Annotated in this window: 59 protein-coding genes (2 of these 59 cut by a window edge); all 59 read right to left on the minus strand. The window is 42.3% G+C overall.

The genetic code is table 11. The annotated features are described in order from the left end of the window. Nucleotides 1–1,196, minus strand: partial view of a polyribonucleotide nucleotidyltransferase gene (gene pnp, locus ABN702_RS09955; protein ID WP_417900520.1) — the 5' portion only. Its footprint begins 922 nt before the window's first position; the window shows 1,196 of its 2,118 coding nt (coding positions 1–1,196); the start codon lies at nucleotides 1,194–1,196; its stop codon lies beyond the left edge, outside the window. A 362-nt stretch (nucleotides 1,197–1,558) separates the two neighbouring features. After that, the gene (gene rpsO, locus ABN702_RS09960; protein ID WP_417900521.1) at nucleotides 1,559–1,828 is read right to left on the minus strand and encodes a 30S ribosomal protein S15; all 270 of its coding nucleotides are present in this window, start codon (nucleotides 1,826–1,828) and stop codon (nucleotides 1,559–1,561) included. A gap of 84 nt (nucleotides 1,829–1,912) precedes the next feature. Further along, a complete protein-coding gene (ribF, locus tag ABN702_RS09965) occupies nucleotides 1,913–2,902 on the minus strand; it encodes a bifunctional riboflavin kinase/FAD synthetase (RefSeq protein WP_417900874.1) in 990 nt (329 codons plus the stop codon). Nucleotides 2,903–2,959: 57 nt separating this feature from the next. Beyond that, entirely contained in the window at nucleotides 2,960–3,880 is a 921-nt protein-coding gene (gene truB / locus ABN702_RS09970; protein WP_417900522.1) for a tRNA pseudouridine(55) synthase TruB, read from the minus strand. A gap of 97 nt (nucleotides 3,881–3,977) precedes the next feature. After that, nucleotides 3,978–4,337, minus strand: a complete 360-nt coding sequence (gene rbfA / locus ABN702_RS09975; protein WP_417900523.1) for a 30S ribosome-binding factor RbfA — start codon at nucleotides 4,335–4,337, stop codon at nucleotides 3,978–3,980. A gap of 13 nt (nucleotides 4,338–4,350) precedes the next feature. After that, nucleotides 4,351–4,629: a DUF503 domain-containing protein gene (locus ABN702_RS09980; protein WP_204413754.1), complete on the minus strand. Its 279-nt coding sequence runs from the start codon at nucleotides 4,627–4,629 to the stop codon at nucleotides 4,351–4,353. Beyond that, complete coding sequence (gene infB, locus ABN702_RS09985; RefSeq protein ID WP_417900524.1) at nucleotides 4,626–6,782, minus strand: translation initiation factor IF-2; 2,157 nt, start codon at nucleotides 6,780–6,782, stop codon at nucleotides 4,626–4,628. The genes ABN702_RS09980 and infB overlap by 4 nt, the downstream gene beginning before the upstream one ends. A gap of 17 nt (nucleotides 6,783–6,799) precedes the next feature. Beyond that, complete coding sequence (locus ABN702_RS09990) at nucleotides 6,800–7,099, minus strand: YlxQ family RNA-binding protein (RefSeq protein WP_417900525.1); 300 nt, start codon at nucleotides 7,097–7,099, stop codon at nucleotides 6,800–6,802. Further along, nucleotides 7,096–7,380 (minus strand): RNase P modulator RnpM, encoded by a 285-nt coding sequence (rnpM, locus tag ABN702_RS09995; RefSeq protein ID WP_386637445.1) that lies wholly within the window; start codon nucleotides 7,378–7,380, stop codon nucleotides 7,096–7,098. Before rnpM ends, ABN702_RS09990 begins: the two co-directional genes overlap by 4 nt. A gap of 21 nt (nucleotides 7,381–7,401) precedes the next feature. Then, nucleotides 7,402–8,523 carry a transcription termination factor NusA gene (gene nusA, locus ABN702_RS10000; protein ID WP_417900526.1) on the minus strand — a complete coding sequence of 374 codons (1,122 nt, stop codon included), beginning with the start codon at nucleotides 8,521–8,523 and terminating at the stop codon, nucleotides 7,402–7,404. 78 nt (nucleotides 8,524–8,601) lie between these two features. After that, nucleotides 8,602–9,072: a ribosome maturation factor RimP gene (gene rimP, locus ABN702_RS10005; RefSeq protein ID WP_417900527.1), complete on the minus strand. Its 471-nt coding sequence runs from the start codon at nucleotides 9,070–9,072 to the stop codon at nucleotides 8,602–8,604. Nucleotides 9,073–9,379: 307 nt separating this feature from the next. Then, entirely contained in the window at nucleotides 9,380–13,690 is a 4,311-nt protein-coding gene (locus tag ABN702_RS10010; RefSeq protein WP_417900528.1) for a PolC-type DNA polymerase III, read from the minus strand. Nucleotides 13,691–13,785: 95 nt separating this feature from the next. Further along, nucleotides 13,786–15,489, minus strand: a complete 1,704-nt coding sequence (locus ABN702_RS10015; protein ID WP_417900529.1) for a proline--tRNA ligase — start codon at nucleotides 15,487–15,489, stop codon at nucleotides 13,786–13,788. A 523-nt stretch (nucleotides 15,490–16,012) separates the two neighbouring features. Next, nucleotides 16,013–17,275 (minus strand): RIP metalloprotease RseP, encoded by a 1,263-nt coding sequence (rseP, locus tag ABN702_RS10020; protein ID WP_417900530.1) that lies wholly within the window; start codon nucleotides 17,273–17,275, stop codon nucleotides 16,013–16,015. Between the two features lie 13 nt (nucleotides 17,276–17,288). Further along, nucleotides 17,289–18,440, minus strand: a complete 1,152-nt coding sequence (gene dxr, locus ABN702_RS10025; RefSeq protein ID WP_417900531.1) for a 1-deoxy-D-xylulose-5-phosphate reductoisomerase — start codon at nucleotides 18,438–18,440, stop codon at nucleotides 17,289–17,291. Nucleotides 18,441–18,476: 36 nt separating this feature from the next. After that, nucleotides 18,477–19,265, minus strand: coding sequence for a phosphatidate cytidylyltransferase (locus ABN702_RS10030; RefSeq protein WP_417900532.1), 789 nt, complete (start codon nucleotides 19,263–19,265; stop codon nucleotides 18,477–18,479). Nucleotides 19,266–19,283: 18 nt separating this feature from the next. Next, nucleotides 19,284–20,057 (minus strand): isoprenyl transferase, encoded by a 774-nt coding sequence (locus tag ABN702_RS10035; RefSeq protein ID WP_417900533.1) that lies wholly within the window; start codon nucleotides 20,055–20,057, stop codon nucleotides 19,284–19,286. 129 nt (nucleotides 20,058–20,186) lie between these two features. Then, nucleotides 20,187–20,744 carry a ribosome recycling factor gene (gene frr / locus ABN702_RS10040; RefSeq protein ID WP_417900534.1) on the minus strand — a complete coding sequence of 186 codons (558 nt, stop codon included), beginning with the start codon at nucleotides 20,742–20,744 and terminating at the stop codon, nucleotides 20,187–20,189. Between the two features lie 2 nt (nucleotides 20,745–20,746). After that, nucleotides 20,747–21,469: a UMP kinase gene (pyrH, locus tag ABN702_RS10045; protein WP_417900535.1), complete on the minus strand. Its 723-nt coding sequence runs from the start codon at nucleotides 21,467–21,469 to the stop codon at nucleotides 20,747–20,749. Nucleotides 21,470–21,568: 99 nt separating this feature from the next. Next, nucleotides 21,569–22,450: a translation elongation factor Ts gene (tsf, locus tag ABN702_RS10050; RefSeq protein ID WP_417900536.1), complete on the minus strand. Its 882-nt coding sequence runs from the start codon at nucleotides 22,448–22,450 to the stop codon at nucleotides 21,569–21,571. Between the two features lie 131 nt (nucleotides 22,451–22,581). Next, nucleotides 22,582–23,289, minus strand: coding sequence for a 30S ribosomal protein S2 (gene rpsB, locus ABN702_RS10055; protein ID WP_204413719.1), 708 nt, complete (start codon nucleotides 23,287–23,289; stop codon nucleotides 22,582–22,584). 159 nt (nucleotides 23,290–23,448) lie between these two features. Next, nucleotides 23,449–23,931 (minus strand): hypothetical protein, encoded by a 483-nt coding sequence (locus ABN702_RS10060; RefSeq protein WP_417900537.1) that lies wholly within the window; start codon nucleotides 23,929–23,931, stop codon nucleotides 23,449–23,451. 659 nt (nucleotides 23,932–24,590) lie between these two features. Continuing rightward, complete coding sequence (locus ABN702_RS10065; RefSeq protein WP_417900538.1) at nucleotides 24,591–25,355, minus strand: FliA/WhiG family RNA polymerase sigma factor; 765 nt, start codon at nucleotides 25,353–25,355, stop codon at nucleotides 24,591–24,593. Between the two features lie 37 nt (nucleotides 25,356–25,392). After that, nucleotides 25,393–25,893 carry a chemotaxis protein CheD gene (locus ABN702_RS10070; RefSeq protein ID WP_417900539.1) on the minus strand — a complete coding sequence of 167 codons (501 nt, stop codon included), beginning with the start codon at nucleotides 25,891–25,893 and terminating at the stop codon, nucleotides 25,393–25,395. Beyond that, nucleotides 25,894–26,520 carry a chemotaxis protein CheC gene (locus tag ABN702_RS10075; protein ID WP_417900540.1) on the minus strand — a complete coding sequence of 209 codons (627 nt, stop codon included), beginning with the start codon at nucleotides 26,518–26,520 and terminating at the stop codon, nucleotides 25,894–25,896. It abuts the gene before it with no gap. 11 nt (nucleotides 26,521–26,531) lie between these two features. Continuing rightward, nucleotides 26,532–26,981 (minus strand): chemotaxis protein CheW, encoded by a 450-nt coding sequence (locus ABN702_RS10080; protein WP_417900541.1) that lies wholly within the window; start codon nucleotides 26,979–26,981, stop codon nucleotides 26,532–26,534. 51 nt (nucleotides 26,982–27,032) lie between these two features. After that, nucleotides 27,033–29,066, minus strand: coding sequence for a chemotaxis protein CheW (locus ABN702_RS10085; RefSeq protein WP_417900542.1), 2,034 nt, complete (start codon nucleotides 29,064–29,066; stop codon nucleotides 27,033–27,035). Nucleotides 29,067–29,081: 15 nt separating this feature from the next. Then, nucleotides 29,082–30,155 (minus strand): protein-glutamate methylesterase/protein-glutamine glutaminase, encoded by a 1,074-nt coding sequence (locus tag ABN702_RS10090; RefSeq protein WP_417900543.1) that lies wholly within the window; start codon nucleotides 30,153–30,155, stop codon nucleotides 29,082–29,084. Nucleotides 30,156–30,362: 207 nt separating this feature from the next. Further along, nucleotides 30,363–31,250, minus strand: coding sequence for a MinD/ParA family protein (locus ABN702_RS10095; RefSeq protein ID WP_417900544.1), 888 nt, complete (start codon nucleotides 31,248–31,250; stop codon nucleotides 30,363–30,365). After that, on the minus strand, nucleotides 31,247–32,392 hold the full coding sequence (gene flhF / locus ABN702_RS10100; protein ID WP_417900545.1) for a flagellar biosynthesis protein FlhF: 1,146 nt from the start codon (nucleotides 32,390–32,392) through the stop codon (nucleotides 31,247–31,249). Before flhF ends, ABN702_RS10095 begins: the two co-directional genes overlap by 4 nt. After that, nucleotides 32,389–34,428, minus strand: coding sequence for a flagellar biosynthesis protein FlhA (gene flhA / locus ABN702_RS10105; RefSeq protein WP_417900546.1), 2,040 nt, complete (start codon nucleotides 34,426–34,428; stop codon nucleotides 32,389–32,391). The genes flhF and flhA overlap by 4 nt, the downstream gene beginning before the upstream one ends. Before the next feature lie 26 nt (nucleotides 34,429–34,454). After that, nucleotides 34,455–35,543, minus strand: coding sequence for a flagellar biosynthesis protein FlhB (gene flhB, locus ABN702_RS10110; protein ID WP_417900547.1), 1,089 nt, complete (start codon nucleotides 35,541–35,543; stop codon nucleotides 34,455–34,457). Then, nucleotides 35,544–36,320, minus strand: coding sequence for a flagellar biosynthetic protein FliR (gene fliR, locus ABN702_RS10115; RefSeq protein WP_417900548.1), 777 nt, complete (start codon nucleotides 36,318–36,320; stop codon nucleotides 35,544–35,546). Between the two features lie 4 nt (nucleotides 36,321–36,324). After that, entirely contained in the window at nucleotides 36,325–36,594 is a 270-nt protein-coding gene (gene fliQ, locus ABN702_RS10120) for a flagellar biosynthesis protein FliQ (protein ID WP_386637495.1), read from the minus strand. A gap of 17 nt (nucleotides 36,595–36,611) precedes the next feature. Continuing rightward, a complete protein-coding gene (fliP, locus tag ABN702_RS10125) occupies nucleotides 36,612–37,277 on the minus strand; it encodes a flagellar type III secretion system pore protein FliP (RefSeq protein ID WP_417900549.1) in 666 nt (221 codons plus the stop codon). Continuing rightward, nucleotides 37,274–37,954, minus strand: coding sequence for a flagellar biosynthetic protein FliO (locus ABN702_RS10130; RefSeq protein ID WP_417900550.1), 681 nt, complete (start codon nucleotides 37,952–37,954; stop codon nucleotides 37,274–37,276). The genes fliP and ABN702_RS10130 overlap by 4 nt, the downstream gene beginning before the upstream one ends. A gap of 11 nt (nucleotides 37,955–37,965) precedes the next feature. Continuing rightward, complete coding sequence (locus ABN702_RS10135; protein ID WP_204413695.1) at nucleotides 37,966–38,328, minus strand: response regulator; 363 nt, start codon at nucleotides 38,326–38,328, stop codon at nucleotides 37,966–37,968. A 19-nt stretch (nucleotides 38,329–38,347) separates the two neighbouring features. Continuing rightward, the gene (fliY, locus tag ABN702_RS10140) at nucleotides 38,348–39,550 is read right to left on the minus strand and encodes a flagellar motor switch phosphatase FliY (protein ID WP_417900551.1); all 1,203 of its coding nucleotides are present in this window, start codon (nucleotides 39,548–39,550) and stop codon (nucleotides 38,348–38,350) included. Next, nucleotides 39,540–40,538 carry a flagellar motor switch protein FliM gene (fliM, locus tag ABN702_RS10145; RefSeq protein ID WP_417900552.1) on the minus strand — a complete coding sequence of 333 codons (999 nt, stop codon included), beginning with the start codon at nucleotides 40,536–40,538 and terminating at the stop codon, nucleotides 39,540–39,542. Before fliM ends, fliY begins: the two co-directional genes overlap by 11 nt. A 37-nt stretch (nucleotides 40,539–40,575) precedes the next feature. Further along, complete coding sequence (gene fliL, locus ABN702_RS10150; protein ID WP_417900553.1) at nucleotides 40,576–41,007, minus strand: flagellar basal body-associated protein FliL; 432 nt, start codon at nucleotides 41,005–41,007, stop codon at nucleotides 40,576–40,578. An 11-nt stretch (nucleotides 41,008–41,018) separates the two neighbouring features. Then, entirely contained in the window at nucleotides 41,019–41,210 is a 192-nt protein-coding gene (locus ABN702_RS10155) for a flagellar FlbD family protein (RefSeq protein WP_417900554.1), read from the minus strand. Between the two features lie 41 nt (nucleotides 41,211–41,251). Further along, entirely contained in the window at nucleotides 41,252–42,733 is a 1,482-nt protein-coding gene (locus ABN702_RS10160) for a flagellar hook-basal body complex protein (RefSeq protein WP_417900555.1), read from the minus strand. 28 nt (nucleotides 42,734–42,761) lie between these two features. Further along, a complete protein-coding gene (gene flgD, locus ABN702_RS10165) occupies nucleotides 42,762–43,403 on the minus strand; it encodes a flagellar hook assembly protein FlgD (protein WP_386637512.1) in 642 nt (213 codons plus the stop codon). Next, the gene (locus ABN702_RS10170; RefSeq protein ID WP_417900556.1) at nucleotides 43,400–44,560 is read right to left on the minus strand and encodes a flagellar hook-length control protein FliK; all 1,161 of its coding nucleotides are present in this window, start codon (nucleotides 44,558–44,560) and stop codon (nucleotides 43,400–43,402) included. Before ABN702_RS10170 ends, flgD begins: the two co-directional genes overlap by 4 nt. 28 nt (nucleotides 44,561–44,588) lie before the next feature. Further along, complete coding sequence (locus tag ABN702_RS10175) at nucleotides 44,589–45,176, minus strand: MotE family protein (RefSeq protein WP_417900557.1); 588 nt, start codon at nucleotides 45,174–45,176, stop codon at nucleotides 44,589–44,591. 7 nt (nucleotides 45,177–45,183) lie between these two features. After that, entirely contained in the window at nucleotides 45,184–45,633 is a 450-nt protein-coding gene (gene fliJ / locus ABN702_RS10180) for a flagellar export protein FliJ (RefSeq protein ID WP_386637518.1), read from the minus strand. Next, entirely contained in the window at nucleotides 45,623–46,954 is a 1,332-nt protein-coding gene (fliI, locus tag ABN702_RS10185; protein ID WP_417900875.1) for a flagellar protein export ATPase FliI, read from the minus strand. The genes fliJ and fliI overlap by 11 nt, the downstream gene beginning before the upstream one ends. Further along, nucleotides 46,923–47,726, minus strand: coding sequence for a flagellar assembly protein FliH (gene fliH, locus ABN702_RS10190; RefSeq protein ID WP_417900558.1), 804 nt, complete (start codon nucleotides 47,724–47,726; stop codon nucleotides 46,923–46,925). The genes fliI and fliH overlap by 32 nt, the downstream gene beginning before the upstream one ends. Next, nucleotides 47,719–48,738, minus strand: a complete 1,020-nt coding sequence (gene fliG / locus ABN702_RS10195) for a flagellar motor switch protein FliG (protein WP_417900559.1) — start codon at nucleotides 48,736–48,738, stop codon at nucleotides 47,719–47,721. Before fliG ends, fliH begins: the two co-directional genes overlap by 8 nt. Nucleotides 48,739–48,757: 19 nt before the next feature. Further along, the gene (gene fliF, locus ABN702_RS10200) at nucleotides 48,758–50,344 is read right to left on the minus strand and encodes a flagellar basal-body MS-ring/collar protein FliF (protein ID WP_417900560.1); all 1,587 of its coding nucleotides are present in this window, start codon (nucleotides 50,342–50,344) and stop codon (nucleotides 48,758–48,760) included. Nucleotides 50,345–50,466: 122 nt separating this feature from the next. Next, nucleotides 50,467–50,763, minus strand: a complete 297-nt coding sequence (gene fliE / locus ABN702_RS10205; protein WP_417900561.1) for a flagellar hook-basal body complex protein FliE — start codon at nucleotides 50,761–50,763, stop codon at nucleotides 50,467–50,469. A gap of 16 nt (nucleotides 50,764–50,779) precedes the next feature. Next, nucleotides 50,780–51,232, minus strand: coding sequence for a flagellar basal body rod protein FlgC (gene flgC / locus ABN702_RS10210; RefSeq protein WP_417900562.1), 453 nt, complete (start codon nucleotides 51,230–51,232; stop codon nucleotides 50,780–50,782). Then, a complete protein-coding gene (flgB, locus tag ABN702_RS10215; RefSeq protein ID WP_204413677.1) occupies nucleotides 51,232–51,621 on the minus strand; it encodes a flagellar basal body rod protein FlgB in 390 nt (129 codons plus the stop codon). The genes flgC and flgB overlap by 1 nt, the downstream gene beginning before the upstream one ends. Nucleotides 51,622–51,909: 288 nt before the next feature. Then, nucleotides 51,910–52,689, minus strand: coding sequence for a GTP-sensing pleiotropic transcriptional regulator CodY (gene codY / locus ABN702_RS10220; RefSeq protein ID WP_417900563.1), 780 nt, complete (start codon nucleotides 52,687–52,689; stop codon nucleotides 51,910–51,912). A gap of 25 nt (nucleotides 52,690–52,714) precedes the next feature. Continuing rightward, nucleotides 52,715–54,115, minus strand: a complete 1,401-nt coding sequence (gene hslU / locus ABN702_RS10225) for an HslU--HslV peptidase ATPase subunit (RefSeq protein WP_417900564.1) — start codon at nucleotides 54,113–54,115, stop codon at nucleotides 52,715–52,717. 17 nt (nucleotides 54,116–54,132) lie between these two features. Then, nucleotides 54,133–54,675 (minus strand): ATP-dependent protease subunit HslV, encoded by a 543-nt coding sequence (gene hslV, locus ABN702_RS10230; RefSeq protein ID WP_386637536.1) that lies wholly within the window; start codon nucleotides 54,673–54,675, stop codon nucleotides 54,133–54,135. 22 nt (nucleotides 54,676–54,697) lie between these two features. Then, nucleotides 54,698–55,603, minus strand: a complete 906-nt coding sequence (gene xerC, locus ABN702_RS10235) for a tyrosine recombinase XerC (RefSeq protein ID WP_417900565.1) — start codon at nucleotides 55,601–55,603, stop codon at nucleotides 54,698–54,700. A gap of 67 nt (nucleotides 55,604–55,670) precedes the next feature. Continuing rightward, nucleotides 55,671–56,975: an FADH(2)-oxidizing methylenetetrahydrofolate--tRNA-(uracil(54)-C(5))-methyltransferase TrmFO gene (gene trmFO, locus ABN702_RS10240; protein ID WP_417900566.1), complete on the minus strand. Its 1,305-nt coding sequence runs from the start codon at nucleotides 56,973–56,975 to the stop codon at nucleotides 55,671–55,673. Nucleotides 56,976–57,095: 120 nt separating this feature from the next. Beyond that, nucleotides 57,096–57,671, minus strand: the end of a protein-coding gene (topA, locus tag ABN702_RS10245) for a type I DNA topoisomerase (protein WP_417900567.1). Its footprint extends 1,503 nt past the window's final position; 576 of the gene's 2,079 nt are visible here — the last part of the coding sequence; the start codon falls outside the window, past its right edge; its stop codon occupies nucleotides 57,096–57,098.

Genomic DNA, 57,671 nt, shown 5'->3' on the forward strand with positions numbered 1-57,671 from the left:
CGGCCTGGACCTCTCATCGGACCTGTTTCACCAACACTGAATAATGGGAAGTTATAGTGATGCATAAAGCGCTTCTCTTCTTCCACTCCAAGACCATCCAAAATCTGAACATCGCCAAGTGCTCCTAATGTACAGATGCTCAATGCTTGAGTTTGTCCACGAGTAAACAATCCTGAACCATGTGTACGAGGAAGTAATCCAACCTCAGAGGATAATGGGCGAATCTCATCGCTCTTACGGCCATCCGGGCGTACCTTATCTTCTGTGATAAGTCTTCTTACTTCTTCCTTTACAAGCATGCTCAAAATTTCATTTACTTGTTTCAGTGTATCTGCTTCCGCTTCCTGCTCTTCGTATCTTGCAATGACCGCCGCTTTTACTTCTTTAATGGCAGCTTCACGCGCATGCTTTTCAAATACTTGTACAGCAGTTGTCATATCTTCCTCGGCAAGAGCACGGATTTCGTTTTCCAGGTTTTTGTCCACTTCATACAACGCGATTTCAGTCTTTTCTTTACCGACTGCTTTTACAATCTCTTCCTGGAATGCAATGAGGCGCTTGATTTCTTCGTGACCGAACATGATTGCTTCAAGCATCACTTCTTCCGGCACTTCATCTGCCCCTGCTTCTACCATGTTAATGGCATCTTTTGTACCGGCTACAACCAGATTGATATCACTCTTTTCCAATTGCTCCACGTTAGGATTGATGATAAACTCGTTATCAATTCTTCCAACCGTAACTCCTGCAATTGGTCCTTCAAAAGGTATATCAGAAATGGATAATGCCAAAGATGAACCGAACATCGCAGCCATTTCGGAGGAACAGTTCTGATCCACACTCATCACGATGCTGATGACCTGCACTTCATTTCTGAATCCGTCGGCAAACAACGGACGAATCGGGCGGTCAATAAGACGGCTGGCAAGGATCGCTTTTTCACTTGGACGACCTTCACGCTTGATGAACCCACCAGGAATTTTCCCGACTGCATACAATCTCTCTTCGTAGTTTACAGTCAAAGGGAAGAAATCTAATTTTTTCGGTTCTTTTGAAGCAGTTGCAGTGCTCAATACCGCAGTGTCACCATAACGAACCATTACAGCTCCGTTTGCTTGTTTCGCCAATTGGCCAATTTCTACCGAAAGGCTTCTTCCAGCCCAATCAATAGTATAGACTTGTTTGTCTTGTCCCATGAGTTCGTTTAACCCCTCTCTAGCATTTCATATGTATAGGCTTACTTACTTGCTACTTTCCTTCCATCCTATTGGGACATCTACACTAAAAGGCAAGAAGCCAAGTGGTGCAATTTCCAGATAAGGTAAAAGCAACGATCTGAGTAGTGCCTATTTAAAATATTCAATAGTAAAAATAATGCATTTAGTATTATGTATAGTATGAACGAAATAACTACAACATATCAATAGAATTCCGTAATGTATAGGTAAAAAGTTGCCTTTTATGATATATATGGAAAGCCAAAGGTACAACCTTGCGAATAGCCGCTTCTAAAAATACTAACAAAAAAGCGGGAATTCTCCCGCTTTTTCAAAAAACATTATCGACGTAGACCTAATTTTGTGATTAGTTCACGGTAACGAGTTACATCTTTGTTACGTAGGTAAGTTAGTAAGTTACGACGCTTACCAACCATTTTCAATAGACCACGACGTGAGTGGTGATCTTTCTTGTGCGTACGTAAATGCCCGTTTAGGTTGTTGATTTGCTCTGTTAGGACAGCGATCTGAACCTCTGGTGATCCAGTGTCAGACTCATGAGTTTTGTACTCATTGATTAGCTCTTGCTTACGCTCTTGTGTGATAGCCATCCTATTCACCTCCTTATTAGTAAAAACCCCTATTACCGAGCAAGCGTTGGTGATTCGACTTGCCAAGCAATGGTTTTAGTACGTTTAATAGCATACATCTTTTTTCGATAAAAAGCAAGTATCGGGTGTGCTTTTTTGAAAATAGTCCTGTGCCGTCTGCTTGTCCTTTTGGATTTGTGCAATCAGGGCATCAACACCAGCGAACTTCCGCTCTTCCCGTATGCTTTGGTGCCATTCCACAATGACTTCCTCTTCATAAATAGATTCATTGTATTCAAAGAGATGGACCTCAATGGAAGGCAAGGCCTCTTCTTTACGTTCGTGAAAGGTCGGTTTATATCCAATATTGCAGACTCCATGGTGCCATTGACCTCTAACATGCATCCTCACTGCATAGACACCTGTCCTTGGAACAACATAATCGTCTGAAAGCTGAATATTTGCTGTTGGAAAACCAATGGTACGACCACGTTTATCACCATGTCCCACTGTTCCCCTGATTACATAGTAGCGACCCAGCGTATGGGGAAGCTTATCCATTTCCCCCTCTTTGATCTGTTCCCGAATCAGTGTAGAGCTTACTTTGAGGTTATTGGTTGTAAACTTTTCAATGACGGTCTGATTAAATTGCCCTCGTGAATGGAAAGGCAGTGTTTCCATTGTTCCCTTCCCTAAACGGCCATAGGAATAATCAAATCCAGCCACTACATGTTTGATATTGAGCCCAATGATATACTGATCAACAAAGTCCTGAGGCACAAGACCGGCAAATTCCAGATCAAATTTCACCACGTACAGAATATCCACACCCAAGTTGTTAAGAATCTTTATCTTCTCCATCAATGGCGTTATATAACGTACATGTTGAACGGTCTTCCTCAAAACGACGGATGGATGCGGATCTAATGTCATGACGGAAGCTTTCAGATTATGCTCCCTTGCTTTTTCAATGGCAGCCTTTATGACACTTTGGTGACCTAAATGGATACCGTCAAAAAATCCGAGTGCCACGACCGAAGGATCACACTCTTTTTGCTGTATAGAATGAGGATGTTCTAAATAGACAACTTTCATCATAATCACCTAAATCTATCTGTTCATACAGTATGTATGCCAAATTTCTAATTCTCTTTAAAGCCCACTGTCCTGACCGTGAAAAACCTTCTTCGGCTTCATTAATCCCGGTTTTGTCGGATGCTTCATGTAAATGGCTAGGCAGGCATTATTATGGAAAACACTGAAGTACTCCGCTTCACCATCAAACTCTTCAGGAAAGGTGAGGACTGCTCCATTTTGGACTTTCTCTGCTACTGTATCACTTATCTCAAGCTTAGGCAACGAGTTTAACGCATTTTCCATTGGAACAAGGACACTGTCCACTTTATCGTTCACCATCAAAACTTCGAGTTCCTCCAATGTAATCGCCTGGTCAATTTTAAAATTCCCAGAAGCGACTCTGGTCAATAGACTCATATGTGCTGGATAGCCAAGCAGTTCCCCTATTTGGACTGCCAATGTCCTTACATAGGTCCCTTTGCTGCATGAAACTTCAAATGAAAACTTCAAAGTATCGTTCTCATGCTTGATTTCACTTGTTAGAAAAAGGTCGTAGATGGTAATTTTTCTGGAAGGTCGGTCTATTACTTTTCCTTCTCTAGCATATTCATATAATTTTTTCCCATTTATTTTCACCGCGGAGAACATGGGAGGGGTCTGATCTATTTCACCTGTCAGTTCTTTTAGAACCTGCTCTATTTTCTCTTGCGAAATAGATTCAGTTACTTCTTTTTTCTCCACCACTTCACCAGTTTGATCCTCGGTTGTGGTGGAAAAGCCTATTGTTACTTCCCCTATGTATGTTTTTTGTTCAGCTGTCAGGAACTCAACAAGTTTAGTCGCCTTTCCAATGCAGATCGGCAGAACACCTGTAACTTCCGGATCGAGTGTGCCTGTGTGACCGACTTTTTTCGTTTTTAGGATTTTCCTCACTTTGAAGACACAATCATGAGAAGTAAATCCCTTTGGTTTGTTTAAGACCAGAATGCCATCCAAGGGATGCACCCCTTCCTATTTTATTCAGTAGTTTATCAACGTTGAATAGCGCAACAATTACACTTAAAGGATAGACACTTCTGTCTATCCTTTAAGGTTACTCTTCATCATCAGAGTCAGTTCTATTCAATTCATGGATTAAGGTATTGATTCGATTACCATATTCCATGGATTCGTCAAATTCAAAGAAAAGCTCAGGAGTTTTTCTCAAACGAATTCTTCGTCCGATTTCACTGCGGATGAAGCCTTTTGCTTTTGCCAGCCCGATAAGTGTATCCTGTCTTTTTTCATCGTCTCCAAGGACAGAGATAAACACCTTGGCTTGTTGAAGATCGCCGGTAACCTGCACATCTGTAACAGTGACAAAACCTACACGGGGATCTTTGATTTTACGACCAATGATATCGGAAAGCTCCTTTTTCATCTGCTCTCCAACACGGTTTGATCTGAGTGTCATACTTTTCACCCCTTTAAAGCCAATCAAGCGAAGTTTCTGCTCGTTCTATTTCCGGAAAGGAATCCAAATAATCCAAGACTTTCTGCAATTCCTTTTCGGTGACGGATTTAGAAGAAGATATGGATACAATCCCTAGCTTCGTCCGCTGCCATACGTCCTGATGGTCAATCTCCGAAATGGAAATGTTGAACCGCTGCTTCAGTCTTGTGATGATACGCTGAAGCACAGCTCTCTTTTCCTTCAAAGATTGAGCATCATAGATCATACAGTCACATTCTAAATATCCGATCATTTTCTTTCGATTTCTTGCATGACGTACGCTTCGATGATGTCGCCTTCTTTGATATCATTAAAGTTTTTGATCGTTACTCCACACTCATAGTTTGTCGCAACTTCTTTCACATCATCCTTGAAACGTTTTAGAGTATCTAATTCCCCTTCAAAAATGACAATGCCGTCACGAATTAGGCGAATACTGGAATCACGAGTGATTTTACCTTCCGTTACATATGCACCTGCGATTGTTCCAACTTTGGAAACTTTGAAGGTTTGACGAACTTCCACTTGACCGATAACTTTTTCTTCAAATTCCGGGTCAAGCATCCCTTTCATCGCTGCTTCAATTTCTTCAATCGCTTTGTAGATGATACGGTGTAGACGAATGTCAACCTTCTCCACATCAGCTGTACGCTTTGCTCCTGCATCAGGACGCACGTTGAATCCAATTACAATGGCATTTGAAGCAGATGCTAAAATAATATCGGATTCTGTGATTGCTCCAACACCGGTGTGGATGATTTTCACTTTCGCGCCTTCGACTTCAATTTTCTGCAGGGATGCAGCCATCGCTTCTACAGAACCTTGAACGTCAGCTTTGACAATGATATTGATTTCTTTCATTTCACCTTGTTTGATTTGTTCAAAAAGGTCATCTAATGTTACACGAGTTTTCTCGCTTCTTTGCTCTTGAAGTTGTTTTTGGGCACGTGCCTCTCCGACATTACGTGCTTTTTTCTCATCAGCGAAGACCATGAAGTTATCACCGGCTTGCGGCACATCATTAAGACCCGTGATTTCAACTGGTGTAGATGGACCAGCCTCTTTCACACGGCGTCCCAAATCATTTACCATCGCACGCACGCGACCGAATGTGTTTCCAACAACGATAGGATCTCCAACTTTAAGTGTACCTTTTTGCACAAGAAGTGTCGCTACAGATCCTCTTCCTTTATCAAGCTGTGCTTCAATAACAGTACCTGATGCTGCACGCTTAGGATTTGCTTTGAATTCTTCCACTTCTGATACAAGCAGGATCATTTCAAGAAGCGTATCAATTCCCTCTCCGCTTAAAGCAGATAGTGGAACAAATATAGTATCCCCGCCCCATGCTTCGGAAACAAGTCCATGCTCTGTCAATTCCTGCATAACGCGTTCAGGATTGGCACCTTCTTTATCCATCTTGTTTACAGCAACAATGATTGGAACCTCGGCAGCTTTTGCATGGTTGATTGCTTCAACTGTTTGAGGCATAACTCCATCATCCGCAGCTACTACAAGAATGGTAATATCCGTTACTTGAGCTCCACGAGCACGCATCGTTGTAAAGGCAGCATGCCCAGGAGTGTCAAGGAAAGTGATTTTCTTGCCTTCCACCACTACTTGGTATGCACCGATATGTTGAGTGATTCCACCTGCTTCTCCAGCTGTGACCTTTGTGTTGCGGATGGAGTCCAGAAGTGTCGTTTTACCGTGGTCAACGTGACCCATGATCGTAACAACTGGTGGACGTTCTTCTAGAACTTCTTCCTTATCTTCTGTTTCGTAGCCTTCGAAATCAGTTACTTCAAAAATGATTTCTTCTTCTACTTCCACATTGAACTCGCCTGCTACCAGTTCGATTGCATCTTTATCAAGATCCTGGTTGATGGTAGCCATTACACCCAGCATTAAAAGCTTCTTGATGATTTCAGAAGGCTCTTTGTTCAGCTTGTTTGCTAATTCTCCAACTGTCAGGGAACCTGTGAAAGTGATCTTAGAAGGTGTCTCTTTTTTCTTCACTGGTGGTGTTGGCGCTGATTGTGGTCCGCGGTTTTGTTTATTATTCTGTTGTTTCTTCTTGCCTTTTGAAAAATTGTTATTATTGTTGTTATTGTTGTTGAATGGCTTCTTTGCAGGCTTTTGTGCAGAGTTGTTGCTCTTTGTGCCACCTTGTGCGGCCCCCTGGTTATTGGCAGGCTTCTTTGGAGCACTGTTTGTTCCTTGTGAAGCCGCCGGCTTTTTAGCTGTTTCTTGTTTTTTTGTTCCATTCAATTTTTGGATAGTGTCTTCATCTAATGTTGCCATATGGTTTGATACCTCAATATTCATTTCTTTTAGTTTTGTAATGACATCTTTACTTGATACGTTCTTTTGTTTAGCGTATTCGTACACGCGTAATTTCGTCATACATTCACCCCCAAAGATTAATCGAGCAAAGTGAGGAGTTTTTTTGCAAACCCTTCATCTGTGATCGCGATGGAAACTCTCGCGTCTTTTCCTATTGCCCGACCTAACTCGTACCGATCCTCGACCGTTCTGATCGGCACTTCGTAATAACTGCACTTATCATGCAGCTTTTTCATTGTATTGGGAGATGCATCGCCTGCAACTAATACAAGCTTGGCATTCCCCGCTCTGACTTCTTTCACCACCAGTTCTTCCCCGGTGATGATTTTTCTCGCTCTTGTGGCGAGGCCTAATATGGATAACCATTGATTATTCATGATGTTGAATCTTTCTCCGTTTCTACCAGTTGAAGCAATTCATCATACAATGAATCATCAATCGCTACTTCTAGATGTCGGGATAAAATATTTTTCTTTTGTGCAAGAAGGATACTCTCTTTGCTTCTCGCCAAATACGCCCCTCTACCAGACTTCTTCCCTGTCAGGTCAATCGAGACTTCGCCCTCTTTGGAGCGGACAATGCGAATCAGATCTTTTTTCGGTCTCAATTCCTGACTAGCAACGCATTTTCGCATAGGAATTTTTTTGCGACTGTTCACTGGTCTCACCCTCTTTTACGATCATTCTTCCGTGTTCTCATCCTCATAGTAATCATCCATATCTTCCTCATCATTTTTTGATAGGGAAAGGCTAGGATAGATTCCTAATTGTTCTGCTTCAGACTCGCTTTTTATATCAATTTTCCAGCCTGTAAGTTTTGCTGCAAGACGCGCATTTTGGCCTCTTTTCCCGATTGCAAGGGAGAGTTGATAGTCAGGAACGATGACAGTTGTCGCTTTGTCTTCTTCATTTACCTGCACCTCCAGAACCTTTGAGGGACTAAGGGCATTTGCCACGAATTCCACAGGATCTTTGGACCATTTTACGATGTCGATCTTTTCGCCCTTCAGTTCGTTTACAATAGCCTGAACCCTTTGCCCTTTGGGACCTACACAGGCTCCAACCGGATCAACTTCCGGATTATCGCAATGTACAGAGATCTTGGAGCGATCACCTGCTTCGCGGGCAACGGATTTGATTTCGACAGTTCCATCATAGATTTCCGGAACTTCCAATTCAAATAGGCGCTTAAGCAACCCCGGGTGCGAGCGTGAAACAAAGATCTGAGGACCCTTTGTTGTCTTCTCGACTTTTGTTAGGAATACTTTTATTCTATCATGAGGTTTGTAATGTTCATTAGGCATTTGCTCATTTACTGGCAAAAGCGCTTCGATTTTCCCTAGGCTGACATAAATGAACTTAGCGTCCAATCGTTGGACAATACCTGTCATGATATCTTCTTCACGTTCGATATACTCGGAGTAGATGACTCCTCGCTCCGCTTCTCTTACACGCTGCGTGACGACCTGCTTCGCAGTTTGCGCTGCAATGCGGCCAAAGTCCTTCGGTGTAACCTCGATTTCCACAACATCGTTTTCCTGATAGTTCGGATCCAGTCGGCGAGCTTCCTGAACGGAAATCTCAAGACGGGGATCAAACACTTCATCTACGACATCTTTTCTTGCAAATACTCGCATGGTACCTGATTCCAAATTCAGATCCACTCGAACATTTTGTGCTTGATTAAAGTTTCTTTTGTAAGCAGATATAAGTGCAGCCTCAATCGCTTCAATAATTACGTCTTTGCTAATGCCTTTTTCTTTTTCCATCAGAGTCAGGGCATCAAATAACTCGCTGCTCATACAAACATGTCCCCCTTAACATACCTATTCATTCTTTTTAACCTCGACGGCTAGTGTGGAAATAGGTATTGAACCTTTTTAGAATTTCACTGCCAAACGTGCTTTGGCCACTTTCGGATACGGAATTGCCACTTCTTTTTTACGTGTCTTGATTGTCATGGAAATAGTTAGCGTTTCGCCATCAAAGCTTAAAAGGTCACCTTCAAAAGTTTTGAGTCCATCCAATGGTTCGTATGTTTTCACATGCACATACTTGCCGATTGATTTTTCCAGGTCTTCTTTTTTCTTCAAGGGGCGCTCTGCACCAGGAGAAGAGACCTCGAGGAAGTAGTTATGCGGGATAGGGTCCAGCTCATCAAGCTTTTCACTCAACATCGTACTTACTGTTCCACAGTCTTCGATGTCGATGCCGCCATCTTTGTCTACAAACACACGTAAAAACCAAGAAGAACCTTCTTTTACGTATTCAATATCCACTAATTCAACATTCATTTCTTCTGTGATAGGCAGCATTAATTCCTCTACCGTATCTATTACATTTTTGCTCATCTTTTTCCTCCTTCGCTGTAGCGAGAAACGATGTTTTTAAAATCTGAACAAAAGACCCTGCCAAAATTAGCAGGGAATCATAAACAAGCAAGCTTATGTACACCTAAGGCGATGCCGAAAGAATAGTAATTTCCTGGTCGCCGGAAAATGGGGATACAATACGAAAGAGTGGGTTTCCCCACTCTTTGCTAATTACCTGTATATAGCATTTCCAATGTAAATATATCATATCCCTGGTAAATATGCAAATCTTTCTAGTGTTTGCAAAGCATGAACAGTGTTGATTTACAAGGTTTGTTTCAGCTTTTTAGAACAGGGAGAGCTGGTTTTGATCCGGCAGGGAACCAAGGCATCCCTGCTTGTCCAGAAATTCCATGATAGTTTTTGAAACCCTGCCGCGCTGCTGAAGATCCTCTTTGGAAAGGAACTCGCCGTCCTCCCTTGATTTTACAATATTGATGGCCGCATTGGTACCAAGTCCAGGAATGGCATTGAATGGAGGAATAAGTGAATTTCCTTCAATAATGAACTCGGATGCATGTGATTTATATAAATCAACTTTTTGGAAGGAGAATCCTCTTTCACTCATTTCCAGTGATAATTCCAATACGGTCAATAAGGATTTTTCCTTCGGAGAAGCATCCAGACCTTTGGCATTTATTTCTTCAATCTTTTGACGTATGGCTGCCGATCCTTTTACCATACTATCAAGATCAAAATCATCCGCACGGACGGTAAAATACGCCGCATAATACATCAGTGGGAAATGCACTTTAAAGTAGGCGATACGCACTGCCATAAGAACATAGGCTGCAGCATGCGCCTTCGGGAACATGTATTTTATTTTCAGGCATGAATCGATATACCATGCAGGTACATCGTTCTTGATCATTTCTTCCTTGAATTCATCGGACAGGCCTTTTCCTTTACGCACAGATTCCATGATTTTAAAAGCCATGGAAGGGTCCAGTCCTTTATAGATAAGATAAACCATGATGTCATCACGGCACCCGATAACTTCACTCAAAGTACAAGTCTTATTGTGAATTAGTTCTTGGGCGTTTCCGAGCCATACATCCGTCCCATGTGAAAGTCCGGAAATCTGGACAAGCTCGGAGAATGTCGATGGCTTAGTATCCTCAAGCATCTGCCTTACAAATCTTGTTCCAAACTCTGGAATACCAAGTGTACCGGTTTTACACATAATCTGCTCTTCTGTCACTCCGAGTGATTCGGTGCCACTGAAGATTTTCATCACGTAAGGGTCGTCAGTCGGAATCGTCTTCGGATCAATGCCGCTTAGATCCTGCAGCATCCTGATGACGGTCGGATCATCATGTCCAAGAATATCAAGCTTTAGCAGATTATCATGTATGGAATGGAAGTCAAAATGAGTGGTCTTCCATTCCGAGCTTGTATCATCTGCCGGGAACTGTATGGGGGAGAAATCGAATATATCCATATAATCCGGTACTACGATAATACCGCCGGGATGCTGACCCGTTGATCTTCTCACCCCTGTACAGCCTGATGATAGGCGGTCAATTTCAGCTCCCCGAAGAATGAGGTTACGGTCATTTGCATAGCCTTTCACATAGCCGTAAGCTGTTTTATCAGCTACGGTACCGATCGTCCCTGCACGGAATACATAATCCTCTCCAAACAACACTTTCGTGTAATTATGGGCACGAGGCTGATATTCTCCGGAAAAGTTCAGATCGATATCAGGAACCTTATCCCCTTTAAATCCAAGGAATGTTTCAAACGGGATATCATGACCATCCTTTTTGAAAGCCTCCCCACAATTCGGGCAATCTTTATCAGGCAGATCAAACCCTGAACCTACCGAACCGTCGTCAAAGAATTCGGATGTTTTACAGGATGGGCACACATAATGAGGCGGAAGTGGATTCACCTCGGTTATCTCTGTCATGGTTGCCACAAAAGAAGATCCGACAGAACCACGAGAACCTACTAGATATCCATCATCCAATGACTTTTTAACAAGCTTATGAGATATCAAATAGATAACTGCAAAACCGTGCCCGATGATACTTTTCAGTTCTTTTTCAATCCGCTTTTCTACCAGATCCGGAAGATCTTCCCCGTAGATGCTCCGTGCCATTGAATAGCTCATCTCACGAATCTCTTCATCTGCACCTTCAATTTTAGGAGTATACAAATCATCCTTGATCGGTTTAATCTCCTCGGTCATCCCCGCGATTTTCTGCGTATTTGTGACGACAATTTCCTTTGCCTTTTCTTCACCAAGGAAAGAAAAGGCGGAAAGCATATCGTCGGTCGTCTTGAAATGGACATCCGGAAGCTTGTGACGGTTCAGCGGATTTGCTCCTGATTGGGACCTCACAAGAATCTCACGGTGAATCTTATCCTCTTTTTTCAAATAGTGGACATTCCCCGTCGCTACTACCGGCTTTTCAAGTTTTTCACCGAGCTTGACGATATTTGTGATGATTTCCTTTAACGCCTTATCGTTCTTGATCAATTCCAGTTCAATCAGATGATCATAATTGCTTGGGGGCTGCACTTCGATGTAATCATAGAACTCGGCAATACTCTCAACTTCATCCGGTCCTTTTTGCATCATCCCTTCGAATACTTCCCCTTTATCGCATGCGGTCCCGACGAGCAGGCCTTCACGATATTTTTGCAATAATGAACGTGGGATACGAGGTACTCTGAAAAAGTAGTTCATATGGGAAATCGATACAAGCTTAAAAATGTTTTTTAATCCAACCTCATTTACTGCAAGCAGAGTGATATGGGAAGGTCTCGCTCTTTTATAGGCATCGGACTTGCCGGAGTTGTCATTCAGTTCATCATGATAGGTGATGCCGCGCTCCAGGGAGTCCTTCAACATCTTCATGAGTAGGTAACCGGTGGCCTCGGCGTCATAGATTGCTCTGTGATGCTGTGTTAGTTCAATATCAAACTTTTTACAAAGGGTATTCAAACGATGATTTTTTAAATCCGGGAAAAGCAGTCGACCCAGCTCAAGTGTGTCGATGACAGGATTCTTCGCTTTTCCAAGCCCTATCCGCTGGAATCCGATATTCAGGAATCCCATATCAAAGCTTGCATTGTGCGCCACAAGAATATCATCTTCAATCCATTTATAGAAATCCTGCAATACATCACCTACTTCGGGTGCATTTCGTACCATGTCATCTGTAATTCCTGTCAGGTTGATGGTGGTTGCAGATAAAGGGTGATGTGGATTGGAGAATGATTCAAATCGGTCAATGATCTCACCGTCCCTGATTTTGACTGCTGCAAGCTCGATAATTGTGTCGTACATGGCAGATAAACCTGTGGTTTCCACATCGAAAACAACATACGTATCTTCGGCCAGGTTTCGATGGGCTGGGTTATAGGCAATGGGAACACCATCGTCTACGAGGTTCGCTTCCAATCCGTACAATATTTTGACGCCATTCTTCTTTCCGGCGGAATATGCTTCGGGATATGCTTGGGCAACCGCATGGTCTGTTATGGCGATGGCTTCATGACCCCATTTTTTAGCCTGTGCGACCAAGGAAGAAATGGAGCTGACGGCATCCATCGTACTCATTGGGGAATGAAGATGAAGCTCGACCCTTTTTTCACCCTCTGGTGCAGTATCCCTGATTTCTTTGCCTTGGAATTCATTGATATCATTGGCCATCATAACGAGGTCACGAACAAAGGTGTCGTTTTGAATGCTTCCTCGAACTTTAAGCCACATACCTTTTTTCACCGCTTGCAATAAAGGGACATCCTCTTTGTCTCTTGAGAACATTTTTACAAGGATGGAATTGGTATAGTCGGTTATCTTGAAGGTCAACAAAGTTCTGCCGCTGCGAAGCTCTTTCGTTTCGGCATCAAATACATACCCTTGAACAGCCACACGTCTTTCCTCTTCGACTATCTCCGCCAGGGTTTTGATTTCGGCGTCATCCTTGATGGTGTAGCCGATCATTACTGGACCGCTGATTGAACTACCATCCTCTTTGGCGCTATCTTTTTTCTGCATCTCGGTGACAGCGGCCAACGCTTTTTGTTGATCTTCCATCTGTTTTTGTTCAACAAACTGCTGATACTCCTCTTCCGAATGGGAAAGTGTCGTATCAAGCACGAACGTCGGAAAACCAAACTCTTCATATGTTGTACAAATGGTAGTGTTCAATTTTCGTTTGACAGCTATAGCCTCCGCTTCATTCCTGGCAGTCAGTATAAGCTTATTGCCTTGAAGCGTAGGTGCTTGTCCCTTTAATAACATTAATAGCGGCGGGGAACAGCCTTCAAGTTCTTTCAGGCAAACTGGCCAATAGTCTTGTATATATGAATCCTCAAACGAACGGTCCAAGACACTGATTTGAAAGGAAACATTGGCTATATGTGAAAAGCTTTTTGTCAGCTTCATGTAAAATAATTCATAGATGGAAACAGGCAGAACTTTCTGTAGAACAAAATGAAAATGCCATCTTTTGCTTGTCTTCTCTACAGTCAATTTATCTATTCCAGCTTCTGCAAAGTAAGGAAAAATATCATCACTTGTCAAGTCAAGCTGTTGAAGGAGAAGACGAAATCGATCTTTTTTTTCTTGAACTAGCTCCATTACAATGTTTAGACCCCTTTCTCCGTCCCTAATCATTTTTCTAAACATACTAGAAGGTACCTCCAAATGGGGGTACCTTTTTTGTGTATTCACATCTATTGTACTACAGATTGGCGCAGTGTTTGAATTAAATGTTCAACAGATACTTCTTCCATTTCACCTGTTTTTCTCCATTTTACTTCCACTACTTTTTCCTCTGCTTTTTTCCCGACCGTCACACGTACAGGCAAACCGATCAGCTCTGCATCTGCAAACTTGACTCCAGGACGTTCCTGGCGATCATCGAATAGAACTGCAAATCCTGCTTTTTTTAAGTCGGAATAAATTTCTTCCGCAAGTTGTGCCTGTTCGGCATTCTTCACGTTTACCGGTATGACATGAACATCATAAGGTGTAACTGCATCTGGCCATACAATTCCACTTTCATCATGGAACTGCTCAACTACCGCAGCCATAACACGGGATACACCGATGCCATAGCAGCCCATAATCATCGGCTGAGACCTTCCATTTTCGTCAAGATAGGTTGCCCCCATGGCTTCGCTATAACGGGTACCAAGCTTAAATACATGTCCCACTTCAATACCTTTTGCAAATTGGATAACCCCTTGTCCATCTGGAGAAAGGTCCCCTTCCTGAATGAAACGCAGGTCTGTATACTGACTTACGGTAAAATCCCTGCCAGGATTAACATGCTTATAATGATAGCCCTCTTCATTGGCACCTGTCACTGCGTTTACCAAATACTCGACAGCGTGGTCGGCTACAACCTCCACAGATTGAGGTAAATCGATCGGTCCAAGGGAACCGATGGAGCAGCCCATCTGTTCTATCACTTCCTCAGGCGTTGCCAATTCGACAACTGATGCCTGATAGAGGTTCTTTAATTTTACGTCATTGATTTCATGGTCGCCGCGAACCAGTACTACCACGAATTTATCATCCACTTTAAAGCAGAGTGTTTTAATCATTTTGGAATTAGTAACATGTAGGAAGCCTGAAACTTCTTCAATGGTTCTTTTGTCTGGTGTAGACACCCTTTCCAACTCTGCTAGCGCTTCGCCACTTTTTTCATAGTTCGCAACCACTGGAGCCATTTCAATATTGGCAGCATAGGAAGAGTCCGAAGAATAGGCTATCGTATCCTCACCAATTTCGGATAATACCATGAATTCATGCGTATCCTTACCGCCCATTGCTCCGGAATCTGCAATAACAGCACGGAAATTCAATCCCAGTCTTGTAAAGATATTGGAATAGGCAGTGAACATCTTTTCGTAAACATCGTCCAGGCTCTCTTGTGTTGCATGGAAGGAATAGGCATCCTTCATCAGAAACTCTCTTCCTCGTAAAAGACCGAAGCGGGGACGTTTTTCATCACGGAATTTAGTTTGAATCTGATAGAGAGTCAAAGGAAGCTTCTTATAGGATTTCACTTCATCACGTACAATTGTAGTAATCACCTCTTCATGGGTCGCACCAAGTGCAAACTCACGATTATGGCGATCATGCAGTCTCATTAGTTCAGGTCCATAGGAATACCACCGGCCGGATTCCTGCCACAACTCTGCCGCTTGCATAGCCGGCATCAGAAGCTCAACAGCACCTGCATTTTCCATTTCTTCGCGGACGATATCTTCCACCTTTTTCAACACTCTTTTTCCTAAAGGTAGAAAACTGTAGATTCCGCTTGCGTTTTGTCGTATAAATCCTGCTCTTAGCAGCAATTGATGGCTTTTCACTTCTGCATCCGAAGGGACTTCTCTCAGAGTAGGAATAAGCGTCATGCTTTGTTTCATATAAGGGCACCCCATAACTTATGTATTTTACAATAAAAGCAAAGAGAACTTGCATCTTTCTCAAGGATGCAAGTCAATCTCCTTTAAACTATCTTTTTAATATCGAATGTAGCCCGTTGATTTACGCTGCGGACACTTGCTTTCCGCGGGGACGGATGGGAGCCTCCTCGGCTTCGCCTGTGGGGTCTCCCATGCCCTCTACTTTCCCGCAGGAGTCAAGTGTCCTCCGCTACAATCAACTCAGTTTTTTAACATTATTTGCTCTTCAAAGTCCAATTTTTCAAACTTTAGGAAGGCAAATCTTATACTTTGATTCACCCCTGTTGGTTGGAGTGCAAGGCGTGAGACTCCTGCGGGAGCAGCGTGTCAAGGGAGACCCCGCAGGCGCAAAGCGCCGAGGAGGCTCCCGAGGCCGCCCGCGGAAAGCGAACGCCTGGAACGGAGACCAACAGGGTGTTTAATGTCAGCATTCTATCTTTAGCTGAAGCCTATTCTTAAAGCAACAATCTTTACGAAAAGAACCTTATAAAAAGAACTTCTGGATATCATTCCAGGTTACGACTAGCATCAAGAGCATCAGTAATGCAAAGCCGATGAAGTGGACGAGTCCTTCTTTATGGCGGTCAATCGGTTTTCCTCTTACCGCTTCGGCAGCAAAGAACATCAGTCTTCCACCATCCAATGCCGGGATAGGTAGGAGGTTGATGATACCGAGATTGATACTGAGGACTGCAGTCCAACGCATGAGTAGGAAAATCCCTGATTCCGCTACCACTTCGGTTGATTTATAGATGCCTACAGGACCAGAAAGCATATCAATGGAGAATTGACCTGTTACAAGCTTACCAAGACCAGTAATGATCTCTTTTGTCCAAGTATAGGTTTCTGTGGCGGCTTTTGGAATAGCCCCTAGGACGGACTTCTCGGTAGGCATGAATACGCCAATAACTCCCCTTGCCTCTCCATTTTCAGCCTGTTCGGATTTAGGTGTGACCGGAATGTTCATCGATTGCCCGTCTCTTTCAACCAAAAACAACAATTCCTCATTTGCGTTAACTTGGATGATCTTCACAACTTCTTCCCACGTAGACACACTTTCGTCATTGATTGCCAACACTTTATCGCCTTGTTGTAAACCTGAAGCCTGAGCAGCTCCATCAGGCGTCAATTCCCCTATAACGGCTTCGTTGATGTAATAACCCTGGACCATACCCAGAAAGGCGAAAATCAAAAAAGCCAAAATGAAGTTCATCATCGGACCAGCAAAAATAGCCAGTGTACGCTGCATAAGCGTTTTCGAACCGAATTGCCTATCGTACGGTGCATTTTGGATTTCCTGCCCGTCCATGACAAAGTAGGATTCCTTGCTCACCTTATATTCCTTCAAAGTTTCCTCTTCATTTAGCTCGTACCCTCTGATGATAAGTTCACGCTCGAGATCAGCATTTTCAACCTCAATGATCTTGGCATCCGGATACTTATCCTTATTATTGATGACTACCTTATTGACTTCCCCTTTGCCATCGAACATAAGGCCGACATGGTACCCCGGTTTTACCTCAATTACTTCAGGGTCTTCCCCAGCCATCCGGACAAATCCACCGATCGGCAGAAGTCTGATGGTATAGACGGTTTCCTGTTTTTTAAATGAAAACACCTTGGGGCCAAAGCCAATGGCAAATTCGCGGCAAAGAATACCTGCGCGTTTGGCAAAAACCAGATGTCCCAGTTCATGAACAAATACAAGAACTCCAAAGATGATAATAAATGCGATTACTGTATTCACTAGATCTCCACCTCTAATCTGTTAGTGAACGAACAAATTCTCTCGTTTCAAGGTCAACCTCTTTAATGGTCTGCAAATCAGGATTCAACTGGACTGCATGTCGTTTCATGGTCTTATCGATGAGGTCTTCAATGGTTAAAAACTCTATTTTGCCATTGAGGAATGCATCCACAGCCATTTCATTCGCTGCATTTAGTACAGTGGGCATCGTGCCTCCCGTAATCCCTGCTTCATAAGCAAAATGCAGGCATCTGAATCGTTCAAAATCCATCTTTTCAAAATGGAGCTTTCCAAAATCCGTGAGACTCAGTCTTTTTCCTGATTTGTGTTCAAAACGATCCGGATAGCTTAGTGCATATTGGATGGGGACCTTCATGTCTGGCGTGCCAAGCTGGGCCATCACACTTGTATCATGGAATTCCACCATAGAGTGAATGACACTTTCTCTATGTAATACTACTTGAATATCTTCATAAGGGATATCGAACAGCCAGTGTGCCTCGATCACTTCCAACCCTTTATTCATCATGGTCGCAGAATCTATGGTGATCTTTGCGCCCATGGACCAGTTAGGATGATTCAGGGCATCGGCAACTGTTACCCCTTCCAATTCTTTTCTGGATTTATCCCTAAAACTTCCACCGGATGCAGTCAAGATAAGAGATTGGATGTTTTTTTCATTTTCTCCCTGAAGACATTGATAAATTGCGGAATGCTCGCTGTCAACCGGAAGAATCGATACGCCATGCCTCTTGGCCGCAGCCATTACGATGTGGCCTGCTGTAACAAGCGTTTCCTTGTTTGCAAGTGCAATTGTTTTTTTGCACTCAATGGCATGCAGCGTAGGCACCAGTCCTACACTCCCCATCACTGCATTCACGACAATCTCCGCTTCTTCATGTGTGGCAATATCCACTAAACCTTCTTCCCCATAGGAAAAGCGGATTTTACTTGCCGGAAACTGCCTTTTCAATGTATCACAGTCCTCTTTCGATTTCACTGAAACAGCTTTAGGGGAAAAATCCTTGATTATCTCGGCCGCTGCCGGAACATTGCTTCCGACACTAAATGCGACTAGTTGAAATAGATCCGGATGCTGCTTTATCACATCTAATGTTTGAACACCGATCGAACCAGAAGCACCTAATAGACTTATCTGCTTCACAAGCTTTCACTCCTTCATCCACCACTATACAAGCGCTTAGGATATAAAATTATGTATAAAATGTAATAGTGGCAAAACAAACAGCAGGCTATCAAAACGATCTAATATTCCGCCATGTCCTGGGAGTAGATTACCTGAATCCTTAATCGCATAATGTCTCTTCAATGCGGACTCGACCAGGTCGCCCATTTGTCCCACTACAGAAAGTATACTCGCTACTATAATGGTAATGATGAGGCCATGTTCAAACCCTACTGTAAACTGAAAAATGATTGCAACTAAAATTGCACAAAGCACTCCGCCCAAAGATCCTTCGACTGTTTTATTCGGACTGATTTCCGGCCACAATTTTGTTTTCCCCATCGCCTTACCAATAAAATAGGCTCCCGAGTCGGTTGACCAAATTACAACCAAAGCAAAAAACACATAGGCTAAGGAAATGTCGCGGATTTCGATAAAATAAAAGAAACCCATACCTACATAGATAGTAGATAGCAGCGCAAAACCTACATCGTCGAAATTGAATCTATTTTTACTGATGACCGTATAGGTTAATAGCAGCAAGACACCTATAACCAAGAATTCCACTTTCGTAAACTGGAGTTTAGTCGGCATCCATTGGCCTGGGATAAGTAGCACCCACAACAACAGCAAGGATAACACGCCCGGGACACTTGTAATGGTGATTTTCTTCATTCTAAGTGCCTCGTATAATCCGATGGTAGCTAATAAATAAATAAAGAGAATAAATGGTAGATTGCCATAAATCACGATTGGCAAGAACACCGCGGCAGCGATGACAGCTGTAATAATCCGTTGTTTCATTGTATGTCCAACACCTTTTTATATACCACCAAATCTTCTGCCACGCTGTTGATAGCTGCTTATCGCCTCAAAGAGATGACTTTCATCAAAATCAGGCCAAAGTACATCGGTAAAATAGAATTCGGCATAAGCAAGCTGCCATAGCATGAAGTTACTTAATCTAATCTCACCACTAGTACGAATCAGAAGATCTGGATCTGGTAGTTGATTGCTGAAAAGGTAAGTAGAGAACACCTCTTCTGATAATTGTTCCATTGTTAATTTGTTGTCTTGAATATCTGTTGCTGCATTTTTTACCGCACGTAAAATTTCATCTCTGCCTCCGTAATTCAAGGCGAAATTTAGTATTAGACCGGTATTATCCTTTGTTTTTTCCATTGCATTTTCCACAGCCCTGAGGGTGTGTGCCGGCAGATCTGATTTGTTCCCCATCAGTCGGACTTGTACATTTTCCTCCATCAGTTCAGGAAGAAATGTGCCAAGAAACTCTTCAGGGAGCTTCATCAAGAAATCCACTTCCAATTTGGGGCGTTTCCAATTTTCAGTTGAAAAAGCATACATTGTCAGCACCTTGACACCAAGGCTATTCGCGGACTTCGTAATCTTTCTTACCGTTTTCATTCCTTCATGATGCCCTGCCACTCGAGGTAGAGCGCGTTTTTTCGCCCATCTCCCGTTCCCATCCATAATGACAGCGATGTGCTGCGGGATTTGGTGCTGCATTAGTTCCTCTTTGGAAAAAGAGGATTTAGAGGTTTCTTTGCCTCTCCACTCTTGTATTTTCTTCAGCATAAAAATCCTCCATTAAAAATAAACAGACTCGCCAATAAAGGTTCTCCATTTATAGTAACAGTATTAACAAAAAAACCCCCTGTAAACATTAGAGGGTCTTTCCATCTTTCTATTTTACATGTAAATCGCTTAGACTTCCATGATTTCTTTTTCTTTTTCTTTTGTAACAGAATCCACCTTCACAATATAGCTGTCTGTTTGCTTTTGGATGTCATCTGTATAACCACGCAATTCATCTTCTGTAATCTCGCCGTTCTTTTCAAGCTTTTTCAGATCATCATTGCCGTCGCGACGAATGTTACGGATCGCAACTTTTGCTTCCTCAGAAGATTTCTTCACAGATTTAACAAGCTCTTTACGTCTTTCTTCAGTTAATGCAGGGATGGAAATACGGATAACGGTACCGTCATTTGAAGGGTTCAATCCTAAATCCGCCTTGATGATCGCTTTTTCAATATCCCCTAAAGAAGATTTGTCGTAAGGCTGAACTACTAATAGTCTTGCTTCAGGTACATTAATAGATGCAAGTTGATTTACAGGAGTCGGAGCGCCATAATAATCGACAGTCACTTTGTCGAGAATTGCAGCAGAAGCTCGTCCTGCACGGATGGATGCCAATTCTCTGGAATAAGACTGAATCGCTTTTTCCATTCTTTCTTTTGTTTGTGTAATGACTTGTTTCGCCATGATTATTTCCCCCTTACAATTGTTCCGATATTTTCACCTAACACTACTCGTTTAATGTTTCCTTCTTCCATGACAGAGAAAACAATGATTGGTATATCATTATCCATACATAAAGAAGAAGCTGTGGAATCCATTACAGCAAGTCCTTCGCGTAATACATCAAGATAGGAAAGTGTTTCATATTTTGTTGCAGTACTATCGATGGTTGGATCTGCACTATATACGCCATCCACATTGTTTTTTGCCATCAGGATAACTTCCGCCTCGATTTCAGCAGCTCGCAATGCAGCTGTTGTATCTGTGGAGAAGTACGGGTTACCGGTACCCGCAGCAAAAATGACAACACGTTTCTTTTCAAGGTGACGTATTGCTTTCCTTCTTATGTACGGTTCTGCAACTTGTCTCATTTCAATTGAAGTTTGAACACGCGTTTCCACCCCGGCGTTTTCCAGGCTGTCTTGTAACGCTAATGAGTTCATGACAGTAGCTAACATCCCCATATAATCAGCGGAAGCACGATCCATTCCCATTTCACTGCCTACCTTGCCTCTCCAGATGTTTCCGCCGCCAACTACGACAGCCACTTCCACACCCAAATCAGCCAATTCCTTCACTTGAAGGGATACAGATTTTATGACGGATGGATTGATACCAAAGCCCTGGTCGCCTGCTAAAGCTTCCCCACTTAATTTTAATACGACACGACGATATTTTGCTTGAGCCATAATAACCTCCAGGAATACATGTATTTCTTATCTACCTATATAAATGTTTTTAAAAAAGGGAACACAAAGTGTGCTCCCCTACTATACAGAGTTTAACTCTTATTTTTTAACTTGGCTCATTACTTCTTCAGCGAAGTTATCTTGACGTTTTTCGATACCTTCTCCTACTTCGTAACGGATGAATGATTTTACAGTTCCGCCTTTGCTTTCAACGAATTGACGAACTTTCATGTCAGGGTTCTTAACGAAAGACTGATCCAATAGGCAGATGTCCTCGAAGTATTTACCAAGGCGACCTTCTACCATTTTAGCTACAATGTTCTCAGGCTTGCCTTCGTTTAATGCTTGCTCAGTAAGAACTTTACGCTCACGATCAGCTTCTTCAGCAGAAACTTCATCACGGGATACGTATTTAGGATTGATTGCAGCGATGTGCATAGCTACGTCTTTTGCAGCAGATTCATCAGTAGTACCTTCAAGAAGAGTTAATACACCGATGCGTCCACCCATGTGAAGGTATGCACCAAACGCGTCAGCGTCAGTTTTAGTTACAAGTGTGTAGCGACGTAGAGTCAACTTCTCACCAATTTTAGCGATAGCAGCGTTGATATGTTCAGAAACTGCAACACCATTGTCCATTTTTGCTTCAAGAGCAACTTCTACAGATTCAGGTTTGTTTGTGATCAGGAATTCACCCAATTCGTTAACAAGCGTCTTGAATCCTTCGTTTTTCGCAACGAAATCCGTTTCAGAGTTCACTTCAAGGATCACCGCTTCGTTTCCTTTAGTTACGATAGCAGTCAAACCTTCAGCAGCGATACGGTCAGTCTTTTTAGCAGCTTTCGCAATACCTTTTTCACGTAGGAAGTCGATTGCTTTCTCCATGTCACCGTTTGTTTCAGTTAACGCTTTTTTGCAGTCCATCATGCCAGCGCCAGTTTTTTCACGTAATTCTTTTACCATTTGAGCAGTTACAGCCATAGTAATAATCCTCCTTAGTGTATGTAAATCTGATGGAGCGGGGTAAAGTTGATCCACGCTGCCGTCTGGATATTTTCCAAAAAAAAGTGATAAAAGGCTTTCCCCTCTTATCACCTTTTTCTTAAATCAAATTATGCAGTAGTTGTAGCAGTCTCTTCGCCTTGTTTCGCTTCAAGGATAGCGTCTGCCATTTTACCAGTTAATAGTTTTACAGCACGGATTGCATCGTCGTTTGCAGGGATTACAACATCGATTTCGTCCGGATCACAGTTAGTGTCTACGATACCAACGATAGGGATGTTCAATTTTCTTGCTTCTGCAACAGCGATACGCTCTTTGCGTGGGTCAATGATGAATAATGCATCAGGAAGGCCCTTCATGTCTTTAATTCCGCCTAAGAATTTTTCAAGACGCTCTAGCTCTTTCTTTAACATTACAACTTCTTTCTTTGGAAGAACTTCGAAAGTTCCATCTTCTTGCATTTTTTCAATCGCTTTTAGACGAGAAATACGCTTTTGGATTGTTTCAAAGTTAGTTAATGTTCCACCTAACCAACGTTGGTTAACGTAGTACATTCCGGAACGTTCTGCTTCTTCTTTCACAGAATCTTGAGCTTGCTTTTTAGTACCAACGAATAATACTGTTCCGCCGTTACCAGCAAGTTCCTTCACGAAGTTGTATGCTTCTTCAACCTTTTTAACAGTCTTTTGAAGGTCGATGATGTAGATGCCGTTACGCTCAGTGAAGATGAATTTCTTCATTTTTGGGTTCCAACGGCGAGTTTGGTGTCCGAAGTGTACACCAGCTTCTAGTAATTGTTTCATAGAGATTACTGACATGTTATATTCCTCCTAATGGTTTTTTTTCCTCCGTTCACTTCATTTCCAAGCAAAACTGAACGAGTCAGCACCAATGCCGGGATCGGTAAACGTGTGAATTTATAACACCGAAAATAAATATATCACAATCACATTTTACAATCAAGTCGTAATTGCTTATCACTGTCGAATTTTCCACAAAAGCTCTATTTCCGTCTTGCCTTTATCCAATTTCTTTGCAATTTCCTCCATGGAATAGCCTTCTTCGAGGAGAATCGCTACTTGTTCGTAGGTGCTTAGCTCTTCAAACGCTTTTGGCTTTTCGTTATTGTCAATCGAGTCTGATTGTTCACTCCCCCCAAGCAAGGCATTGATATCATCCTGGGTGATTTCAGGCTCCTTTTCGTCGATTGAACGTTCTGTGGTGTTCCTTGGCTGCTCTTTCACCACTTTATTACGTTCAGGAAGCTTCGCTAGAAAAGCTTCGTTCTCTTCCTTCAGTTCATAAACATAGGAACCTATCGTTTCTTCCGCCTCTTTCAGCAGCTTATGATAATCCTGTTCCAGCTGCTGGATATTAGAAAATTTAATATATAGGATGATAACAAGAAAAATGGCCAATAAGCTTACGGCGAAGTTAATCACCAAGAATAGAGTTGTCAAAAGTAACACGCTCCTTTCACTTCATATCATAGATGGAGCCGATTGCGTTATTAAATGAACACAACCGGCTTTGGGATTTTGCACTTTTTATTTTATATTAGGCTGTTTTCGCATTCATTGCTACTAGTTTAATAAAATGGCCCCTTCAAATGTAGCCGTTGATTTCCGCTGCGGACACTTGCTTTCCGCTGGGACGGATGGGAGCCTCCTCGGCTTCGCCTGTGGGGTCTCCCATACCCTCTACTCTCCCGCAGGAGTCAAGTGTCCTCCGCTACAATCAACTCAGTTTTTTAACATTATTTGCTCTACTGAAATGAAAAAATAAGACAAAGTCCAATTTTCCAAACTTTAGAAAGGCAAATCTTATACTTTTGAGTCACCCCTGTTGGTTGGAGTGGAAGGCGTGAGACTCCTGCGGGAGCAGCGTGTCAAGGGAGACCCCGCAGGCGCAAAGCGCCAAGGAGGCTCCCGAGGCCGCCCGCGGAAAGCGAACGCCTGGAACGGAGACCAACAGGGTGTTTATTGTTCACATGTTATCTTTAGTCCAGCTCTCTATACGTAAAACAACAATCTTTACGAAAATAACCTTAGATTTTGAACAAATTGATGTTGCCCCCCTGCTGCGGAAACCAGCAGGGGAGTTACGAAGTGCCATCACATTAAATCATGGCCGTCAATTCTTTGCGCAATTTAAAGATTGCTTTGGAATGTATCTGCGAAATCCTGGAGGTTGTTAGGCCAAGTACTTGTCCGATCTCCGTCAACGTCAGTTCTTCTTTATAGAATAGACTAATGACCAGCTTTTCATTGTCATTCAGTTTTTCAATCTGGTCGATCAGTTGCTGGATCGCTTCAGATTTCAACAGTTCCTGTTCAGGGGAAATGCTTGATTCATCTTTCAAAGCAAAGGTTTGATGGGTGGAATCATCTTGTTCCTTCGGCATATCATCAATGGATAGAACGTTGGAAAAGAACACCTCATGAGTAATAGCGGCTACTTCCTCCTCAGGCATGCAAAGCTCCTCCGCCAGTTCCTGCAGCGTGGCATTCCGCATGAGCGTCTGCTCCAACCTTTCGACTGCCGCTTCAATCCGTTTGGACTTTTCGCGCAGACTTCTTGGAAGCCAGTCTTCTTTTCTTAATCCGTCAATGATGGAGCCGCGAATCCGGAAAGAGGCATAGGTGTCAAACTTCAGGTCCCTGGTGGGGTCGAATTTTTCTATAGCATCAAATAAGCCGACCAATGCCAAGCTTTTTAGTTCTTCTCTTTTTACATTTTTGGGTAGGCCTGTTGCGATACGCTGAACATGATAGTGGACAAGTGGCATATATTTCTTCACTAGATAATCGCCTGCATCCTGATCTTTTTTCGTTTTCCAAAGATCCCAGTAGCTTGATTCCTTGCTGGATGATATTGTACTCATGGCTTTCCCCCCTTTATTGCCGTTAATACTTAATACATTAAATAAAAGTGATTCCTTTATTGACTGTCTTGATCATCAGTTTTCCTGATTCTGGATTGAATTCGATGGTTCTGCCGCTGTTCCCTCCGCAATCCTCACCTACTACCTGTATTTGATGAGATTCAAGTCTTTCCCTGACAGCCTCAACATTTCTTGGGCCGATTCTCATCATTTCACTGCTAGAACTGGAGAATTGGAACATCTGAGCTCCTCCAGCCATTTTGGCTTTCAATTTCGGGAGGCTGGCGCCACTTCTGATTACCATCTGAAGTAGATGATCCACTCCTGTATCAGCATATTTGCATGGGTTAAAATCTGATGTCCTTGCAAGGCTGGAATTTGGAAGCATCACATGTACCATCCCTGCAATCTTTGATGTCGCATCATAAAGAACAACCCCGACACATGATCCAAGACCGGAAGTGCGTATGAACTGTGGAACTTGAACTATATTCATTTCTGCAATACCCACTTTGACGACATTTTGTAAGCCTAGCATTTACTTCGCTCCCAATTCCATCAAAATTGTTTCGAAAGAATCCGGAAAAGGAATAAGGAAGAAATGCCCTTTCACTTTCTCGGCCGTTTCATCGGAGGTTTGCGATAGTTCCGTATCAATGAATATCGCATGGTCACTCACATGTGAGATTTCCAGAAGGCCTGCCATTACAATAGCCCCTACCATATCCACTGAAACCTGTGGTACAGATGGTGTCACAACTAGTCCGATTGCTTCTGAAAATGCCGTCAAATAATGAGCGGAGACAATATTGCCTAATTCCTGCAATGCAGATATTGCCATCTCATGTTGTTGCAAGCTTTCTTTGTTCAGACTTTCGTCCTCTAATAGCTGCTGTATCAGCTTAGTAGCATCTTCCAGGGAAAGGACGAAGAACAAGCTACCAGAAAGCTCCCCTTCCATTGTTAAAAAAACAGCTGCAACAGGTCTTTCAGGCCCACCTGCCAGCTCCATCATTTCATTGAAACTGACAATCTTTGCCCTTGGAACGTTCATATATATATCTTTATTCAAGAGCTGTGACAATGCTGTGGCAGCATTACCAGCGCCTATATTTCCAAGCTCTTTCAATAGGTCCAATTCTATTTGATTATCCTGATTGTTCATTCCATCAACCTTCAATCATGTAGTGTTTCCAATTGCAGGACTTCATGAAGATCCAAGCAAACGAATAGCCGTTTATCAATCTTCACGACACCCTGGACATATTTTGTTTCAACGCTTCCCACTACTTCAGGCGCCGGTTCGATTGATTCTTCGGAGATGTCTAGGACATCATTTGCAGCGTCTACGATAAACCCTACTTCAAGCTCACCTACAACAGTAATAATGATTCTTGTTCTTTCATCATATTGCTTTTCAGGTAAATCAAATCTTGTACGCAGATCGACAATTGGTGTGATGACTCCCCTAAGATTAATAACTCCCTTTATATGTGCAGGTACATTGGGGACTCGTGTAATAGGCAATAATTTTTCGATTGAGCGGACCTGCTGAACTGGTATCGAATATTCCTCCGTATTCAGTTCAAAAATAATGAGCTTTAATTTTTGAGCAGTTGTCTGCATTCCTTTTCCTCCAGTCATTCCTGAAATTACGGGCTATGAGTAACCTAGTAACTATTTTATAAGAGCGTTGCAGTCAACAATCAATGCAACCTGCCCATCGCCAAGTATTGTTGCACCACTTATGGCGTAAGTTGAACTTAGATATTGACCTAGTGCCTTCAATACAACCTCTTGCTGTCCAATGAAGGAATCCACCACAAGCGCTGCCATTTTATCACCTTTTTTTACCAGTACGATTGAATAAAGATCCGTTTTATCATCCTGTGTTTTCTTGACATGAAATACCTTCTCAAGATGGACGACCGGTACAATTTTCCCTCGGAAGTCAATTACTTCCTGTCCATGTGCAGTCAGGATTTCCTCTTTCTTGATAATAGCCGTCTCTATGATGGAGGATAAAGGTATTGCGTATTTCTCTTTTTCTATTTCTGTCAGAAGTACGGATATGATAGACAAGGTCAATGGCAATTGGATAGAGAAGGTCGTCCCTTTTCCTTCCACGGAATCTATCGTAATATTTCCACCAAGGGATTCTATCGTGTTTTTTACAACATCCAATCCAACACCACGGCCTGAGATATCAGAGATCACTTCAGCAGTCGAGAATCCAGAGGATAAAATAAGCTGGAACACTTCCTGATCTGTTAGACTATCAGCAAGCTGCGAGGATATGATCCCCCGGCTAATCGCTTTCTTAAGGACCTTCTCCCTAGAAATCCCACCGCCATTATCAACGATTTCAATGAAAACATGGTTCCCGCTATGAAAGGCCTTTAATGTGATTTTCCCTTCTTCAACCTTGCCAGCCGCCCTTCTTTGATCAGGTAACTCAATGCCATGGTCGACTGCGTTACGCAGAAGATGAACAAGCGGGTCGCCAATCTCATCCATTACAGTGCGATCCAATTCCGTTTCAGCACCAATAATTTCTATCTCCACTTTTTTGCCCAGATCCCTCGCCAGTTGTCGAACCATTCGAGGGAAACGATTAAAGACGGTTTCAATAGGGACCATGCGCATATTCAAGATGATATTCTGAAGATCATTCGATATTCTCGACATTCTTTCCACAGTTTCTATCAATTCCGTCTCATTCAATTCCTTTGAGATCTGCTCCAGCCTGCCTCTATCAATCACAAGTTCCTCAAAAAGATTCATCAGCCCATCCAGCCTATCGATGCTTACGCGGATTGTTTTGTTTGTTTGACCTGCCTTTGCAGCTGTTACCGGCTCCGCAGACTTCATTGCAGGCTCCACCGTTGCTGCTGCCTCCAATGCAGGTAGCTCAAGCCCTTCTTTTTCAGGTTCAACTTGCGCGTCGTTTGTTTCTTGCACGGAAAGATTTTTTGTATGTATGACAGTAGTTTCTACCTTTTCCACTTCCGAAACCTTCATGATTCTTTCTTTGACATCCTGCTGGTCCTCTTTTGTTACCATTGTAATAACAAACGAATCATTGAAGTTCTCTTCTTCAAGCTGGTCAACAGGTGGGTTTGATTTGATCACTTCCCCTATCTGCTCCACCACTTCAAACACCATAAATACTCTTGCTGCTTTTAAAAGACAGTCTTTTCGTAGAGTAACCTTAACCTCCAAGGGCAAAAATCCCTGTTCTTCGGATTGTTGGAGAATCGTCAGTTCATAGGAGTCATAGGAATGCTCCTCCTCATGTCCACTTGCTTTTATTGACTCGGCTTCGAACGTTTCGCCTTTTTCAATTTTCACCAGCAGCGCAACTACATCGGAAACATCTTTTTTCCCATCTCCACCATCTGCAATGGAAAATACCATTGCCTCTAGATACTCTACCGAGCGGAAAATGACATCCAACAGATTGGAAGAAACAGATAATTTATGGTTTCGAATCATATCCAGCACATTTTCCATTTGATGAGTCAGACTCGCAAGGTCTTCATAGCCCATCGTGGCAGACATTCCTTTAAGTGTATGTGCGGATCGGAAGATTTCATTGACAATTTCGATATTCTGAGGATTACGTTCCAATTCTACAAGCTGGTTATTGATTGTTTCTAAATGTTCCTTGCTCTCTTCAAGGAAAATGTCTAAATATTGGCTTAATTCCATGTTGAAACACCCCTATCACAATGTATACTGCTGTATAACTTCAGCAATATCTTCAATATTTTCAATGCGATCTACAAGTCCTGTCTGAACGGCTGCATTCGGCATGCCATACACAATGGATGTCTGATCTGACTCGGCTATTGCAACTGTGTGTCCACTTTCTTTTAGCTTCCTTATCCCGGCAGCCCCATCCGCACCCATTCCTGTAAGGACGACGGCGATTTTCCTGATATTCTTTATTTTACTTAAGGAAGTAAAGAGGTTATCAACAGCCGGACGATGACCTTTTAATGGAGAATCTTCATTCAAGGAGATGTATAGCTCTCCCCCTAGCTCCTCCACTTCCATATGAAAACCGCCAGGCGCAATATAAACGGTACCGTTTTTCACTTTTTCACTATGTGCCGCTTCTGTAACAGGAAAGCTACAGAGGGAATTGAGCCGCTCTGCCAATGATTTTGTAAATTGCTTTGGCATATGCTGAACGATAAATACGGGTGTATTCAAGGAGTTCGGCAGCGCTGTAAGCAATGTTTGAAGAGCTCTTGGTCCTCCGGTAGACGTCCCTATACAGATTATAGTCTTGCGCCATTTTCTGTTTTCTGCAGGTAGGTCTATTGTACTATACGGAACTTTAGTTGGCTGAGCTTTTTTTTCCTCTTTTTTTCTTCTTCGTAAAGAAAGGATATTGGAAGATGCGGCAAGTAGAATTTTCTCGATCAATTCCTCTTTCACCTTATATATATCCAAGGATATTGCTCCGGATGGTTTTGCAACAAAGTCTACAGCTCCGTTTTCAATCGCCATAATGGTATTCAAGGATCCCGACGAGGTTGTACTGGAAAGCATGATAACTGGTACAGGTGAGTGGGCCATTATTTGCTTCAATGCCTCTAAGCCGTCCACAACAGGCATTTCTACATCCAATGTGACTACATCCGGTGACAGTTGCTTCACCTTTTCAATTGCCTCGGCCCCATTACGGGCAGACGCAATCACTTCAATATCGGGGTGATCTTGTAGAAGATCTGAAATCAGCTTCCGCATAAAAATTGAATCGTCTGTCACCAATACTTTTATTTTTTTCATGTTTGTATGACTGCCCCTCTTTCGGCTGTTTAAACACCGCTGTTGATTTCCGCACTAGGCTGCGCTTTCCGCGGGGCGATTGTGGAGCCTCCTCGGCTTCGCCTGCGGGGTCTCCACTAAACGCTTCCTCCCGCAGGAGTCTTCGCCTATTGCTCCAATCAACAGCTAGTCAACTTTAATATCATCACTAGTCTTCTATTAAGGTCTCTAAGCAAAAAGACGAAGTAGTTTTGCGACAAAGGATGGTTTTTGATTGGTTGATGTAAAGGACTTTTTCTTATCCTCCAAGTACAAGGATGCTATGTTGGATACTGCTCTGGATGCCTGGCATTTAGGATATTTCAGTACAAAAGGGGTCTGTTCCATTACAGCATGCAACACATATCTATCATCCGGGATGGATCCAAGATATGGAAGGTCTTTCTTCAGAAATTGCTTTGCCACTGCCTGAAGCCGTTCAGCCGTCTTGGCTGCGACCTGGAAATCCGGAACTTTATTCAACAGCAATTTAAATGGAATGGCGTCCTCATGGATGTTGATATATTTTAGCGCGGAATAGGCATCTGTCAAAGAAGTAGGTTCACACGTCGTCAGTAGGAAGATCTCCTCGACCGATAATAGAAGTTGCAGAGTTTCATCCGTGATTCCCGCTCCCATATCAAAGATAATATAATCGTAATGGGACGAAGCTTCTTCCAACTGGCTTAAAAAATATTTCCTTTTCTGCTCATCCATTTTGAATATTTCTGTTAATCCCGATCCTCCAGCTATATAGGAGAGATTTTCCGGTCCACGTTGGATAATCTGATCCAGTTTACGTCCTTCTTCAAAAAGATGAACGATGCTGTAACCATGTGTTGTGCCCATTAGAATATCTATATTTGCCATACCGATATCCAAATCGAACAAGAGCACTCTATTCCCTTTTTGCTGCAGGGCTATCGAGAAGTTTAACGAAAAATTGGATTTTCCGACTCCGCCTTTTCCGCTTATGATGGCAAGGCTTTTAGCTTCCTTGCGATGCCGGACTTCTTGTCCTGATGATTCACGATGTCTTTCAATCTGTTCTCTTAGTAGTCTGGCCTGATCATTCATTGCTTCAATTCCTCAAGCAATTCTGTGACGACCAGGTCCTTATATGCCACCTGCAGGTCTTCCGGCACACTTTGTCCATTTGTGATGAAAGCCGCACCTATATTGTATTGTTGTATCATGGCATACATGGAGCTTGAGGAAGCCGTTTCATCTTTTTTCGTGAATATGAATTGTTGAATACCGACTTTCCAAAACTGATCCGTTATCTTTTTCATATCATTTATTTTTGAAGTGAGGGATAAAACCAGAAACGTATCCATTTCTGATTTGAAATCAATGACAGCTTGCAGATCCCTGACAAACTCTTCATTCAGAAAGTTTCTTCCTGCGGTATCAATAAAAACAACGTCCAGATGAGAGAGCTTGCCTTTGGCCTCCTGAAAATCTTCGGCATTATAACAAACCTCAATAGGTGCTTCCAAAATGCTTGCATAGGTTTTCAATTGTTCAATAGCAGCAATCCTGTAGGTGTCAGTCGTAATAAAACCAACGCTCTTGCCATGCTTCAGTACCACACTCGCTGCCATTTTAGCCAATGTCGTGGTTTTACCGACTCCTGTTGGTCCGACAAGGCTTATATACTTCTTCTTGTAGATATTGCGCTCGAAATCGACCTGCTCTATTAATTGAAGAAAATAACCCTTTAGAATCTCTGTCATCTGCCTTTTGGACAGATTTTTACTCTTCTGCCACTCTTGATATAGATGCTCTGAAGCTGCTTGTGCGAGTTCGGTGGGAAGCTCCGTTTTATGCAACGATTCTTCGATGTCGAAAAAGTAATAGGGTAACTCTGAATCACGGCTATTTGAACTTTTTAATTCTTTCATCATCCGTTTCATCTCTTGAATATTATCAAGAAGCTCTCTCTGACTCGATAAATCGATTGAGAGTTGCTCATTTTGGACGATGACAGGTTCCTTGACCGGTTCTATTTCCGGGACAGGATGGTTTTTTCTTTTCTGTTTGATTGGTTCCTCATCCACCGCAGCTATGACTTCCACACCTTTTTTTGTAACTAGTCCAAAAAACTTGGATGTTTTTACTGCTTTTGAATTTAAAATGACTGCCTCATCCCCAAGCTCAGCCCGAACTTGATTCATGGCATCCTGCATAGAGGAGGCTTTGTATTTTTTCACTTTCATCCTTCCACATTCACCACCCCTATGCTTTGTACTTCTACACTGGCTTCCAGTTCGTTATAGGACAGAACAGGTATTTGTGGAAGATACCGCTCCAGTAATTGTTTCACGTACATCCTTACAGCCGGAGAACAAAGGAGGATCGGAGTTTGTTCGAAACCTGAGAATTGCTCCATCTGCTCTCCGACTCTCTGGACTATTTCCACCGATATATTCGGATCCAGGCTAAGGAAATTGCCATGGTCGGTTTGCTGAATATGGTCAGCTATCAGCTTCTCTACCCGACCTGCCAAGGTTACAACCTTGAAAGATTCGTTTCCAACAGAATATTGGTTGGTGATCTGCTTGCTTAGAGCTTGTCTTACATATTCAGTAAGCAGCTCTGTATCTGCAGACATTTTCCCATAGTCTGCAAGCGTTTCGAAAATGACCGGAAGATTTCTGATCGATACATTTTCCTTCAAAAGCTTGGCAAGAACTTTTTGAACATCCCCTATGGTTAATGGGGAAGGTGTAACTTCTTCTATTAGAATAGGTGATGTTTCTCTTAGATGGTCGACAAGCTGCTTCGTTTCCTGACGGCCCAATAATTCATGTGCATGCTGTTTTATCTTCTCTGTAATATGAGTGGAAACGACAGAAGGGGGATCGACGACTGTATAGCCGTACATTTCCGCCTCATCTTTCTTTTCCTCACTGATCCATTTAGCAGCAAGACCAAAGGATGGCTCGATAGTATCTATTCCTTCGATACTATCATCCTCCATTCCAGGACTCATTGCCAAATAGTGATCAAGGAGCAGTTCGCCTCGTGCCACTTCATTGCCTTTGATTTTCAGACGATATTCATTCGGCTGCAGTTGAATATTATCACGGATCCTAACAACCGGAATGACAATCCCAAGCTCCAACGCCAACTGTCTCCGAATCATGACAATGCGGTCCAATAGGTCCCCACCCTGCTTCGAATCTGCCAGCGGTATCAATCCATAACCGAATTCAAATTCTATCGGATCAACGGAAAGCAGGTTGACCACACTTTCCGGACTTCTCAATTCGTCTGTAACGACTTCTTCCTCCGTTTCCTCGACCACCATTTCCTCTTTTTTCTGTGATTGTTGGATGAAATAGCCCCCAACAATCAGCAAAAGAGCAATAGGTGCTGTCAATAACGGTCCTATTGGCGTAAAGATTCCAAGAAGCAGAATTGTTCCTCCTGCAACATAGAGCATTTGCGGATAGGCGAATAGCTGGGCCGTAATATCAGCACCCAGGTTACCTTCAGAGGCAGCTCTTGTCACCACGATACCTGTCGCTGTTGCTATTAAAAGTGCGGGTATCTGGGAAACAATCCCGTCACCTACCGTAAGCAGCGTAAACATCTGGGCAGATTCTCCGAAGGATAGACCAAGCTGTGTCATCCCTATCACAATTCCAAAAAGCATATTAATGAAAACAATGATGATACCGGCAATGGCATCCCCTTTTACGAATTTACTCGCACCGTCCATTGCACCATAGAAATCCGCTTCCTTTGCGATCTTTTCACGGCGCGCTTTAGCCGTATGCTCGGAAATAAGTCCGGCGTTAAGGTCCGCATCGATACTCATCTGTTTACCTGGCATTGCATCCAAGGTGAATCTTGCCGCAACTTCCGATACGCGTTCTGAACCTTTTGTAATAACAACAAACTGGATAACTACTAAAATCAGAAACACAACAAGTCCTACAACGACATTGCCACCGACTACAAATGTCCCAAACGTATCTACTACAGTACCCGCATCTCCTTCACTAAGAATGGACCTTGTAGTAGAAACATTTAGCGCCAATCGATACAGCGTCAATAATAAGAGTAACGATGGAAAGATAGAAAATTGCAAGGGTTCCTGAATATTCATGGTAGTCAATAATACGATCAAGGCAAGGGAGATATTGATAATGATTAGAATACTTAGCATCCAGGAAGGAAATGGAATAATTAACATGGCAATAATCAGGATAACGCTAAGTAATACGCTTAGATCTCTAGCTGACATAATAATCTCTCCTTTAGGTCAAACCATCATTTAACAAGGTTCTTTAATCGGTATACATAAGCCAATATTTCCGCTACCGCCTGGAAATACTCTTCCGGAATAGCATCGCCGATTTCGGACTGACTGTAAATGGCTCTTGCAAGTGGTTTATTTTCCACAGTGGTGATGTTATGCTCTTTGGCTACTTCTCTTATCTTTAATGCAACAAAGTCAACTCCTTTGGCCAATACATAAGGAGCATCCCTTTTATTCTCATCATATTTGAGTGCAATTGCATAATGAGTTGGATTGGTGATGATGACATCCGCCTGGGGAATATCCTGCATCATACGCTGCATGGCCATTTCCCTTTGCTTTTGCTTGATTTTTGATTTGATCAGGGGGTCACCCTCAGACTTTTTGTATTCATCCTTAATATCATTCTTGGACATTCTGATATTCTTTTCATAGTCATATTTTTGATAAAGATAATCAAAGACTGATAGAAACAAGAGTCCTGCACCGGCTATAAGCCCCATTCGAACCGTTAAGCTGCCGATAAATCCCAACGCTTCATGAATATTCATTTGGGATAGCATCAATATTTCCTCAAGAGAGAACCATAGCAGTGAAAAAGTGATAAGCCCCACAAAAAGAATCTTCAACAATGATTTCACCAGTTCAACGATAGCTCTTACGGAATAGATGCGCTTAAAACCCTGAATGGGATCCAGCTTGTTCAGTTTCATATGGATCGCTTCTGTGGAAAACAATGCACCAACCTGAACGAAATTCGCAATGACCGCCCCAACCATGGCAGCAAGCATGACAGGTCCTACAATGATGATGAGCTGCATCAGTATATCCATGAATATAAGATGAACCTGATCCACTGTGACCTCTTCAAGCATATATACCTCAAATGCTTGAACAAACAGTGTGAGAATTTCCGATTTCAGCCAAGGTCCTATAAACAAAAGACAAAGAAACACAGCAATCAGGACAAACGCTGTATTGACGTCGGCACTTTTCGCAACCTGACCCTTTTTTCTCGTGTCCTGCCGTTTTTTAGGTGTCGCCTTTTCCGTTTTCTCTCCTGAAAAAAACTGCAGATCCAGTCTCAACAATGATGCCATCTATAAACCTCCAAGCAATTCCATTAACCCTCTCATGGTATGAAGCATTAATTCGAACAATTGATAAAACAACGTAAAAAGGATAGTCAGGGAAAAGATTATGGCAATAAAGCTTACACCAATCTTCAAAGGCAGACCCACAACAAATATATTAAGCTGTGGAACTGTACGTGCAACTATTCCCAACGCAACATCCACCATAAAAAGGATTGCGACAATGGGGAATGCCAATTGCAGCGCAATGACAAACATCATGTTGACCGCTTTCAATACGTATTCCAGTACAAGATCATCACCAAGTGGCAGCCAAGCCTGAGTGATGGAAATTAGTTCGTAGCTATAAAAAATACCATCAAGCATCAAATGATGACCATTTACAGACAAAAGCAGCAACATTGCAAACATATAGAAAAACTGTCCGATGATCGGGCTCTGTACTCCGGTTTGGGGATCGATGACATTCGCAATTGCAAAGCCCATCTGAAAATCTATAAAACCCCCAGCAATCTGTATGGCGGTCAAGATCATATAGGCAACCAGTCCGATTAATAGACCCACCATCATTTCTTTTACTACCAACATGATAAACATGCCGTCAATTTCAAGGACAGGAAGTTCAAGACTGAATGACATCACCATTGCGAAAAAAAATCCGAGCCCCACTTTAAATGTTGCTGGAACACTCCGATAAGAAAAGAGAGGAAGTGTTACAAAAAATGCTGTTATCCTGGTCAGAACCAGCAGAAATGCCGGAAAATAGTTCAATGATTCAAGCATCTTCCTAACTCACAAAACGGTGCATGTTATTGAAAATTTCCATCGCATAGGAAAGCATATTGGATAGCATCCATGGGCCGAATACGATAAGACCTACGAGGACAGCAACAATTTTCGGTATAAATGCAAGCGTCTGTTCCTGAATTTGGGTGGTAGCCTGAAAGATACTAACAACTAAGCCCACTACTAAAGCGAGTATTAGGAGAGGAGCGGAAATCAGCAAAATAGTAAAAACTCCTCGTTCTGCCATGGATATTACGAATTCTGGGCTCATTTATTTTGACACCTCTTTTAAAATGTTTGCAGCAGTGATTTCACGACTATATACCAGCCATCTACAAGGACGAACAATAATATTTTGAATGGCAAGGAAATCATAACCGGAGGAAGCATCATCATCCCCATCGACATCAGAACACTCGCCACTACCATATCAATCACAAGAAATGGAATAAATATCATAAATCCTATTTGAAAAGCGGTTTTCAATTCACTGATTGCAAAAGCCGGCACTAAAACGGTCAACGGTATATCTTCTATGGATTCAGGCCTTTCCATTCCTGAATAATCCATAAATAATGCAAGATCTTTCTGTCTTGTATGCTTACTCATAAATTCCTTCATTGGCAGAGCGGCCAATTCATATGCCTCATCAAGGGTAATTTCCTCATTAAACAGCGGCTGCAGGGCCTGTTCATTCACTTGCGAAAAGGTCGGAGCCATGATGAAAAAAGTTAAAAATAAAGATAGTCCAATCAATACCTGGTTTGGCGGCATCTGTTGCGTTGCCAAGGATGTCCTGACAAATGATAGGACGATGATGATTCTTGTAAAACTGGTCATCAGAATCAGGATTGCTGGTGCCAGCGAGAAAACGGTCAATAATAGTAAAAGCTGAACAGAAGTGGATACGGTTGAGGCGTCATTGCCACTGAAGACTTCCATTAAATCTGTCATCTTCCCCGACCTTCCTTTTCATCCAACTCACTGAACTTCTTTTTTCTTTCCTGAGATAGTTGTCCAATCTGTTCTTTTAATAGACTGGAAAACTGGTTGGTTTTGCCCGAATTTTTACTCTTTGGAAGTTTCTTTATCAAATCTTTGAACGTGTCCGAAGTTAGAGGTGTTTCTGATTTATTCTTGTATGCCTCAAGAAGTAAATCTGCTTCTTTTTCGTCCGTTATTTCTTTTAATAGATTAATGGAATCCCCGACTCCGACTACTAATATGCTATTTCCCACTTTAACGAGCTGCAGTGATTTATTGTTACCGAGGTTGGTTCCCCCGATATTTTCGACCGACCGGCCGTTGTCAAACCATTTATTACGCTTGTTGATAAAGCGCAGGGCACCGTATATCAGTAAAAGCACAAAAACAAGCGCAAAAATCATTTTAACAAAATCCCATATGGTAACAGTGGGAATGCTCTGCTCTTTGACCATTTCTGTATCGCTGAATGAGTCAGGCTGGTCCTGTTCGGTTGTTTCGGATTTTTCTTTTTCACTTTTTTGATTGAACATTTCATCCACCATCTTGCTTCCTCCCTCTCCCTGCTGAGAAGCAGTAAATGGAGAGGGCAGTAGAAAGAATAGTAGAATAAACGCTATACTGATTTTTTTCATGTTTGCAAGCAAAGTTGACACTCCTAGGATAGAGTTTTGTGGATAGCTTCAATCACTCGATCCGCTTGGAATGGTTTGACAATAAAGTCTTTCGCGCCAGCTTGGATTGCATCGATTACCATTGCTTGCTGCCCCATAGCAGAACACATGATTACCTTGGCATTTGGATTGATTGCTTTAATTTCTTTCAACGCAGTAATTCCGTCCATTTCAGGCATGGTAATATCCATTGTAACCAGATCAGGATGATGTTCCTTGTATTTCTCGACTGCCTGTACGCCATCGGCTGCTTCCGCTACCACTTCATATCCGTTTTTCGATAATATATCCTTGATCATCATTCTCATAAATGCTGCATCATCAACTATTAAAATACGTTTGCTCATCTTGTTTTCCTCCCAGTAATCAACGAAGCTTTTTGATTCTATCTGTTTGACTTACAATATCTGTCACTCTCACACCGAAGCTTTCATCTATTACAACTACTTCCCCTTGTGCGATAAGCTTATTGTTTACTAATATATCAACTGGTTCTCCTGCCAGTTTATCCAGTTCTATAACGGAACCGGAAGACAACTCCAGTATATCCTTGACCGAGCGCCTCGTCCTTCCAAGCTCTACTGTTACCTGTAATGGAATATCCATTAACATGTTTAAGTTATTGGGTGCAGCTTCTGCTATTGCAGTAGTTTCGAAGCTTGAGAAAACTGCTGGCTGGACATTGACGGTCTGTGCCGGCTTTGCTGCAGCCTGTTGTGCCTTTCTTTCTTGTTGCTGATAACTTATGTTTTCCGGTGCATGTTGTGAATAGTCGTACGATGTTTCCACCGTTCTATGCTCCATCGATGCCACATTCTCTTGTTTTGGAACAGGTGTTGGTGGCACATTAGACGGAGAAACAACAGGTTCTTCCACTTTCTTGTCTTTGTTCAATAATTCTTTCACAAGTTCTTTGGCAAATGGAAAAGGAAGTATCTGCATAATGGAAGAATCAATCAACTTACCGATTCTTATCGAAAATGCAACCTTTACCAAAAGATTATCTTCTGGCAATTGTTCTTTCCCTTCGCCCTCTTTGAAGTCTATTAACAGAACTGCCGGGGGCGAGATATCTATTTTTTTGGAAAACACCGTCGACATCGATGTTGCTGCAGACCCCATCATCTGGTTCATCGCTTCCTGAACAGCACTCAAATGAATCTCATCAAATTCCTGGGATGGATTTTCACCGCTGCCACCAAGCATCAAATCAGCGATTATGGCCGCATCTCGCTGTTCTACCACCAAAATATTGGAGCCTGTAAAGCCCTCTGTATAATTTACTCTGATGGCAACATAAGGATCTGGAAACTCTGCTTCCAATTGTTGTTTTTCGAGCAGACTTACCTTTGGTGTCGTAATTTCCACCTTCTGATTCAATAGGGTGGATAAGGCTGTTGCAGAACTGCCAAAGGAAATATTTCCGATTTCCCCCAGTGCGTCCTGCTCTAATGTCGAGAAGTGATCTTCTACATTTGGTGCAACAAAGAGGGGTTCTTCGTTGTCGTTATCTGAACCTCGAAGCAATGCATCAATTTCGTCCTGTGATAACATTCCATCACTCATCATCTTCGTATCCCTCCTTGATTTCCTTCATAATTTGTATGGCCATATTCTTTTTTACTTGACCCACCTGGGCCAGAAAACTTGGTTTATTGTCGACATTCACGAAGATGGGCTGTTCTATCTTCTGATCTAACGGCAACACGTCTCCAACACTTAAATCAAGAAGATCAGAAAAAGTTATTTCAGACCTGCCCAGTTCGGCTGTAATCGTCAAGGTGGTCGCTTTAATCGCTTTTTGTAAAGATTCTACTTCATGGTCCTGCCTAACTTTACGCTTATCCTCCATCCAATAATGTGCAGATAATTTCGGGATGACCGGTTCCAACACTACAAATGGAATGCAAACATTGATCATACCTGTTATCTCACCGATCGTTATGTTCATCGATATAACGATGACCGTTTCATTCGGGGAAACCATCTGCAGGAATTGAGGGTTCACTTCCAGGTCTGCCAGGAAGGGCTGGATATTAGCTATCGACTCCCATGCTTCACCAAAATTTTCAATCGCTCCTTCAAAAAGGGAGGTCATGAGCTTTGTTTCAATTTCAGTCAAGCTGTCCACTTTATTAAAACTGGTTCCTTTTCCACCCAGCTGACGGTCAAGCATCGCATAGGCGATATTGGGATTTACCTCCAGCACCAGTCTGCCTTCCAATGGAGAAGCTTCAAAGACATTCAATATTGTCATCTTAGGAATGGATCGAATAAATTCTTCGTATGGCAACTGATCTACGGATGCCACACTGATTTGTATGTAAGTTCTTAATTGTGCGGAAAAATAAGTCGTCAGTAATCTTGCAAAGTTCTCATGGATCCTTGTCAAATTTCTGATTTGATCTTTTGAAAATCTTAAGGCACGTTTAAAATCATACACTTTGACTCTTTTTACTTCATTATCTTTTTTCAATTGATCCGCATTCATTTCACCCGTTGAAAGAGCGGATAAAAGGGCATCTATTTCACTTTGCGACATCACTTCTGTAGACATGCCCACCACCTCCTATCTTCCCGTGGATCTCTTGATGTTAGTCTTGAAGCAGAAAGGACGTTGTGTAGACTTGAACCACGGATCCTTCCTTCATCACTTCATTCAGTTTGGACTGTATATCGCTTTCAAGTTTTTTCAAACCTTCGTTGCCTGCAAAATCGGAAGACTTTTTATTCGAGATTTCATAGATGATGATATTTCGAACCTGGAAATCTCTTTTTTCCAACTCTTCCCTAGCTTTTTTGCTATCTGTCTGAACCTTGAACTGCACGCGAAGATATCCTCCGCTTTGCAGGTTTGTTGTTATCTCCTCAATATCCAAAGAATGCTTCAGAATGTCATCAATCGATTCCTCGTCCTTTGAACCGTCAGCGTAGTATACATTCACGGTAACCAAAGCCGCCACACCCACAAGGGAAATAATCAATAAAATGATAATCATGGCATTCACTAATTTGTTGCGGAACATTTTCTTTCCCCCTATCGCTTCTCTTGATGAATGCTGGTATAAAACTCTTTACAAAGTAGAATTACCTGCTCCATCGTTTCTGTTACGATCAATTTCTTGCCATTATTAAGCGTAACCATCGTATCTGGGGTTTCCTCGACCTGCTCGATCAGCCAGGCATTTAAAGCAAAGGATTTACCATTTAGCTTCGTCAGTTTAATCATAATAGAGGGGCCAGTTCAGCTTACCCCGGCCCAATCCTCCTTTAGCGCTTCAGATTGACAAGCTCTTGCAAAATTTCATCAGATGTTGTGATGATTCTAGTATTAGCCTGGAATCCTCTTTGCGCAGTAATCATCTCCGTAAATTCTTCTGAAAGGTCCACATTCGACATCTCCAATGTTCCGGAAATGATTGCAGCCGCTCCATCCTCTCCTGGTCGGAACATTTCAGCCAATTGAATACCGTCGCCGTTTTTATCCATCGTTCCGGAGTTATTGGACTGTTGGAATAGGTTTTCACCGATTCTCTCCAAACCGGAAGCATTAGGGAACTTGGCAAGCATCACCTGCCCTGCAACTTTCAGCTGTCCGAACTGATCGATGAAGCTTACTTTTCCATCACCTGAGATACTGTAACTTCTAGCATTCGGTGGAATCTGGATCAGACCTGGACTTCCACTTAGAGAGTCGCTCCATGTTGGTAATTGAACCATTTCCGCTTTTGCTACGAAGTTTTCGAAGCTTTTATATTCCGTATCCAAGCCTTCTTTGATAGATTGTGCATAGAATACAAGGTCTGAAAGTTCATTCTGGCTTGCACCTGGAGCGACAGGCAATGTTCCACTGTAAGGCTGAACAATCGGATCTATCAATTGATAGACTACTTCACCTGTCTGGTTGATAAACGTTGCAATGTCCGTGTTTAACGACTGTCCAGCAGCATTGAATCCAGTAATTTGACCGGAATAAATATCTGTATAGAAATTATTGAATTCATTTGCTACATTGTCACGAGCCGTTTCTGCAGCCTTAGAAGCAGCCACCAGTTGGGGATCTGTGCCTCCAGCCTCAGTACTGGCCTTCAATGCATCTTCATATGTTCTCTGCGCCTCAAGGAAACCACTTGCCAGCTTTAGGAACTTTGTTGTGTCTGTTCTGAAATCCTGATACTGTCCAAAAAAGTTTTCCGCACTGTTCAACGCTGCATTGGAGGCATTGACATTCGCATCAGTCGGTATTGTCTTTTCCCCTGTTTCCCCGATCAAATACATCCCGTTAGAATTAACTATATAGCCATTGTTGTCTAAATAAAAATTGCCAGCTCTTGTGTAATTCATCGCTACAGCGTTATTGATGCCTCCGCCAAGAATCCGGTTGTCCCCATAGACTGTATTGGAGTCCACATTCACCCTTGTTAAATCTGCAATAGATGCAACGGCAAAATATCCATCTCCTGAAAGTGCCAAATCAAGCCCTCTCGCAGTTGTCTGTAAAGATCCCTGTGTTTGGATGGAATCTATGGTACTGATCATCGAACCCAACCCGATCTGCTTCGCATTGATCCCGCCTTTTCCTGCGGCAGGACCGCTCGCACCGGAAAGCTGCTGTACCATCATTTCCTGAAAAGTTGCTCTACCTTTTTTGAATCCGTAAGTATTGACATTTGCGATATTGTTACCTATTACATCTAGTTTTGTTTGAAAGTTTCTTAATGCTCCTATACTGGAATACATGGAACGTAACATGGTAAATCCCCCTCTATCTTATCTAAAGTCATTGAGATATTTTCGTAATAGCATCAAGCGGTATCTTTACATCCTCAAGGCTTGGGTCGGCAACGGTCAAATAGGTCTTTCCATCCTTTGATACGACAGAGTTAACTTTAAGATCTTCATATGTTTTCCCATTGTAAAGGAGTGAAACTTTCTTATCGATCAAATGGCTGGCTTGCAAAAGGGTGTTCTGCACAGAATCATCAGAATGCTTAATTTGAGTAAGCTGCTCTAGCGCAACTTCACTCCCATCATCCGTAATCAGTTTTGCATTACCCTCTGCCATGGCAATACTGGTGACGATGCCTTTTTTAGTTTCTACAAAAGGCTCTTCATCCACAAAATAGACTTCCTGCCACGTCACTTCCGCACCCAGGTATTGCTGCATCGCTAATGCCTGCTGCTTGTTTTGCGATTTGATGAATCCTTCCATACTTGTGTTGAGATTGGTCATCTGCTCCAAGGAGGAGAAGGTGGCCATCTGGGCGATGAACTCCCTATCTTCCATCGGATTCATAGGGTCCTGGTTTTGAAGCTGAGCCATCAGCAACCTCAGGAAGTCATCTTTCCCCAATACGTTGTTTTGCTTTTTGCTCTCCACTTGGCGATTTTGAATATATAAATCGGAAGATATACTGGTCATATTCCTTCAGCCTCCCGTCCATTTATATCGATTTCCTCTGAAAGTATTTCATCAAAAGATTTATCGGCAGGCTCTTTATCTTTTCTCCCACTTGAAGAAGAATCTCTAAAGGCTTGCTGTTCCTCCTGGCTTTTTCCTTGATGGAAAAAGCGCTGTTCCTGCTCCTGGTAGACGACCTCAATTTTATCCACAAGGATATTGGCATTAACTAAGTTCTGTTTAAGCGCGGCTACTCCACTTTCAAGAAGGGAGGCGCTTGATTTGGAATGTGCAACCAATTTTGCGACCAACCCATGTTGTGTTTCCTGTAATTTTATATGTAATGTGCCTAGATGTTCAGGGTTCAATCGGATAGTAATCTGTTGATTGCCATTTACAAAGCTCGATTGGCTCTTGGAAAGTATGCCTTCCAATTTCTGAATAAGCTGTTCTCTTGCAACCTGGCTTGAAGAGGTATCCACCACCCACTGAATGGTTGCTTGTCTCGGTTGTTGCAGTTGATTGATTGAAAATGGACCTGCTGATACATTCTCTGATATAACATGATGGAATGGGAAGCTTTTTACATTGGCAGTGTCTGCTTTTCCTGTATGTTTCTCTGTGACCTGAAAGATTTTTGCGAATTTCCTTTCAATCAGAACCATCAGTTCTTTTAAGTCTGTTTGTTGTTTGACATTTTGCGCCTGTGGATTTTCTGATTTTCCTTCCTTCCATTCTTTAATAAAAAGAAGAAGTTTGTTGGTTAACAGTGCCATCTTTTCAAAGACATTTTCACCCATGTCTGCTGGAACTGACTGTTGCTGCTTAGCCTGAGTCAATGTCGAAGATAACTCCAAGAATAGATGAATAAGTCCGAAATATTCCTCAGATGAGAGTTCCTCTTCTAAACTATTAAGAAGTGAGAGTTCCAAATGTAAGAGTTCCTCCAAGTCTTCTATGCTTGTAAGAGGATTGCTTGTTTCTGAATGTAAAGCCATCTCTTTTCCTAGATCGGTAGGAGAAGCAGTAAGCTCTTCCAATAATGATGAAATATTTTCCGATAACAGACGATGAAACTCGCCAGCTTCGGAAGCTTCGGACTCAGTTCTTGCAGTGCTCTCCATTTTTAGCGGTTTTGCATGTAGCATTTCCCCCAATTGGCTAGTGCCTAAAAACATCAACTTTCCTCATTCCTTTCACATCGCGCTATTCGTCCTCTGCAAGAAGCTTCGTAAATCTGGCGGCCTGGTCAGGTTCAAGCTGGCCAAGAATCCCTGATTTCTTGGAAACACTCAGGTCCTTAAGAATTAGCAGCGCCATCTCTTCCTCTAATTCCATGATGATCCCGGCTGCTTTTTTTGTCGACATTCTTTCATACAGTGCTGCCAGTTCTTTAGTTGAAGATTTAATTTCTTGCTCCTGCGCTTCCAAATCCCTGATACGATTGTTTGCCTGTTCAAGTTCAGCAACCAGCTTTGTTATTTCACGTTCCTTATCATTTATCTCTCTTTCAAGCATGATGACCTCTTGACTGGTTTCCGGCTTACTTTCATCCTCTTTATTTGGTAGAGCTTCTTTCCCATTTTCTACAGGTTCTTCTTCATTCTTGGCCGTTTCTTTCGGAATAAATGTTTGGGCAAGATCAAAGACATTGGTACCTTGAAACGTTAAAATGGCCAGCACCACGGTAATCAAAAACAATACAGGGAAAATAAATAAGTATAGGACTTTCTGCAAAAAATTATAGTTCTGTTGTTCTTCCTCTTGAATCATTTGTTGTTTTTCTTTTTTCATCGCTACTTCACCTATTCGTGTGATGCGTATAGTGAAGGATCGACATCTCATCTATGAACGAGGTCTCAATCCTGTTTTCGTTTTGTTTAATGAACAGCTTCTGCTTGTCATCAAGCACTTCATATTTTCTGCACTCAATCGATTGTTCCTTTAATCTTTCTTCTTTCAGATTCATAAAAGCACGGGCATGACTTACTTTCCGTTGCTGATTCAGTACATTCTTTTCCAGATTCCCGATAAAAAACTGTTGCTGTTTCAAATTTTCGATCGGGATGCCGTGTTGCAGTCTATCCTGAAGACTACCTTCTAGCTGCTCTTTCCGCTTCAAAAGGTCGTAAAGCTGCTGACCCTCGTTTTCAAATTGCGAGATGGCATCCTGGTATTCCGTACTGGCCAGTTCCTTCTCCGCCTTTTTCACAAATAATATCTTTTCCAAACGTCCTTTTCTAACTTCCATCTGATCCTCCTTTTCTTCTTAGGTCCATAAGCGCTGTCTTTGTCTGCATAAAGCTCCATTTAGATTCAACATCTTGTTTTAGAAATTGAATAATCGTCGGATATGCTTGAATGGCATCATCAATTTCTCTGGATGTACCACGCTTGTAGGCTCCTATGTTAATCAAGTCTTCCGCTTGATAGTACTTGGAGAGTTTCTCACGCATGTACTCAGCTGCCTGCTTATGCTCCTTGCTCACAATGTTGTTCATCACACGGCTGACACTTTTCAGCACATTGATTGCAGGGTATTGCCCTTTATTTGCAAGCTCTCTATCTAAAACAAAATGTCCATCTAAAATACCTCTTACTGTATCTGCTATCGGCTCATTCATGTCATCCCCGTCTACAAGTACCGTGTAAAAGGCGGTAATGGATCCATGTTGATTGGTGCCCGTCCTCTCAAGCAGTTTGGGTAGCATCGAAAAAACGGAAGGCGTATAGCCTTTCGTGGTAGGAGGTTCGCCGATGGCAAGTCCCACTTCCCGTTGAGCCATCGCAAAGCGAGTGACAGAATCCATCATCAGCATCACATTATACCCCGCATCCCTGAAGAACTCTGCAATGGCAGTGGCAGTGTAAGCTCCTTTGATCCTCATTAAAGCGGGCTGATCAGAGGTTGCCACAACGATGATGGAACGCTTTAGACCTTCCTGGCCAAGATCACGCTCAAGGAAGTCTCTTACTTCCCTGCCGCGCTCCCCGATCAAAGCAATGACATTAATATCGGCAAACGTGTTTCGGGCAATCATTCCAAGCAGGGTGCTCTTTCCGACACCGCTCCCGGCGAAAATTCCAATTCTCTGCCCTTTTCCCACTGTCAGAAGACCATCAATAATTTTCACTCCCACTTCCAGTTCTTCCGTGATGGAAGGTCTGGTCATTGGGTTTGGAGGAGCTTGGTCGGTTGGATACGTACCAAGTCCGATCGGCATTTCAACCGAGGGATCCAGGGGTTTCCCCATCGCATCCAGTACCATTCCCCGGAGACCTTCTCCTATCTTTATCTCCAAAGGTTGATTGGTAGCCTCCACCATACATCCTGGTCCGATATCCTGAATGTCAGTAAAAGGCATCAGTATGACATGCTCATCCCTGAAACCCACAACCTCCGCCTGCACAATTCTTCGCTTCTTACGGTCAATAATGATATTACAAACGTCTCCTATCGAGCTTTCCGGACCTTTGGATTCTATCATCAGTCCTATCACCCTTTTTACTTTTCCATAGCGTTTGTAAGAGTTCATGCCATCAATTTCTTGCAGTAGCTCTTCTAGAATCATCATTATTTGCCTCCGGTTTGACTAATTGCAGCAATTTTTCCTTGATTTCCGTCAGCTGTGTTTGTACTGATACTTCCATCCTTCCAGCAGAAGAATCAATCCAGCATCCGTCTTCCTGTAAGTCTGCTTCTGGATATATTAATAGATCATATTGACTGTTTATAATATTTTGCAAATGTTGTTTATTAAGAATGAGATGAGGGTACTGTTTAGTACTTACATAGATTTTCACTTCTTCTTTTTCTTTTACTTCTTTAAGGGCAGTCTGCACCATTTTCATATACGCATCACTGTCTCTCTCAAATTCATGGCCCAGGATTTTTTCAGCTACTTTAATACTGACAGCCATGATGGTTTCGATGGAGCTGTCCACTTTTTTTTGATGTTCTAAATTGCTTAGTTCAACAGCTTGTTTTGCTTGCAGGCACAAACCTTCATATTCCATAAGCGCCTCTGTCTTACCAGCTTGGAATCCTTGCTCATAGCCCTCTTTAGAAGCCTGATCCATCCACTGCTGTTTTTCTTGTTTCCATTTATCTTTTTCCTCTGCAATCACCTGGAGTGCCTTCTCTTTTTCAGCGGCAGAAGCCTCCATGATCCTGGCAGCTTCTGCCTTTGCTTCCTGGACCATCCTATTAATACGCTCGATAGAATGTCCCGGGATTTCTGATTGCTGCTCATCATCCTGTGCAGTAAAAATAGGTGCAACTCTTATTGCTATTCTGTCTTTCTCTTCGATATTGAAAAGAGAGGATTTTATTAACCTAGACAATGATGTCATCTCCTCCGCCTCGAGCGATGACTATTTCGCCTGCTTCCTCGAGCTTTCGGATGATGCCAACAATTCTTGATTGCGCCTCTTCCACATCCTTCAAACGTACCGGACCCATATATTCCATATCGTCTTTCATCGTTTCTACCATTCTCTTGGACATATTTTTGAAGACTATCTCTTTCACTTCCTCACTGGCTACCTTTAATGCCAGCATCAGGTCTTCATTTTCCACATCCCGGATAACACGCTGTATTGCCATGTTGTCCAGCGTCACGATATCCTCGAAGACGAACATTCGTTTCTTGATTTCTTCGGCAAGTTCCGGATCCTGTATTTCAAGGGCATCGAGAATGGTTCTTTCCGTACTGCGGTCGACCTGATTTAACACATCCACCACCGAGTCAATTCCTCCGGTGTTCGTATAATCCCTTGTAACTGTAGTGGAAAGCTTGCGCTCAAGGATCTGCTCGACCTCGTTGATAATTTCAGGAGATGTACTATCCATCACTGCAATCCTTTTGGCGATATCCGCCTGAAGCTCCTGCGGAAGCTCCGAGAGAATCTGCCCTGATTTGGTTGGCTCCAAATAGGATAAAACCAGCGCAATTGTTTGTGGATGCTCATTCTGGATAAAATTTAAAATCTGGGATGCATCCGCTTTTCTTGCAAAATCGAACGGTTTTACCTGAAGGGATGAGGTCAGCCTGGTGATTATCGCATTTGCTTGTTCTTTCCCTAATGCTTTCTCAAGAACCGTTTTCGCATAATTTATTCCACCCTGTGAAATATAATCCTGTGCAAGAGCAATTTGGTGGAACTCCTCCAACACATCTTCTTTAATGTGCGAATCCACTGTTCTTACCCCTGAAATCTCCAATGTAAGCTTTTCTATTTCATCCTCCGAAAGATGCTTATAAACGGAAGCGGATACGTCTGGCCCAAGAGAGATTAATAAAATGGCTGCCTTTTGTTTGTTACTGAAAGATTTGCTTGAATTCGCTTTCGCCATTTATTGAACCTCCTTATCTTTATTCTGATAACCATGATCTTAATAGTTTTGCAAATTCATCAGGTTTTTCTTTCGCCATTTTTTCTAACTGCTTACGGCGAGCTGAGCCTTCCGATTCTTTTTCGTTATTATTAATATCCGGAATGTTTATCCGTGTGATTTCCTCTTCTATTATCATTTCTTCCTCTACTTCCTCTTTCTTACGTCGCATTAACAGGAAGATCAAGAGAATGATGATTGCGACAAGCACCCCACCGACCACATACATCCAAATCTGGATGTTGGAAGTGGAAGTTTCCTCGAATTGCGCTTTTCCATTGAAAGTTTGAACAGATACCACCACTTTATCTTCAATGTCCGCATCCGGATTTTCTGCTAGTGCTTGCTTATCAATGGAAGTTCTAACGATTGTACCTAAAATTTGCCTGATTTCATCAACTGTCCCATTCTGTAAGGAAAGTGGATCATCAGCAACAGGCGGCTCCACCATTACCTGAATGCCCATATCCCGTATCTTATAAGGGCTTTCCACTATTTCTTTTCTTATCCTGTTTACATCATTATTGATTCTTTCTTCCATCTTTTCATAATCGCCGCTGCCATTCGCCCCACCAGCAATATAAGCAGGAACATCAGCTTCACCGGCACCTGTCACTCCACCAGCTTCCCCTTCAGAACCAGTGTAGGTCTCCGTTATTCTTTCGACACTGACGGCAATCCCTTCCATATTGTCAGGATCGACAGGTGTAACAAGGTTTTCTTCCCTGTTTTCTTGTGTAAAATCGATATCAGTCGTGACAGACACCACAACCTTGTTTTGTCCCATCATCATGCCCAGCATCTGCTGAACCTGTCGTTGAATATCTCTTTCAATCTCTTTTTTCAATTCCAATTGGCTCGTTACATTCAGAGCATTTCCTGAATTTTTATTATTTGCAAGGTCAAAATACTCAAAATTCTGATTCATGATGACGATATTATCAGTAGAAAGGTTAGCGATACTTTTTGACACCAAATGATACAAGGCATTTATTTGCGCCTGGTCGAACTGATAGCCAGGTTCTGTATCCAATACGATGGATGCGGAAGCTTCCTGCACAGCGTCACGGACGAACACACCCTCTTGTGGCATTGTGATCATCACTTGTGCATCTTTCACTCCTTCAATGCTTTTAACCAGGTTTGCCAGCTCCGTTTGCATGGCATCGAGCTTCATTATCTGGAATTCATTGTCGGTCATCCCAAAACCGGATCTTTCTCCGAAGAAACCATAGTCAATACTGCCGCTTTTCGGGACGCCCTCGGCAGCGAGATCCACTTTCAAACCGTCCACTGTTTCCTGTGGAACGAGGATCGCAGTACCATTTTCCGTTATTTCAGAAGGAATTCCTCTTGTATCAAGCACCTCTTTGATTTGTCCAGTTTCCTGGGGAGTCAAGTCTTTATACAAGGGTGCCATATCGGTTCTTGTCAAAAAGTAAGTGATAGCAGTAAATGCAAGAATTGCAACGACTGCACTCGTAATGATAGCCGTTTTCTGTGTTTTCCCCTTGTTTTTCCAAAAGGAGATTGTTCTATTTTTCATATCAAGTAATTTTTCTTTCATTCTGTCAATTCCCCCGGTTATTATCTTGCAGCAATTTATGCAGTAAATAACCGCATTTATTTGTCTAGTATCTAATCGTTAAATGTTAGAAGGTGTTACTGGCAGACTTGGAAATGAATCTTTTATACTTGCATTCGCATTATTTCCTGATAGGCTTCAATACCTTTATTTCTTACTTCCATTGTCAATTGAAGGGAGACGCTCGCTTTTTGCTGCGCAATCAGCACATCGTGCAATTCAACTCCCTCATTATTGACGAGCTTTCTTGTCATTTCATTTGATGCAATTTGAGAATTATTGACTTCGTTTAATGCATCCTTTAAATAGCCGGAAAACTGCTGATGCACTTCACCACTAGATTTTTTATTGAATTCGGTAGTCTGCATCATTGAAACCTGGTTCGAAATTTTCGATATCATTCGTTTTCAGTCCTTCCTATTTACCAAGTTCAAGTGTTTTCATCATAATGCCCTTTGATGCGTTAAACACTGTAACATTTGCTTCATATGACCTGGACGCACTCATCAGATCCACCATTTCCTTTAAAGGATCTACATTCGGGAGTTCTACGTATCCGTCCTCATTGGCATCTGGGTGCTCAGGATCAAACACGACTCTAAATGGCGCATCATCCTCTTTAATTCTTGTTACCTTCACACCATTGCCAATATTGCTTGAAGAGCCTGAAGCTTTTTGTAGAAAAGATTGAAAGCTGCCCTCTTTGGGAGCCGTCTCTACTACCTTCCTTTTATATGGAACCCATTCACCATCTACAAATTTACCCCTCGTAGAATCAACATTTGCCATATTGGATGAAATGACATCCATCCGCAATCGTTGTGCAGTCAAGGCAGAAGCGGAAATATTCATACTTTTAAACATGGACATTACCCTTTACCTCCTTTTATTACGTTCTGCAGCGATTGAAATTTACCACTAAGTTGATCGATCATGGTATAGTAATAGATTTGATTTTCTGCCAAGTCTGACATTTCCTTATCGATGTCCACATTGTTTCCATTATGTGAGTACGAATGGGATGTATTATTTATCGTAAAAGCTTGTTTCGAAGTTCCTGTGAAATCATGATGTCTGCTGTCTGTTTTTTTGGCATTCATCGCATCCTGATAAAATTGCCCGAAATTCGGACTTACTTCTTTCCTTTTGTAATTCGGTGTATCCACATTGGCAATATTTTGAGAAATCGCCTTATGTTTCATTCCCGAATATTGGATACCTTTTTCTAGTGCACTAATTGATGTCGAAAATATTTTCATTATGACCCCCAAAAAAAATAGAAAAATGACGAATTATATAGTTTTGTCGAAAATTGTATGTATAAATTCATTGTAAATTATGGAACCCCATATGTCTATGTGTCAAATGTTAAAAAAAATCGTCAATTTGACTCATTTTTTGTCGTAGGACTAAAGTCACGACAAAAAACGACAAAGAGAAAAACACAAAGCAAAAGTTGTCGATTAACAGATTATATTTAGAAATTTCTTAATACTGCTGTCTACAAAAATAAAAAACCTGCCTAATTAAAGGCAGGTTTTCATCTATTAGTGAGACTTTAATTTAGATAATTCCATAAGGAACTTATCGTTTAATACTTTAATGTACGTTCCTTTCATTCCTAAGGAGCGAGATTCGATTACTCCGGCACTCTCAAGCTTACGAAGTGCATTTACGATTACAGATCTCGTAATACCGACACGGTCAGCGATTTTACTTGCTACAAGTAAACCTTCTTTACCATCCAGTTCCTCAAAAATGTGTTCGATTGCTTCAAGCTCACTGTATGAAAGGGAACTGATAGCCATCTGTACCACAGCTTTACTTCTTGCTTCCTCTTCGATTTCTTCCGATTTCTCTCGAAGAATTTCCATACCTACTACTGTTGCACCGTACTCAGCCATGATAAGATCGTCATCGGAGAAAGGCTCCTGCAGGCGGGCAAGAATAAGTGTTCCTAAACGCTCGCCACCACCGATAATCGGGACGATCGTAGTCAGACCTGATTGGAACAGATCCTTGTTTTCAACAGGGAATGCTGTATATTCGCTTTCAACATCCAGGTTGGATGAAGTTTCAGAGATGTTGAATAGGTTCTTTGTATATTCTTCAGGGAATTGACGATCTTCCAACATCTTGATCATTCTCTCGTTTTCAATCTGCTGGTTAATGGAATAACCAAGCAACTTTCCTCGACGGCTAAGGACGAACACATTTGCTTCAATCACATTGCAAAGCGTTTCGGACATTTCCTTAAAATTTACTGGTTTACCTGCCGCTTTTTGCAGCATTGCATTGATAGTTCTTGTTTTTTGTAATAATGCCATAACTATTTCCTCCTAAAATCTACTTCTATAATATAAATTGGCTTAAATCTTTATTTTTTACGATGGTTCCTAATTTTTCATCCACATACTGTGGGGTGATCACTATTTTCTCCAGATTGATATCCGGCGCTTCAAAAGAGAGATCCTCCAACAGTTTTTCGAGAATGGTATGCAAACGGCGCGCCCCAATATTATCAGTATCCTGATTCACTTGGAATGCAACTTCAGCTATCTTACGAATAGCATCGTCAGAAAATTCAACTTGTATACCTTCTGTTTCCAATAATGCTATGTACTGCTTTATTAAAGCATTATCCGGCTCAATCAAAATCCTTACAAAATCTTCAACAGAAAGCTTGGTAAGCTCCACGCGGATCGGAAAGCGTCCCTGCAGTTCCGGTATTAGATCTGAAGGTTTCGCCATATGGAAGGCACCTGCTGAAATGAATAGTACATGATCCGTCTTCACTTGACCGTATTTGGTAACAACCGTTGAGCCTTCCACGATTGGAAGGATATCACGTTGCACCCCTTCACGGGATACATCTGCTGATGAACCAGAGTTCTTTTTGGCAATTTTATCGATCTCATCGATGAAAATGATGCCGCTTTGCTCCGCACGTGTTACCGCATCCTGTGTAACCTCATCCATATCAATAAGCTTGTGCGCTTCTTCATTTGTAAGAACCGGTCTTGCTTCAGCAACTGTCAGCTTCCGTTTCTTCTTTTTCTTCGGCATCAGGTTGCTTAATGCATCCTGCATGTTCATGCCCATTTGTTCCATACCCGAACCCTGAAGCATATCAAACATCGAGCCTTGCTGTTCTTCCACTTCGATCGTGATATACCTGTCTTCCAGTTCACCCAAAGCAAGCTTATGTGCCATTCTTTTTCTCTGCTCCTGAATGGACACTTCCTCTTGTTTGGATTGTTCTTCCGAGTCGGAGTTCTGGGCATTTCCGCCAAAAATCATTTCAAAAGGATTTTTATAGGAAGAATTCTTCTGTTTTCCCGGTACGAGAAGTCCTACAATGCGATTATTTGCATTTTCGAGTGCTTTCTCTTTCACCTTGATCATTTTCTCCTCTTTCACAAGACGAACAGATGTCTCAACAAGGTCCCGAACCATTGATTCCACATCTCTGCCCACATATCCAACCTCTGTGAATTTCGTCGCTTCCACCTTGATGAAGGGAGCACCCACAAGCTTAGCTATTCTTCTTGCAATCTCCGTCTTTCCTACACCAGTGGGACCGATCATCAGAATGTTCTTTGGTACAACTTCATCCCGCAATGATCCTTTAAGCAAGTTACGTCGGTACCGGTTTCTTAGCGCCACAGCTACGGCTTTTTTTGCATTTGTCTGCCCTACAATATATTGATCCAGCATTTCCACTATTTGCCGAGGGGTCAATTTTGTACTCATGTTTACAACCGCCTTTTCTATAGTTCTTCTACAATGATATTGTCATTAGTATAAACACAAATTTCGCCGGCCATATCCAAGGCCGCCTTCGCAATTTCCCTGGCAGTCATATGCTCACCTGCATAACGTTTTAACGCACGGCCTGCAGCAAGGGCATAATTTCCACCGGAACCGATAGCCAGAATACCATCATCCGGTTCGATTACTTCACCAGTACCAGCGATAAGAAGAAGACTTGTTTCATCCATGACGATCAACATTGCTTCGAGTCTTCTGAGGACTTTATCGCTTCGCCAATCCTTTGCAAGTTCGACTGCCGCCCTTTGCAAATTCCCATTATATTCTTCCAGTTTTCCTTCAAACAGTTCATATAATGTAAATGCATCCGCTACAGAACCGGCAAAACCTGCAAGAATCTTTCCATTGAAAAGCCTCCGGACCTTCCTCGCAGAATGTTTCATCACAACAGCATTTCCAAATGTAACTTGGCCGTCACCTGACATTGCCGATTGACCATTGTGCTTGACGGCAAATATCGTGGTGGCATGAAAAGAAGACATGGGGATTCCTCCTATTTGATCCTCAGGCTCGAGGATGAAATTGATTGTATGTTTGTTGAAGACGATCTTTCGTCACATGCGTATAGAGCTGAGTGGATGAAAGGCTGGTATGACCAAGGAGCTCTTGAACCACTCTCAGATCTGCCCCTTCATTTAACATATGAGTTGCAAATGTATGACGCAAAACATGGGGGCTAATATGTAGGGTCGAGCTGGTTTTTTTCACCATATCATTCAATACACCCCTTACACCACGATGAGTGAGCGGGCCTCCGCGAAAATTCAGGAATAGTGTCTTTTCATTAGGCTGATTTCCTTTGGATAGCAATTCCTTCCGCCCGTATTCCATATAATGCTTAAGGGCCTCTTGTGCATAGCTTCCAAAAGGAACATATCTCTGCTTATTCCCTTTTCCGGTAACAAGAATGGTCCCAAGGCTGAAATCAATATCCTGCAGTTGCAGCTGGCAGCACTCGCTGATACGAATGCCTGTCGCATACAGCAGCTCCAAAAGTAGTTGATTTCTTTGACCAAGGGGCGTATCAAGATCTGATACTGCAAACAATTTCTCTAATTCTTCACTATACAGAAATTGCGGCAGGCGTTTTTCCTGCTTGGGCAGGGAAACAATCGTGAAAGGATTAACGCTTATTTGTTCTTCCCTGATCAAATATTTAAAGAAGCTTCGCAGGCTTGAAGTTTTTCTCGCAACCGATCTTCTGGCATATTTTTTCTGATGCATCTTGGTTAGATACAAACGTGCTTCAATATGGGTGATATCACTTATGCTAGTCAGCGCTTCTTCTTTCATAAATTCAAAAAAATCTTCAATATCCTTTTGGTAATACACAATAGTATATTTTGAATAGTTTTTCTCAATCTGTAAATATTCTAAAAAAGAAATTAACGGAATCTTAACATTTTGCATATTATTTATCACCTCACAAGGGCTACTAAATATTATCACAATTTAGTAGCCCTTGCAATTAATTTGATTAACTTTTTACAAAATTCTGAATTGTTTCCAACGCTCTCCTAGCATGTGCTTCATTGCGTTCCTGCTTATTCTTTATCTTACTCGGCAAATCAGGGAACAAACCGAAATTGGCATTCATAGGCTGGAAGTTCTTAGCGTTTGTTGTTGTAATATAATGCGCCATACTTCCGATAGCAGATTCCTTAGGAAACTCCACTGGCTCTTCTCCAGTTACAAGCCTCGCTGCATTGTAGCCGGCTACCAGACCTGAAGCGGCTGATTCCACATACCCTTCCACCCCGGTCATCTGTCCTGCAAAGAAAAGATTGTCCCTTGCTTTAAACTGGTACGTTGCTTTGAGCAGGTTTGGGGAATTGATGAACGTATTTCGGTGCATGACGCCATAACGGACGATTTCTGCATTCTCCAGACCAGGTATTAATCTTATCACATCTTTTTGAGGACCCCATTTTAAATGTGTCTGAAAACCGACAATATTATACAAAGTTCCAGCAGCATCATCCTGGCGAAGCTGTACTACCGCATATGGACGTTTATCGGTTTTAGGATCTTCCAGGCCGACTGGTTTAAGTGGACCAAAGAGCATCGTCTTTTTCCCGCGGTTTGCCATGACTTCAATCGGCATGCAGCCTTCAAAGAAGATTTCCTTTTCAAATTCCTTCAATGGGACCGTTTCCGCTTCGATCAGGGCCTCGTAGAATGTATTGAACTGCTCCTCTGTCATCGGGCAATTCAAGTATGCCGCTTCTCCCTTATCGTATCTGGACTTCAAGTACACTATGTCCATATTGATGCTGTCTTTTTCAATAATCGGTGCTGCAGCATCATAGAAGTACAGATACTCCTCCCCAGTCAGGGAACGAAGCTGATCTGATAGTGCTTTTGACGTTAAAGGCCCTGTTGCGATGATGGTCGGACCTTCAGGAATTGCTTCCACTTCCTCATTAAATACCGTTACATTCGGATGGTTTTTCACCATTTCGGTAACCTTTGCAGCAAACTCATGTCGATCAACAGCTAAAGCTCCTCCTGCAGGTACGGCACATTCATCCGCTGATTTTATGATAACGGAGTCCAGCATCCGCATTTCTTCCTTTAGGACTCCAACAGCATTTGTCAGTGTGTTCGCTCTTAAAGAGTTGGAACATACCAATTCTGCAAATTTATCTGTATGGTGTGCTGGTGTTTGCACAACCGGTCTCATCTCGTATAAATGAACCTGAATCCCTCTATTTGCAAGCTGCCAAGCCGCTTCACTACCTGCCAATCCAGCTCCAATAACAGTTACTACTTGTGTTGTCATAATATTTCTTTCCTCCAAATCTGCAAACTTACTGACCCAATTACAACAGGCCGCCTAAAAACTACTTTACCAAATGAAAAGGGGCTGACGCAAAGTGTTGAGGTGTCAGTCCCTTTTTTCTTATGCTTGCTGCTCTTCTTTGTAATCACACTCAACGCATTGTACTTGAACGCCCTTTTTGAGTTTCTTCTCTACAAGCAGAGATTCACACTTCGGACATTTACGGGCAATCGGTTTATCCCATGATAGGAATTCACACGTTGGATATTGGTCACAGCCATAGAAAATTCGCTTCTTTTTACTTTTTCTTTCCACGATATTCCCTTTTTCACATTTAGGACAAGGTACTCCAATATCCTTAACGATCGGCTTGGTATTTCGGCATTCCGGGAAATTGGAGCATGCCATGAACTTGCCATAGCGTCCCATTTTGAAAACCATTTCGTGTCCGCAAACTTCACAATCCTCACCAGCAGGTTCATCTTTGATTTCGATTTCCTGCATTTCCTGTTCTGCTCTTTCCAGACGTTTGGCGAATTCATGGTAAAACCCATCAATGATGTGGACCCAGTTCACCTTGCCATCTTCCACATTATCCAGATTCGTCTCAAGATTTGCAGTAAACTCAACATTAATGATTTCAGGGAAAAATTCCAATATTAATTGAATGACGATGTTACCAAGTTCAGTTGGAAC

The sequence above is a fragment of the Bacillus haimaensis genome, assembly GCF_048270625.1.
In the GTDB taxonomy this organism is placed as follows: Bacteria; Bacillota; Bacilli; order Bacillales; family Bacillaceae_I; genus Sutcliffiella_A; species Sutcliffiella_A haimaensis.

Coding starts and splice junctions, on each gene's coding strand:
- fliM (WP_417900552.1), bottom strand. CDS start 40,538: ATGTCTACAGAAGTGATGTCGCAAAGTGAAATAGATGCCCTTTTATCC.
- hslV (WP_386637536.1), bottom strand. CDS start 54,675: ATGTCTTCTTTTCATGCCACCACGATATTTGCCGTCAAGCACAATGGT.
- ABN702_RS10015 (WP_417900529.1), bottom strand. CDS start 15,489: ATGAAACAAAGCATGACGCTTATTCCTACTCTGAGAGAAGTCCCTTCG.
- hslU (WP_417900564.1), bottom strand. CDS start 54,115: ATGAGTACAAAATTGACCCCTCGGCAAATAGTGGAAATGCTGGATCAA.
- ABN702_RS10080 (WP_417900541.1), bottom strand. CDS start 26,981: ATGCAGACAACTGCTCAAAAATTAAAGCTCATTATTTTTGAACTGAAT.
- ABN702_RS10155 (WP_417900554.1), bottom strand. CDS start 41,210: ATGATTAAACTGACGAAGCTAAATGGTAAATCCTTTGCTTTAAATGCC.
- ABN702_RS10035 (WP_417900533.1), bottom strand. CDS start 20,057: ATGCTGAAGAAAATACAAGAGTGGAGAGGCAAAGAAACCTCTAAATCC.
- rpsB (WP_204413719.1), bottom strand. CDS start 23,289: ATGTCAGTAATCTCTATGAAACAATTACTAGAAGCTGGTGTACACTTC.
- pyrH (WP_417900535.1), bottom strand. CDS start 21,469: ATGGCTCAAGCAAAATATCGTCGTGTCGTATTAAAATTAAGTGGGGAA.
- ABN702_RS10160 (WP_417900555.1), bottom strand. CDS start 42,733: ATGTTACGTTCCATGTATTCCAGTATAGGAGCATTAAGAAACTTTCAA.
- ribF (WP_417900874.1), bottom strand. CDS start 2,902: ATGAAAGTTGTCTATTTAGAACATCCTCATTCTATACAGCAAAAAGAG.
- flgB (WP_204413677.1), bottom strand. CDS start 51,621: ATGAAAATATTTTCGACATCAATTAGTGCACTAGAAAAAGGTATCCAA.
- nusA (WP_417900526.1), bottom strand. CDS start 8,523: ATGAGCAGCGAGTTATTTGATGCCCTGACTCTGATGGAAAAAGAAAAA.
- ABN702_RS10030 (WP_417900532.1), bottom strand. CDS start 19,265: ATGAAACAACGGATTATTACAGCTGTCATCGCTGCCGCGGTGTTCTTG.
- ABN702_RS10175 (WP_417900557.1), bottom strand. CDS start 45,176: ATGAAAAAAGAAAAACAACAAATGATTCAAGAGGAAGAACAACAGAAC.
- flgD (WP_386637512.1), bottom strand. CDS start 43,403: ATGACCAGTATATCTTCCGATTTATATATTCAAAATCGCCAAGTGGAG.
- fliF (WP_417900560.1), bottom strand. CDS start 50,344: ATGAAAGAAAAATTACTTGATATGAAAAATAGAACAATCTCCTTTTGG.
- flgC (WP_417900562.1), bottom strand. CDS start 51,232: ATGTCCATGTTTAAAAGTATGAATATTTCCGCTTCTGCCTTGACTGCA.
- ABN702_RS10065 (WP_417900538.1), bottom strand. CDS start 25,355: ATGAGTACAATATCATCCAGCAAGGAATCAAGCTACTGGGATCTTTGG.
- fliE (WP_417900561.1), bottom strand. CDS start 50,763: ATGATATCGAAAATTTCGAACCAGGTTTCAATGATGCAGACTACCGAA.
- flhF (WP_417900545.1), bottom strand. CDS start 32,392: ATGAAAGTGAAAAAATACAAAGCCTCCTCTATGCAGGATGCCATGAAT.
- ABN702_RS10085 (WP_417900542.1), bottom strand. CDS start 29,066: ATGGAATTAAGCCAATATTTAGACATTTTCCTTGAAGAGAGCAAGGAA.
- fliG (WP_417900559.1), bottom strand. CDS start 48,738: ATGGCGAAAGCGAATTCAAGCAAATCTTTCAGTAACAAACAAAAGGCA.
- fliP (WP_417900549.1), bottom strand. CDS start 37,277: ATGACAGATTTAATGGAAGTCTTCAGTGGCAATGACGCCTCAACCGTA.
- fliQ (WP_386637495.1), bottom strand. CDS start 36,594: ATGAGCCCAGAATTCGTAATATCCATGGCAGAACGAGGAGTTTTTACT.
- infB (WP_417900524.1), bottom strand. CDS start 6,782: ATGACGAAATTACGCGTGTACGAATACGCTAAACAAAAGAACGTATCA.
- fliI (WP_417900875.1), bottom strand. CDS start 46,954: ATGATTCTAGAAGAGCTACTGCAAGAAATTGATGGCATGAACTCTTAC.
- codY (WP_417900563.1), bottom strand. CDS start 52,689: ATGGCATTATTACAAAAAACAAGAACTATCAATGCAATGCTGCAAAAA.
- flhB (WP_417900547.1), bottom strand. CDS start 35,543: ATGGCATCATTGTTGAGACTGGATCTGCAGTTTTTTTCAGGAGAGAAA.
- rpsO (WP_417900521.1), bottom strand. CDS start 1,828: ATGGCTATCACACAAGAGCGTAAGCAAGAGCTAATCAATGAGTACAAA.
- fliY (WP_417900551.1), bottom strand. CDS start 39,550: ATGATGAGTGATGGAATGTTATCACAGGACGAAATTGATGCATTGCTT.
- ABN702_RS09990 (WP_417900525.1), bottom strand. CDS start 7,099: ATGAATAATCAATGGTTATCCATATTAGGCCTCGCCACAAGAGCGAGA.
- ABN702_RS10010 (WP_417900528.1), bottom strand. CDS start 13,690: ATGGAGCTAGTTCAAGAAAAAAAAGATCGATTTCGTCTTCTCCTTCAA.
- ABN702_RS10090 (WP_417900543.1), bottom strand. CDS start 30,155: ATGAAAAAAATAAAAGTATTGGTGACAGACGATTCAATTTTTATGCGG.
- flhA (WP_417900546.1), bottom strand. CDS start 34,428: ATGTCAGCTAGAGATCTAAGCGTATTACTTAGCGTTATCCTGATTATT.
- fliL (WP_417900553.1), bottom strand. CDS start 41,007: ATGTTCCGCAACAAATTAGTGAATGCCATGATTATCATTTTATTGATT.
- trmFO (WP_417900566.1), bottom strand. CDS start 56,975: ATGACAACACAAGTAGTAACTGTTATTGGAGCTGGATTGGCAGGTAGT.
- ABN702_RS10070 (WP_417900539.1), bottom strand. CDS start 25,893: ATGCTAGGCTTACAAAATGTCGTCAAAGTGGGTATTGCAGAAATGAAT.
- ABN702_RS10075 (WP_417900540.1), bottom strand. CDS start 26,520: ATGAACAATCAGGATAATCAAATAGAATTGGACCTATTGAAAGAGCTT.
- ABN702_RS10095 (WP_417900544.1), bottom strand. CDS start 31,250: ATGAATGATCAGGCCAGACTACTAAGAGAACAGATTGAAAGACATCGT.
- ABN702_RS10135 (WP_204413695.1), bottom strand. CDS start 38,328: ATGAGCAAACGTATTTTAATAGTTGATGATGCAGCATTTATGAGAATG.
- tsf (WP_417900536.1), bottom strand. CDS start 22,450: ATGGCTGTAACTGCTCAAATGGTAAAAGAATTACGTGAAAAAACTGGC.
- rbfA (WP_417900523.1), bottom strand. CDS start 4,337: ATGACACTCAGATCAAACCGTGTTGGAGAGCAGATGAAAAAGGAGCTT.
- fliR (WP_417900548.1), bottom strand. CDS start 36,320: ATGCTTGAATCATTGAACTATTTTCCGGCATTTCTGCTGGTTCTGACC.
- ABN702_RS10170 (WP_417900556.1), bottom strand. CDS start 44,560: ATGTTTTTAGGCACTAGCCAATTGGGGGAAATGCTACATGCAAAACCG.
- frr (WP_417900534.1), bottom strand. CDS start 20,744: ATGGCGAAACAAGTCATTACACAAACAAAAGAAAGAATGGAAAAAGCG.
- ABN702_RS09980 (WP_204413754.1), bottom strand. CDS start 4,629: ATGATCGGATATTTAGAATGTGACTGTATGATCTATGATGCTCAATCT.
- fliJ (WP_386637518.1), bottom strand. CDS start 45,633: ATGGAAGTTAGAAAAGGACGTTTGGAAAAGATATTATTTGTGAAAAAG.
- xerC (WP_417900565.1), bottom strand. CDS start 55,603: ATGCAAAATGTTAAGATTCCGTTAATTTCTTTTTTAGAATATTTACAG.
- rimP (WP_417900527.1), bottom strand. CDS start 9,072: ATGAGCAAAAATGTAATAGATACGGTAGAGGAATTAATGCTGCCTATC.